This window comes from Arthrobacter sp. Bi83 (assembly GCF_918698095.1).
Classification (GTDB): Bacteria; Actinomycetota; Actinomycetes; order Actinomycetales; family Micrococcaceae; genus Arthrobacter.
Window position 1 is genome coordinate 1 of record NZ_CAKKLY010000037.1, and the last position, 46176, is coordinate 46176.

41 protein-coding genes, 1 tRNA gene, 1 rRNA gene and 1 riboswitch are annotated in these 46176 nt (G+C 64.9%); of the genes, 28 read left to right on the plus strand and 15 right to left on the minus strand.

All coding sequences use genetic code 11. The annotated features are described in order from the left end of the window. Nucleotides 1-9: 9 nt before the first annotated feature. Both rrf and LQ144_RS16275 read left to right on the plus strand, forming a co-directional pair. Nucleotides 10-126 (plus strand): 5S ribosomal RNA (gene rrf / locus LQ144_RS16270). A 193-nt stretch (nt 127-319) separates the two neighbouring features. Then, nucleotides 320-814 (plus strand): SRPBCC domain-containing protein, encoded by a 495-nt coding sequence (locus LQ144_RS16275; protein ID WP_230119742.1) that lies wholly within the window; start codon nt 320-322, stop codon nt 812-814. Here LQ144_RS16275 and LQ144_RS16280 read toward each other — a convergent pair. Together LQ144_RS16280 and LQ144_RS16285 are read right to left on the minus strand one after the other, a co-directional pair. Then, nucleotides 807-1826: a LacI family DNA-binding transcriptional regulator gene (locus LQ144_RS16280; RefSeq protein ID WP_230119743.1), complete on the minus strand. Its 1020-nt coding sequence runs from the start codon at nt 1824-1826 to the stop codon at nt 807-809. The genes LQ144_RS16275 and LQ144_RS16280 overlap by 8 nt on opposite strands. A 4-nt stretch (nt 1827-1830) precedes the next feature. Then, nucleotides 1831-3576 carry a glycoside hydrolase family 13 protein gene (locus LQ144_RS16285; protein WP_230119744.1) on the minus strand — a complete coding sequence of 582 codons (1746 nt, stop codon included), beginning with the start codon at nt 3574-3576 and terminating at the stop codon, nt 1831-1833. Between the two features lie 203 nt (nt 3577-3779). Between LQ144_RS16285 and LQ144_RS16290 the strand changes: the two genes are divergently transcribed. After that, nucleotides 3780-5150, plus strand: coding sequence for an FAD-linked oxidase C-terminal domain-containing protein (locus LQ144_RS16290; protein ID WP_230119745.1), 1371 nt, complete (start codon nt 3780-3782; stop codon nt 5148-5150). A 105-nt stretch (nt 5151-5255) separates the two neighbouring features. On the opposite strand, the gene LQ144_RS16295 is transcribed toward LQ144_RS16290, so the two are convergent. The 4 genes from LQ144_RS16295 to LQ144_RS16310 form a co-directional block, all read right to left on the minus strand. Then, nucleotides 5256-6674, minus strand: coding sequence for a DUF4032 domain-containing protein (locus tag LQ144_RS16295; protein WP_230119746.1), 1419 nt, complete (start codon nt 6672-6674; stop codon nt 5256-5258). 158 nt (nt 6675-6832) lie between these two features. Continuing rightward, nucleotides 6833-7915: a sn-glycerol-3-phosphate ABC transporter ATP-binding protein UgpC gene (gene ugpC, locus LQ144_RS16300; RefSeq protein ID WP_230119747.1), complete on the minus strand. Its 1083-nt coding sequence runs from the start codon at nt 7913-7915 to the stop codon at nt 6833-6835. A gap of 226 nt (nt 7916-8141) precedes the next feature. Next, nucleotides 8142-8972: a trehalose-phosphatase gene (gene otsB / locus LQ144_RS16305; RefSeq protein WP_230119748.1), complete on the minus strand. Its 831-nt coding sequence runs from the start codon at nt 8970-8972 to the stop codon at nt 8142-8144. Next, nucleotides 8962-10464: a trehalose-6-phosphate synthase gene (locus LQ144_RS16310; RefSeq protein WP_290369781.1), complete on the minus strand. Its 1503-nt coding sequence runs from the start codon at nt 10462-10464 to the stop codon at nt 8962-8964. The genes otsB and LQ144_RS16310 overlap by 11 nt, the downstream gene beginning before the upstream one ends. A 179-nt stretch (nt 10465-10643) precedes the next feature. On the opposite strand from LQ144_RS16310, the gene LQ144_RS16315 reads away from it, so the two are divergent. Together LQ144_RS16315 and LQ144_RS16320 are read left to right on the plus strand one after the other, a co-directional pair. After that, nucleotides 10644-11534: a DsbA family protein gene (locus tag LQ144_RS16315; RefSeq protein WP_230119749.1), complete on the plus strand. Its 891-nt coding sequence runs from the start codon at nt 10644-10646 to the stop codon at nt 11532-11534. A 136-nt stretch (nt 11535-11670) separates the two neighbouring features. Beyond that, nucleotides 11671-11744: transfer RNA gene (locus tag LQ144_RS16320), tRNA-Thr, on the plus strand. A 197-nt stretch (nt 11745-11941) separates the two neighbouring features. On the opposite strand, the gene LQ144_RS16325 is transcribed toward LQ144_RS16320, so the two are convergent. From LQ144_RS16325 to LQ144_RS16340, 4 genes are all read right to left on the minus strand, one after another. Beyond that, entirely contained in the window at nt 11942-13579 is a 1638-nt protein-coding gene (locus LQ144_RS16325) for an FAD-dependent oxidoreductase (protein WP_230119750.1), read from the minus strand. Further along, the gene (locus tag LQ144_RS16330; protein ID WP_230119751.1) at nt 13576-14709 is read right to left on the minus strand and encodes an alcohol dehydrogenase catalytic domain-containing protein; all 1134 of its coding nucleotides are present in this window, start codon (nt 14707-14709) and stop codon (nt 13576-13578) included. The genes LQ144_RS16325 and LQ144_RS16330 overlap by 4 nt, the downstream gene beginning before the upstream one ends. Continuing rightward, a complete protein-coding gene (locus LQ144_RS16335; RefSeq protein WP_230119752.1) occupies nt 14649-14966 on the minus strand; it encodes a YciI family protein in 318 nt (105 codons plus the stop codon). Before LQ144_RS16335 ends, LQ144_RS16330 begins: the two co-directional genes overlap by 61 nt. Before the next feature lie 116 nt (nt 14967-15082). After that, nucleotides 15083-15979, minus strand: coding sequence for a LysR family transcriptional regulator (locus LQ144_RS16340; RefSeq protein ID WP_230119753.1), 897 nt, complete (start codon nt 15977-15979; stop codon nt 15083-15085). A 125-nt stretch (nt 15980-16104) separates the two neighbouring features. On the opposite strand from LQ144_RS16340, the gene LQ144_RS16345 reads away from it, so the two are divergent. The 6 genes from LQ144_RS16345 (at nt 16105) to LQ144_RS16370 (ending at nt 24369) form a co-directional block, all read left to right on the plus strand. Continuing rightward, entirely contained in the window at nt 16105-16911 is an 807-nt protein-coding gene (locus tag LQ144_RS16345) for an IclR family transcriptional regulator (protein WP_230119754.1), read from the plus strand. Nucleotides 16912-17128: 217 nt separating this feature from the next. Continuing rightward, the gene (locus LQ144_RS16350; RefSeq protein WP_230119755.1) at nt 17129-18478 is read left to right on the plus strand and encodes an MFS transporter; all 1350 of its coding nucleotides are present in this window, start codon (nt 17129-17131) and stop codon (nt 18476-18478) included. A gap of 85 nt (nt 18479-18563) precedes the next feature. Beyond that, nucleotides 18564-19703 (plus strand): Gfo/Idh/MocA family oxidoreductase, encoded by a 1140-nt coding sequence (locus LQ144_RS16355; RefSeq protein ID WP_230119756.1) that lies wholly within the window; start codon nt 18564-18566, stop codon nt 19701-19703. 3 nt (nt 19704-19706) lie between these two features. Then, a complete protein-coding gene (locus tag LQ144_RS16360; protein WP_230119757.1) occupies nt 19707-21779 on the plus strand; it encodes an FAD-dependent oxidoreductase in 2073 nt (690 codons plus the stop codon). Then, entirely contained in the window at nt 21776-22636 is an 861-nt protein-coding gene (locus tag LQ144_RS16365) for a TIM barrel protein (protein WP_230119758.1), read from the plus strand. Before LQ144_RS16360 ends, LQ144_RS16365 begins: the two co-directional genes overlap by 4 nt. After that, a complete protein-coding gene (locus LQ144_RS16370; RefSeq protein WP_230119759.1) occupies nt 22633-24369 on the plus strand; it encodes an FAD-dependent oxidoreductase in 1737 nt (578 codons plus the stop codon). The genes LQ144_RS16365 and LQ144_RS16370 overlap by 4 nt, the downstream gene beginning before the upstream one ends. 194 nt (nt 24370-24563) lie before the next feature. Here the strand turns inward: LQ144_RS16370 and LQ144_RS16375 are convergent, their stop codons facing one another. Beyond that, entirely contained in the window at nt 24564-24911 is a 348-nt protein-coding gene (locus LQ144_RS16375; RefSeq protein ID WP_230119760.1) for a hypothetical protein, read from the minus strand. Between the two features lie 203 nt (nt 24912-25114). Between LQ144_RS16375 and LQ144_RS16380 the strand changes: the two genes are divergently transcribed. From LQ144_RS16380 to tcuA, 9 genes are all read left to right on the plus strand, one after another. Continuing rightward, on the plus strand, nt 25115-25318 hold the full coding sequence (locus LQ144_RS16380; protein WP_230119761.1) for a hypothetical protein: 204 nt from the start codon (nt 25115-25117) through the stop codon (nt 25316-25318). A gap of 122 nt (nt 25319-25440) precedes the next feature. After that, the gene (locus tag LQ144_RS16385; protein WP_056627517.1) at nt 25441-25743 is read left to right on the plus strand and encodes a DUF4193 domain-containing protein; all 303 of its coding nucleotides are present in this window, start codon (nt 25441-25443) and stop codon (nt 25741-25743) included. Between the two features lie 365 nt (nt 25744-26108). Continuing rightward, a complete protein-coding gene (locus tag LQ144_RS16390) occupies nt 26109-26657 on the plus strand; it encodes a hypothetical protein (protein ID WP_230119762.1) in 549 nt (182 codons plus the stop codon). Nucleotides 26658-27038: 381 nt separating this feature from the next. After that, nucleotides 27039-27701, plus strand: a complete 663-nt coding sequence (locus LQ144_RS16395) for a GntR family transcriptional regulator (RefSeq protein ID WP_230119763.1) — start codon at nt 27039-27041, stop codon at nt 27699-27701. Between the two features lie 228 nt (nt 27702-27929). Continuing rightward, nucleotides 27930-28679, plus strand: coding sequence for an amino acid ABC transporter ATP-binding protein (locus tag LQ144_RS16400; RefSeq protein WP_230119764.1), 750 nt, complete (start codon nt 27930-27932; stop codon nt 28677-28679). Nucleotides 28680-28719: 40 nt separating this feature from the next. Next, on the plus strand, nt 28720-29589 hold the full coding sequence (locus tag LQ144_RS16405) for a glutamate ABC transporter substrate-binding protein (RefSeq protein WP_230119765.1): 870 nt from the start codon (nt 28720-28722) through the stop codon (nt 29587-29589). Between the two features lie 10 nt (nt 29590-29599). Beyond that, a complete protein-coding gene (locus LQ144_RS16410; protein WP_230119766.1) occupies nt 29600-30244 on the plus strand; it encodes an amino acid ABC transporter permease in 645 nt (214 codons plus the stop codon). Next, the gene (locus tag LQ144_RS16415) at nt 30241-31104 is read left to right on the plus strand and encodes an amino acid ABC transporter permease (protein ID WP_230119767.1); all 864 of its coding nucleotides are present in this window, start codon (nt 30241-30243) and stop codon (nt 31102-31104) included. The genes LQ144_RS16410 and LQ144_RS16415 overlap by 4 nt, the downstream gene beginning before the upstream one ends. Nucleotides 31105-31199: 95 nt before the next feature. Then, nucleotides 31200-32693, plus strand: a complete 1494-nt coding sequence (gene tcuA / locus LQ144_RS16420; protein ID WP_230119768.1) for an FAD-dependent tricarballylate dehydrogenase TcuA — start codon at nt 31200-31202, stop codon at nt 32691-32693. Nucleotides 32694-33005: 312 nt separating this feature from the next. On the opposite strand, the gene LQ144_RS16425 is transcribed toward tcuA, so the two are convergent. The 3 genes from LQ144_RS16425 to LQ144_RS16435 are packed head-to-tail and all read right to left on the minus strand — an operon-like array spanning nt 33006 to nt 36678. Further along, nucleotides 33006-34577 carry an APC family permease gene (locus LQ144_RS16425; protein WP_230119769.1) on the minus strand — a complete coding sequence of 524 codons (1572 nt, stop codon included), beginning with the start codon at nt 34575-34577 and terminating at the stop codon, nt 33006-33008. Beyond that, entirely contained in the window at nt 34574-35614 is a 1041-nt protein-coding gene (locus LQ144_RS16430) for an agmatine deiminase family protein (RefSeq protein WP_230119770.1), read from the minus strand. Before LQ144_RS16430 ends, LQ144_RS16425 begins: the two co-directional genes overlap by 4 nt. Continuing rightward, the gene (locus LQ144_RS16435) at nt 35611-36678 is read right to left on the minus strand and encodes a nitrilase-related carbon-nitrogen hydrolase (protein WP_230119771.1); all 1068 of its coding nucleotides are present in this window, start codon (nt 36676-36678) and stop codon (nt 35611-35613) included. The genes LQ144_RS16430 and LQ144_RS16435 overlap by 4 nt, the downstream gene beginning before the upstream one ends. A 211-nt stretch (nt 36679-36889) precedes the next feature. Here LQ144_RS16435 and LQ144_RS16440 point away from each other — a divergent pair, with 211 nt between their 5' ends. The 3 genes from LQ144_RS16440 (at nt 36890) to LQ144_RS16450 (ending at nt 38326) form a co-directional block, all read left to right on the plus strand. Continuing rightward, nucleotides 36890-37369, plus strand: coding sequence for a DNA starvation/stationary phase protection protein (locus LQ144_RS16440; RefSeq protein ID WP_230119772.1), 480 nt, complete (start codon nt 36890-36892; stop codon nt 37367-37369). Between the two features lie 133 nt (nt 37370-37502). Continuing rightward, nucleotides 37503-37871, plus strand: a complete 369-nt coding sequence (locus LQ144_RS16445) for a metalloregulator ArsR/SmtB family transcription factor (RefSeq protein ID WP_230119773.1) — start codon at nt 37503-37505, stop codon at nt 37869-37871. Next, a complete protein-coding gene (locus tag LQ144_RS16450) occupies nt 37868-38326 on the plus strand; it encodes an SRPBCC family protein (protein ID WP_230119774.1) in 459 nt (152 codons plus the stop codon). Before LQ144_RS16445 ends, LQ144_RS16450 begins: the two co-directional genes overlap by 4 nt. Before the next feature lie 100 nt (nt 38327-38426). Here LQ144_RS16450 and LQ144_RS16455 read toward each other — a convergent pair whose 3' ends face one another. Next, on the minus strand, nt 38427-40001 hold the full coding sequence (locus tag LQ144_RS16455; protein WP_230119775.1) for an MFS transporter: 1575 nt from the start codon (nt 39999-40001) through the stop codon (nt 38427-38429). Between the two features lie 67 nt (nt 40002-40068). Between LQ144_RS16455 and LQ144_RS16460 the strand changes: the two genes are divergently transcribed. From LQ144_RS16460 to LQ144_RS16480, 5 genes are all read left to right on the plus strand, one after another. Next, the gene (locus LQ144_RS16460; RefSeq protein WP_230119780.1) at nt 40069-40608 is read left to right on the plus strand and encodes a TetR/AcrR family transcriptional regulator; all 540 of its coding nucleotides are present in this window, start codon (nt 40069-40071) and stop codon (nt 40606-40608) included. 123 nt (nt 40609-40731) lie between these two features. After that, nucleotides 40732-40830, plus strand: a riboswitch (glycine riboswitch). 198 nt (nt 40831-41028) lie between these two features. Continuing rightward, complete coding sequence (gcvP, locus tag LQ144_RS16465) at nt 41029-43875, plus strand: aminomethyl-transferring glycine dehydrogenase (protein WP_230119776.1); 2847 nt, start codon at nt 41029-41031, stop codon at nt 43873-43875. A 10-nt stretch (nt 43876-43885) separates the two neighbouring features. After that, the gene (gene gcvT, locus LQ144_RS16470) at nt 43886-45046 is read left to right on the plus strand and encodes a glycine cleavage system aminomethyltransferase GcvT (protein ID WP_230119777.1); all 1161 of its coding nucleotides are present in this window, start codon (nt 43886-43888) and stop codon (nt 45044-45046) included. 456 nt (nt 45047-45502) lie between these two features. Then, entirely contained in the window at nt 45503-45886 is a 384-nt protein-coding gene (gene gcvH, locus LQ144_RS16475) for a glycine cleavage system protein GcvH (RefSeq protein WP_230119778.1), read from the plus strand. 182 nt (nt 45887-46068) lie between these two features. Then, on the plus strand, nt 46069-46176 hold a 108-nt coding region (locus tag LQ144_RS16480; protein WP_230119781.1), incomplete at its 3' end, for a serine dehydratase beta chain.

Consider the following 46176-nt stretch of genomic DNA (forward strand, 5'->3'; position numbering starts at 1 on the left):
TACAAGGGTTACGGCGGTCATAGCGTGGGGGAAACGCCCGGTCCCATTCCGAACCCGGAAGCTAAGACCCACAGCGCCGATGGTACTGCACCCGGGAGGGTGTGGGAGAGTAGGTCACCGCCGGACACTATTTACGGCCAAGGCCCCGACAGCAAATGTCGGGGCCTTCGCTCTTTAACCCGAAAACCAACCACACCACCGCATGCACCGGCCCCTATTTTCGGCGAGCACAACCAGAGCCCGGCTCGGGCTTCGACGGGCTCAACCACCAGCCCGCACCAGCGATCCTGTCGGTCTCGAGGTTGTAGAGTTGGTGCCCATGGAAAACCTCTTCAGCCACGCTGCCGGCCCCGGCGCCAATCAGCCTGATCCCTCCATCGAATTGGATCCGGTGATCTGCACCGTGGTTGTGCCTGGACCTGTATCCCGGGCCTTCATGGGGTTTACGGACCATACGCATTTGTGGTGGCCCATGGAGGAGCACAGTGTCTTCGGTACGGGGTCGCACGTTGAGTTTGAGGAAAACCTCGTCCTTGAGACGGCGGACGATGGCAAGACCACTTCGTGGGGAACCATCGATGATTGGCAGCCGCCGTTGTCGTTCCACGCGTCCTGGTATCCGGGAACCACAGCGTTGTGGTCTACGGAGCTGAGGGTCGCGTTCAGAGCCGTGGATGGGGGCACCGAGGTGCGCCTGGTCCATGACGGCTGGGAGGGCGCGGAGGACCCGTCCGCGACCCGCGCCAGCTACGACAAGGGTTGGCCGGATGTCCTCGCAAGGTTTGCCCGCTTCATGGGCGTGCCAGCTAGCTGATCGATGGCGGTACGGCGGTACTCGACCGGATAACGAACTTCGTGGGGTACTCGGTATCGACTGCCGGCCGGCCGGCGCCGCCGTCGAGCCCCTCCAGCAAGAGGCGCACCGCCAGCGCCCCCTGGCCGCGGGGATCCTGGTCAATGGTGGTGAGACCGAAGAGTTCACCGAGCTCGTGCCCGTCCAAACCGATGACGGACAGATCTTCCGGGACCCTGAGGCCGAAGTCGCGGGCAGCGAGGATGGCGCCGATGGCCATTTCATCGGAAGCGGCGAAGACCGCGGTGGGACGCTCAGACGGGCTGCCGAGGAGCTGACGAGCCGTGGCGTAGCCGCCCTGGATGGTGAAATCAGCGGTGGCAATCCACTCCGGCCGGACGTCGTGCCCTGCATCCCGCATGGCCATTTCAAAACCTGCGAGCCGCGTGCGCGGGATCTTGAAGTCCTGTTCATAGACTGAATCTCCGGTCAGATGCGCGATCCTGGAGTGGCCCAGCCGGATGAGGTGGTTCACCGCCGCTTCGGACAGGCCGTGGTCGTCGATCCGGATGGTGGAGGCGCCCTGGAGCGGGCCGCCAATGCCCACGATGGGCCGGTGCACAGCCAGCATCTGCCCGATCTCCGACTCCGTCAGGGCCAGCGAAACGGCTATCACGGCGTCTACGCGCTGGCGGAGCAGGAAGTCCTTGAGGACGCTCTGCCGGCGCGCTGAGCCCTCACTGACGTTGTACAGCGTCAGGTCATAGCCGGCGTCCAGCAGCGCCGCAGAAACGCCCTCCACCACCGACGAGAAGTACCAGCGGTGGACGGAGGGGACCACGAGCCCGATGTTGTAATTGCGGCCGGAGGCCAGGCTCGAAGCCTGGTAAGACGGCACGAAACCGAGATCGGAAGCCGCCGCCTGGGCACGTTCGCGGCTCTTCGGCGACACGTTGCCCTTGCCGCTCAAGGCCCGCGAAACGGTGGCTATGGAGAGCCCGGCACGTTCCGCGACGTCCTTGATGCCGGCCATGTTGTTAGCTCTCCGTATCCTCTGCTGAAATCCTCAACCAAACGGTCTCTCCAGAGCCTAATCCATGCCAGCCCTCGGTTCCGTAGTCCCTGGCGGAGCTGCGCAGCAGCACTTCACCCGCAGGCAGTTCGAGGGCGTCTTGGCCGACATTCATGACCACCAGGATGTTGCCGTTGAGGAAACCCAACGAGGCGCCGGTGCACCACTCTTCGGCCCACGACAGTGAACCGCGGCCGAGGCCGAGTTCGCGGCGGACCGCCAGCATGCGCCGGTACAGGTTCAAGTGCGACGACGGGTCCCCGGCCTGGGCGTCCCGGGCCAGTTCGGCGAAGCTCGCCGGCTGCGGCAGCCAGGGGTCCTGGCCGGAACCAAAGCCGTGGTGCGGCTCGGAGGCACGCCACGGCAGCGGGACGCGGCAACCGTCGCGGCCCAGCCGGGCGCCTCCGGTCCGCGCGAACGTAGGATCCTGCCGCTGGTGGTCGGGGATGTCGATGCCGTCGGGAAGGCCAAGCTCCTCGCCCTGGTAGATGTAGGCACCGCCAGGCAGGCCCAGCATGAACAGGGTGGCAGCTGCGGCCCGGGTTCTGCCCAGGTCGTGATCCGGCTGGGGGTCCTGGGGCCCGATTCCGTCGCCTTCGCGCGGTGACGACCAGTAGTAGCCGAAGCGGGTGGCGTGCCGCACGACGTCGTGGTTGGACAGTACCCAGGTGCTGGGCGCGCCCACGGCGTCCAGCGACGTCAGAGACTCGGTGATGACGTGCCGCAGCCGGTGGATGTCCAAGCCGGCATGCAGGTAGGGGAAGTTGAACGCCTGATGCATCTCGTCCGGCCGGACCCACTCGGCCAGGCGGGACAACGGCTCTACATTGGCCTCGGCGCACAGGATGCGGTCGGGGCCGTACTCTTCAAGGATGCGGCGCCAGTTCCGGAAGATGTCGTGCAGGGCCGGCTGGCCGAACATGGGGGCTGCATGCCCCGGGAAGCCATCGATGCTGGTGCCGTCGGCGCGTCCGCCCCAAGCAGGAAGCCCGGGCGCCTTGACCAAGGCGTGGGCCACGTCCACGCGGAAGCCGGAGACGCCGCGGTCCAGCCAGAAGCGCAGCACGCGCTCAAACTCGTCGTGGACGGCCTGGTTGTCCCAGTTGAAATCAGGCTGGGAAGAGTCGAAGAGGTGCAGGTACCACTGCCCCGGTGTTCCGTCCGGCTCGGTGATCCGTGTCCAGGCCGGACCTCCAAAGTGCGACTCCCAGTTGTTGGGCGGCTCCTCGCCCGCGGGGCCTGTGCCGTCCCGGAAGATGAACATGTCCCTCTGCGGGGTGCCCGGCCCTGCGGCCAGCGCAGCCTGGAAATCGCGGTGCTGGTCAGAGCAGTGGTTGGGGACCAGGTCCACGATCACCCTGATGCCGAGCCGGTTGGCCTCGGACACCATTCCGTCGAAGTCGCCGAGCGAGCCGAACAGCGGGTCCACATCGCAGTAGTCACTGACGTCATAGCCTGCGTCGCGCTGGGGGGAGCGGTAAAAGGGTGAGAGCCACACCGCGTCGATGTCCAGTTCGGCCAGCTGCGGCAGTTCCGCCGTGATGCCGGCGAGGTCGCCGATCCCGTCGCCGTTCATGTCCCGGAAGGACCGCGGGTACACCTGGTAGATGACGGCCGATCGCCACCAGCCGTGGGCATTGTCAGCGGCGTGGACGGGTGTCAGGGAGCCGGCCAGCGGCGAAGGGGAATGCAGTAATGAGTCAACAGACATTGGGCAAGTTTAGAGGCAGCGCAGGTCGGAATGAAAGCGCTTCCAGTGCGTAGTAGGTTGACAGTTTCGGTAATACTCCCGTGTAGAAGCGTCAGGACCTTCACTGGATTGGAAGCGCTTGCATTCCGATAGGTGAGACGTAACTCACGGGACTGGGCGGACATCTAGACTGGGAGGCACGTGTGACGGAAACGGGAGACCCAATGAGCAGCATTGCTGACGAACTCACGTCAAACCTGGGGCCAGGAAAAGTAGTCCAGGACCCGGCCGTCCTGGCCGCCTACGCGGTGGACCAGGCGCCGGTGCTGGACTATCAGCAGCCGCTCGCTGTGGTCTTTGCGGAGTCGGTGGCGGACGTACAGGCAACCGTGAAGAGCTGCGCCGCGCACCTGGTTCCACTTGTGGCGCGGGGTGCCGGAACGGGGGTCTCCGGAGGAGCCCACGCCACCGAGGGGTCGGTCGTTCTGAGCCTCGAGCGGATGAACCGGATACTGGACCTGAACCCGGACGACGAGACCGCCGTCGTGGAACCGGGAGTGGTCAACGCAGACCTGAACGATGCTGCCGCCAGACACGGCCTGATGTTCGCGCCGGACCCGGCGAGTTTCAGGATGTCCACGATCGGCGGGAATGTAGCCACGAACGCCGGCGGGCTGCGTTGCGCCAAGTACGGAGTGACACGCGACTCTGTGCTGGCGCTGGATGTGGTGCTCGCCGACGGTTCGCTCATCCGCACCGGCCACCAGACCTTCAAGGGCGTGGCAGGCTACGACCTCACCGGGTTGTTCGTCGGATCGGAGGGGACGCTCGGGATCGTGGTGGGCGCAACAGTGCGGCTCAAGTACCTGCCGCGGGAGGTGCACACTATCGCAGCCTTCTACCCTGACTTTCGGCAGGCAGCCGCCGGCGTGCTAGCCGTGGGCAGGGCCCGCGTACAGCCGGCCATCATGGAACTGCTCGACGGCGGGTCGCTCACGCAGCTGGATGAGATCCACGGCTCGGACCTGGCGTCGAGGGGGGCCTCCCTCCTGCTGATCCAGACCGACGGCTTCGGGGCAGCGGCGGAGGCCGCCGTCGTGCGGGATGTGCTTGCCGCGGGCGGCGCGGTGGTGACCACCGAAGCCAGCGAGGAAGCCGAGCAGCTGGTGGAACTGCGGCGCAACAGCCGCGGCGTCGAAGTGGACGACCAGTACCGGGTGGGCGAGGACGTGGCAGTGCCCCGTTCGCGGCTGGTGGACTACGTGGCAGCTCTCGAATCGCTGGCTGAGGTCCACGAAGTGAAACTCAAGGTGGTGGCCCACGCCGGCGACGGGAACCTGCATCCCACGTTCTGGGTGGACCGCGTGAATGACCTTGTGGACGCTGATGCGATGCAACGCCTGAACAAGGCACTGGATGCGTCAATCGCGGTTGCACTGGACATGGGCGGCACCATCACGGGGGAGCATGGCATCGGGCAGTACAAGCTGCGCTGGCTGAGCCTGGAGCAGCCGGAACCCATCCGTGAACTGCAGCGACGGGTCAAAGAGCTCTTCGACCCCGCAGGCATACTGAACCCGGGCAAAGCGATTTAACGCAGCTGTGCCATAACAAGCAGTGGCACAACAAGCAGTGCCTCAATAAGCAGCGCCACAACCGGCCGTGCCACTGGCAGCGGCGCGTTGGCCGTGCGCTCAGGATCAGTCGTCTGAGTCCGGGTACTCGTCAACGGATTCTTCGTCGCCGTACCGGGACTCTTCAGTTTCCACTTCCAGGATCTTCAGGAGCCCGGTGTCGGGGTTGAGCATGATGGCTGCCTCATCCCGGCGGTGGCGCAGGATGGAATCGATGTAGGACTGCACCGCTTCGGCCAGCGGAATGTGGCGTTCCTGTTTTTCGGACATGTACCAGCGGTGCTCGAGCACTTCGTGCACGGCTTCGGCGGGTTCCAGTTTTCTTGAGAGGTCGCGGGGGATCGAGCGCACGATGGGTTCGAAGATCTGGCTCACCCAGAGGTGCGCGCTGTATTCCTCGTCCATCTCCGGATTGTTGTCCGCGCGGAACGAGTCCATGTCGTTCAGCAGGCGGCGGGCCTGGTTCTCCTGGGCATCCAGCCCGGTGAGGCGCAACAGGCGCCGCATATGGTGGCCGGCGTCCACGACCTTCGGCTGCAGCTGGATGGTGGAGCCGTTCTGGGTGGTCTTGATCGCGTATTCCTCGACGTCGAAGCCCAGCTCGTTGAGGCGCCGGATGCGGGCGCCCACCCGCCAGCGTTCGCCAAGTTCGAACGATTCCTTTTCGGTCAGCTCCATCCAGAGGCGGCGGTAGCTTTCCATGATGAGCTCGCTCGTGGCCACCGGGTCCACCTTCTCCTCGATCAGGCCGCCGTCGAGGAGGTCCATGAGCTCGCCGGCGATGTTCACGCGGGCAATCTCCAGGTCATACTCCCGTTGGCCGGTGGAGAGGTCCGGATAGAGTTCGCCGGTTTCCGCGTCCACGAGGTACGCGGCAAAGGCGCCGGCATCCCGGCGGAACAGGGTGTTGGAAAGCGAGACGTCGCCCCAGTAGAAGCCGATGAGGTGCAGCCGAACCATCAGCAGGGCCTGCGCGTCGATGAGCCGGGTCAGGGTGTCCTTGCGCAGCATCTGGGAGAAGAGAGCGCGGTACGGCATGGAGAACTTGAGGTGGCGTGTGACGAGTACAGGGTTAAGGGGCCTGCCGTCCGGGGTGGTGCGGCCGGTGATGACGGCGACGGGTTCCACACAAGGGACATCCAGCCGGGCCAGCTTCCGGAGCATGTGGTACTCGTGGCGGGCAACGTGTTCGGAGGTTTCCTTGATGGCGATGACGGACCCGCCCAGGTGTGCGAAGCGCACGATGTGCCGCGAGATGCCGCGGGGGAGGGCGGCCAGGTTCTCGGTCGGCCAGTCTTCGAGCGCAATGTGCCACGGCAGGTCCAGCAGTTCCGGATCCGCGGCGGCCGCAGTGATATTCAGGGAACTGGAGACCAAGGACGCTTTTTCATCGTTCGCACTGGCGGCTTCGAACCGCGGCAGCTTGCCGATCTGCCCGTAGTCGGTGGGTTCGTCATGCCACTGGGCGCTGTATTCCTCGGTCATGGCTCAATTCTTCCGTACGTAGGGTCGGCGTGCCTAAACAGAGTCAGGGTGCCGGTGCTTAACGCCCGACGGCGGCCCTTCCGGTTGGGAGGGCCGCCGTCGGTTGCTTATTCCGGAGATGCTCTGGCGGTTTCGACAGGCTCAACCGCCGGTGGGGACTAGTCGCCCAGGCGCAGGCCGGTCTTGGTGTCGAACAGGTGTACGTGTCCGGACTGCGGGCGAACGTAGATGGACTCACCCTTCATCGGGGGCCGGCGGCCGTCGACACGGGCCACGATGTCGTGGCTCTTGCCGTCCAGCGTGGTGTGACCGTAGACGTAGGCATCGGCGCCGAGTTCTTCGACGACGTCAACCTCAACCTGAAGACCTTCACCTGCAGCGACCTGCTCGAGGTCCTCGGGGCGTGAACCCAGGGTGACAGTGGCGCCGTGTGCCTCTTCGAGGACATCGCGGGGAACCGGGTAGACGGTTCCGCCGAACTGGACGCCGCCGTCGACGACGGGGAGTTCCAGCAGGTTCATGGCGGGGGAGCCGATGAAGCCGGCAACGAAGACGTTCTTGGGCTTGTCGTAGAGGTTGCGCGGGGTGTCCACCTGCATCAGCAGGCCGTCTTTGAGCACGGCGACGCGGTCGCCCATGGTCATAGCTTCCACCTGGTCGTGGGTCACGTACACGGTGGTGACGCCCAGTCGGCGCGTCAGGGACGCAATCTGGGTGCGGGTCTGGACACGGAGCTTGGCGTCCAGGTTGGACAGCGGCTCATCCATGAGGAAGACCTGCGGGTTACGGACGATAGCACGGCCCATGGCAACACGCTGGCGCTGACCGCCGGAAAGGGCCTTCGGCTTGCGGTCCAGGTACGGCTCGAGGTCCAGGAGCTTGGCAGCTTCGCGGACGCGCTCGGCGCGCTCTTCCTTGCTGACGCCTGCGATCTTCAGAGCGAAGCCCATGTTGTCCGCCACGGTCATGTGGGGGTACAGGGCGTAGTTCTGGAAAACCATCGCGATGTCGCGGTCCTTCGGCGGAACGTCGGTGACATCGCGGTCGCCAATGAGGATACGGCCGGCGTTCACATCTTCGAGGCCTGCGAGCATTCGCAGGGAAGTGGACTTGCCGCAGCCGGAGGGTCCTACGAGGACCAGAAATTCGCCATCAGCGATTTCGATGTTGAGCTTGTCAACAGCGGGCTTCTCTGTGCCCGGGTACAGACGCGTAGCGTTATCAAAAGTAACTGTAGCCACAGTTATCAATCCCTTCACCGGCAGGTACGTGCCGGACGATCCGTAGTGAATGGTTCATGTAATTCAGTTATGTACTGCTTTATGTACTCCCCGGCCTAAGCCGAGGAGTATAGCGTGACGCCGCACGGTTCCTGTGCGCCACATCACATAGAGAGTATGTCAGATTTATCCCGAATGGTTGCAAATGTTACGGAGCTCACACGTGAGATGCCACACGCGGGCCGGATCAGGATGGCACTTCCACGGTCTTGCGCCGCTCCCGCAGCAGGGCTTCCAGCAGTTCGGCGACGTGCACGGGCGCCTCGACGCGGAACTGGGCCTGTGTGAAATCGAGGCCCACTTTGACACCCACGTCACCCGGCGTGAGGCGTCCGAAGGCGTCTTCGTCAGTGGTGTCGTCGCCGGCGAATATCACGGCCGTGGCGCCTGAGGCCTGCCTGAGGAAGTCGACGCCCTCGCCCTTCGAGGCGTGGACCACTGACGTTTCAAGAACCCTCTTTCCGTTCTTGAGATAAAGTCCCTTGCGCTCCTTTAGTGCCGCGCGGGCGGCGGAAACCGCGTCTTCGGCCACGTCATCCGCGGCCAGTCTCGTGTGGAGGACGACGCCCGCGGGCTTGTCCTCCAGGAGTGTGCCGGGGGCGAGCTCCACGATGCCTTCCAGAATGCTGCGGACCTCAGCCAGGAGTTCCCGCTGTTCGGGCTCCAGGGTGAGGGGCGCCGAACCCGGGCCGAGCCAGGCCTCGGCTCCGTGGCTGCCGATCAGCAGAGTCTCTTCGGGGGGTGAGGCGACCGCCCGCAGGCTGTCGAGGGCCCTCCCCGAGATGAGTGCCGTCGTCGTGCGCGGAAGGACAGCGAGCTCCGCGAAGGCGGCCGCGGAACGGGGCAGCGGGCGCGCGTCGCCCGCGTGGTCCACGAGCGGCGAGATGGTGCCGTCGAAGTCCATGGCGACCAGCAGGTGTTCAGTGCCGGCGATGCGCCGGACGGCCTCCAGCAGCTCCGGCGGGAGCGTCAGCGGGGTGCTTTCACGGGCGCGGGCGGGGTCTGCCTCAGGAGTCATCGCGGACCACCTTTTCGTTAAGGGCGTGCAGGAACTCGGCGGACCAATGGTCGACGTCGTGGTCGAGGATCTGTTTGCGCATGGAACGCATGCGGCGGGCCGATTCTTTGGGAGACATCCCTACGGCCCGCATGACAGTGTCCTTGAGCCCGTCGATGTCGTGCGGGTTCATAAGCAGCGCCTGCTTGAGCTGGTCTGCTGCGCCCGCGAATTCGCTGAGGACCAGCGCGCCGTCGTTGTTGGTCCGCGCAGTGACATATTCCTTGGCCACGAGATTCATGCCGTCGCGCAAGGCCGTGACCAGCATGACGTCCGCTGCCAGATAGAGCGCCACCATCTCTTCAATGGGGTAGCTGTGGTGCAGGTAGCGCACGGCCGTGTTCTCGATGGTGTCGTAGGTTCCGTTGATGTGGCCCACGGTGCCCTCCACCTCTTCGCGCAGCAGGCGGTACTGCTCCACGCGCTCGCGGCTCGGGCTGGCCACCTGGATCAGCGTTGCATCGCCAACGTTGAGCTTTCCCTCCTTGAGTAGCTCTTCGTAGGCTTTGAGCCGGTGCCGGATGCCCTTGGTGTAGTCGAGGCGGTCGACCCCCAGCAGGATGGTCTTGGGATTGCCGAGGTCCTGGCGGATCTGGCGCGACCGTTCAATGATTTCCGGTTTTCTTGCCAGTTCCGTGATCTGCCGGACGTCGATCGAGATGGGGAAGGCCTGGGCGCGGGCGATATGGGTGATGCCGCCGTCGGCGCCCTTGACGTGGACCTGCTGCTGCTTGACGCTGGCGCCGAGGAACCGGCGGGCCGAGCGCATGAAGTTGCCGGCGTCGCTGCTGCGCTGGAAGCCCACGAGGTCGGCGCCCAGCAGCCCATCGATGATGGCGTGGCGCCAGGGGAGCTGGGCGAAGATCTCGGGCGGGGGGAAGGGGATGTGGTTGAAGAATCCGATCCGCAGGTCGGGCCGGGCCTCGCGCAGCATCCGCGGCACGAGCTGGAGCTGGTAATCCTGGACCCACACTGTTGCGCCGTGGTCGGCATGGCGCACGACGGCGTCGGCGAACCTTCTGTTGACCTTCCGGTAAGACTCCCACCAGGTTCTGTGAAACTCCGGCGGGGCGATGACATCGTGGTAAAGCGGCCAGAGGGTGGCGTTGGAGAAGCCCTCGTAATACAGCTCAACGTCATCGTTGCTCAGCTGGACCGGGACCAGGTCCATGCCGCCGTGGCTGAACGGCTTGACCGTTTCGTCGGGGGCGCCGTGCCAGCCGACCCACGCGCCGTCGGTCTTGGTCATCATCGGAGCGAGCGCGGTCACCAGGCCGCCGGGCGAACGGCGCCAGCCGGAGCCGTCGTCTCCGTGCTCTCCCGGGGCGCAGCGGTCCACTGGCAGGCGGTTGGACACCACCATGAAGTCGTACGTTGTGGCGTGGGAGCTGTCTGCAGACGTAGCCCCGCCGTCCGTTCCCGTATTCGGTTTGTCGCTGTCAGGTCCTTGCATTGCGCCCCCTGGGGTTGCTTGTGGCTCTAAGCCAACCCTAACGGGCCGGAATCTTCCGGGCTATTCGTCCGTTGGGCAGGCTGAAGGAATACTTGAAAGCGCAAGCTCCGGGGTTTCCCCCTAAAATGGGAGAGTTGCCCCTGGGTGGTCCGCACCTGTCCGATCGACACGAGGAACTAATGAGCCCCGCAAACGAACCCCGCATGTCCAAAGCAGAACGCACGGCAGAGGCCCGCGAGAAAGCCCGCCAGATCCGTGAAGAGCAGCTGAAGAAGGACAAGCGGAACAAGTTGCTCATCGGATGGGGCATCGTTGTTGTGGTGGTCGCCATCCTTGCAGTCGTGGCGATCATCGTCAGCTCAAGCCTCCGGAGTAATGCGCCCGTAGCGGACCAGGGCCCTACGCCGGCCAACGGAAACGCCCATGGCGGCATCACCCTGCTCAAGGGCTCCGAGGTCGCCAAGTCCGATCCCGCGACCGTGAACATCACGGACCTTCCGGAAGCCCCCGCATCGGCTCCCGCCACGGTCAAGGCCCCCGGAGCCGAGGCTGAGGCCGGCAAGCCGGTGAAGGTGGTGCTCTACATCGACTTCATCTGCCCCGTCTGCAAGAACTTCGAAGCAACGTACAACGAGACCCTCACGAAGCTTCGCGACGAAGGCAAGATCACCGTGGAATACCGCGCCATGGGGTTCCTGGACAGCCGGTCCACCACCAACTACTCCTCCCGTGCAGCGAACGCCGCGGCCTGTGTTGTCAACGAGTCCCCGGAGAAGTACTCGGACTACGTCAACGCCCTGTTCGACAAGCAGCCTGCCGAGGGCAGCGCGGGGCTGTCCGACGATGAGCTGAAGAAGATGGCCACCGAAGTGGGCGCGAAGAGCATCGACAAGTGCGTCGAAGAGAAGACCTACCGCCCCTGGGTGAAGTACACCACCCAGGAAGCCGCGGTCCTGGGCGTCACCGGCACCCCCACCGTCCTGGTGGACGGCAAGCAGTGGGGCAAGGGAGACAGCGCCCAGACAGAATTCCCGGCCTTCGTCGACGCAGCCATCAAGGCCAAGGCCTAGCCCGCGCCAGCCAGGCTTTACGGCGGTGGCCCGTTCCCGGATTCTTCCGGGAAGCGGGCCACCGCCGTTTTTACCTGCGGGCAGTCCGTGGGCTAACCTTGTCTAGCGCCGTTGTGGCGCACGCCCTGACGGGCGCGCCTCCTTAGCTCAGTTGGCCAGAGCACCGCTCTTGTAAAGCGGGGGTCGTCGGTTCGAATCCGACAGGAGGCTCTCATTGTGGCTTTGCGGCTTTCGTTCCGTAGGCGGCCCGGCGCGGGAGGATTACAGCCTTCACTCGGAGGGATCCCCGGTTCGAATCCTTCGGGGGATTGAACGTGGCGCTTACCTTCGCTTTTAGTCCGGAGCGTGTCGTTTAGTGATCTAAGCGCCCCATGGGGGCAGTTACCGTCGGGCGTTTCGTCACCTTTTCAGCTTGTCGGCGACAGCCGGGCCGCCAGATCCTCGCCAACCGCGAAGGCCCGAGTGATCGCCGAGCCGAGGGTGGCGCCGCCGCCCGGGTAGTTGTTGCGGAAGACGCCGGCCGAGACGTTGCCGGCGGCGTAGAGTCCCGGGATGGGTTGCTGGCGGCGATCCAGCACGCGGCCGTTGAAGTCCGTGGCCAGCCCGCCCGAGGTCCCCAGTACGCCGGCGTGGATGGGAACGGCGTAGAACGGTCCTGCAGCCAGCGGTGCCAGGCAGGGGTTTGGCGTGTTTCCGGCGTCACCGAGGAACCGGTCCTGCGGTGTTGCGCCCCGCCCGAACTCCGTGTCCATGCCAAGGGCCGCATCCGCGTTGAACTTTGTGACGGTCGAAACCAGCCCGGCCGGGTTGATGCCCGCCTCCGAAGCCAAGAGCTCGACACTAGGAGCGGACGCCATCCACTCAGCGGGCTTACCCGGCGTCGACCCCGCCACCGGGTACTTGGCCAGGTAATGGGAGTCGAAAACCAGCCACGCGGGACTGTTCTGTTGCCTGCCGGTGTGCGGGTTGATGGAGGCGAAGACCCTGCTGGCATCGTGATAGTTAAGGGCCTCGTTCACGAAGCGCTTCCCGTCGCTGTTCACCGTGATCGAGCCGGGCAGCGTCATTTCGACGTTGCCCATCCGGCCGGACCGCTGCCCGTCGTACTGATGGGCCGCCGTCGAAATCACCGGAACGCCCCACACGGCTGACATGTCCTCCACAGCCGCGCCGGCCTTCAGCCCGAGCTCCAAACCGTCGCCCTCGTTCGACGGCGCACTGATCGGCGTCACCGGGAAAGGCAGGAAAGCGTTGCGGAGCCTCGAATTCCATTCGAACCCGCCGGAGGCCAGTACGACGGCGGTCGCGGCCACGTGCGCGCCGGCCGCGGCACCGCCAAGGCTCACCTTCCATCCGGCATCGGCGGGCTGCAGCTCCTGCACGGGAGTAGATACCGCGATCTGCACATCGCGGTCCAGGGTGCTCGCAAGCAGGCTCCCGACCAGCGCTCCTCCCATGGTCCGTATCCCGGTGGAAGCCCGATGCTCCAGGAGCGACGGGTCTGCGGCGCGGCCGTTGAGTTCGTCCCGCTCGGTCATGGTGAGCAGCGGGAAGTAGGAGGACTGCCGGATCAGTTCCGACAACCCCGGGTAGTCCTGGGGATCGAAAGCGTTGTTGTCCAAGCCCCGGCCGCCGTTCGCGGAACCTTTCCACTCCATGTGATAGTCCGGGCGGGCGATCGGAGTCATGGACACTTTGGTGTTGCGGTTGAGGTAGTCCACGGCCCGGGGCGCAATGCCCACGTACCAGTCGATTTCCTCAGCCGCCATCACGTGGCCGGCCGCCTCTGAAAGGTAGGCAACGCCGTCGGCATGGCTGTCCTGGTACCCCGCGGCTTTGGCGAGGTGGTTGTTCGGCGCCCACATCACGCCGCCACCGGCGGCTGTCGTCCCGCCCAGAAGGGCGGCCTTTTCGACGACAAGGACGCTCAGGCCGGCATCGGCGGCGCGGACCGCAGCAACCAGACCTGCGGCCCCGCTGCCGATAACCACGACGTCGTACTCGCTGGCGAGCTTTTCGGGTCGAGTGAGGATTGAGGTACTCATGTGACGCTTCCTGCGGGCATCTGGATGAGGATCTTGCCGATCTTCTCCGTGCGCCCCTGCATCAGTCGGAACGCCTGTTGAAGGTCTGCGAACGCGAAGCGGTGGGTCATGAGAGCCCGGGCCTGTTCCGGGTGGCGTGCCAGCAATGCCAGTCCGTCCGGGATGAGGTTCAGGCTCATGCGGCTTCCCATCAAGTCCAGTTCCTTATAGGGGATGTCTTTCATGGAGACGGAGGCTTGGCGCGGGGAGATGCCGACTTGGACGATCCTCCCGGCGCTGGCAACAAGCCTGATGGCGTTCTCAAGGGAGGACGGCACGCCCGTGGCTTCGATGACCAGCTGCGGACCGTAGCCGCCAGTCAGCGCGTCCAGCCGAGGCACCTGTTCGGCGTCAGGGAAATCGCCGCCTGGCGTCACCAGCAAGGTGTCGGCAGCTCCGAATTGGACGGCGAGATCCAAGCGGTGCTGCTCCCTATCGGCGCATACCACGTGGACGCCCAACTCCGTCAGGTAAAGCGTGGCGAGCAGTCCGATGGGTCCACTTCCCAGCACCAGCGCAACTTCACCGGCAACGGGCCGGCCGCGGTTGACTGCCTGGATGGCGATGGATGTGGGCTCTCCCATGGCGGCGATGTCCAGGGGCAGTTCGTCGGGCACGGGACACAGTTTGTCCAGCGGAACTGTTATCAGCTCCACGAGTGCTCCGTCCGAGTAGCAACCGAGGCAGCCGACGTTTTGGCAGACGTTGTACCTGCCCGTGAGGCAGGGTTGGCATGCACCGCAGTAGATCATGGGGTTGACGGCAACCCTGTCGCCTATATTGATGCGGGCTTCGCCGGGGGCTACGGCTTGGTTTGGGCCTATGGCCTCGACGATGCCGGAGAACTCGTGGCCTTGGATGATGGGCAGCTCTGTGGGGTAGTCGTCCTCCCAAATGTGGAGGTCGGTGCCGCAAAGCGTGACGTTGTGGATCCGGACCAGGGCGTGCCCTGATTCGAGGGCGGGTTCAGCTGATTCCTGGAAGTCGATGATCTCTTTCGAAGCCGTGAGCGCGGACAGCATCCCGGGCCTCAGTTCTGCACTGTGTTCAAGGCGGTCCGGCCAGCGTCGACGCCAAAGAAGATGTTCCACTGGCGCACTGTGCGTTCCTCGATGAGGCCTGCCTGCTGGAACGGGTCCTGGTCCATGAGCGACTCGACATCCGCCTTGGAATCCCCGGCGATGATCAGCAGGGCGCCGGGAGCTTCCTCGGAGCCGAAGGGGCCGCTCTTGAGGAGCCGGCCGGTCTCGAATTGGGCCTTAAGAAATTCGACGTGCCCGGGCCGGGCCACGTCCCGCTCGGCGGAACTGGAGTAGGAGTACGCGTAGGTGACGGCGAAAGTGGGCATGGAGTTGTCCTCTTCATTGAGTGGGTGGTTGGGCTTTCCTCAATGCTGGGCAACGAATTAGGACTTGTCCAATACTTAATACGTCATTGACTATGTGAAAATTGCACATAGTCGGATCACTCCGCGGGCGTGGGCAGCACCTCTTCGGCCAGGTTAAGGGCCGCCAGCAGGGCCGGGGACATTGCGCCGGGGTTCCAGGCGAGCCCCGAAAAGAGCAGGACTTCATCCCCGGACAGTGGCAGAAAGACCGTGCCTGCGGGCATGATTCCTTCGATGGATTCCGGCATGAGGCTGATGCCGATCCCGCCGGCAACCAGTGAAAGCGCGGTGTAGGGATCTGCGACTTCCTGGCTGATCCTTGGTCGGAATCCGGCGGCAGCACAGGCGGCGAACGTGACCTCCCGGAGGGTGGAACCCTGAGCCGCGGGCATGGTGACGAATGGATCCCCGGCTAACTCCGCTACCTCCACCGATTCCCTCCCGGCAAGCCGGTGGTCTGCCGGCACGGTAGCTCCAAGGCGCTCAGTGGCGATTCTGCGGGTGGCCAGCGTGGGTGCGTCGATGGGCAGGCCGATGAAGGCAAGGTCCAATGCGCCGTGGATCAGTTGTTGCAGGGCTTCCTGGGTGAGCAAACCGCCATGCAGGGACACGTCGAGCTGGGGGTAGTGCTGGCGCAGTGCCCGCGTCAGGGCTGGAAGAGTGGTGTGGTTCAGAGCGCCGGAAAAGCCGATGGCGAGCTTCCCGTAGACCGTTCCGCTTTCCGCCTGGATCGATCTGCGCGCCAGGTCGACTTCTTCGAGGATCTTTCGGGCGTGCGGCAGCAATGAGTGCCCCGCCGTGGTCAGGGTGACGGACCGGGTGTTGCGTTCAAACAGCGGCGCGCCCAGGTCCCTTTCGAGCTTCCGGATGGTCTGGCTCAGGGGTGACTGCGCTATCCTGAGCCGCTCTGCCGCCCGCCCGAAGTGCAACTCTTCGGCCACGGCCAGGAAGGCCTCAATCTGCCGCAGTTCCACTTTCGCTCCTAGGTTCTCGGGGTCCGGCCTGCATGTCCCAGCTGCACGGTCCTGGTGTTCAGTGCAAGGCTATATTGGGTTTTGGGGCCGGGAAGGCCGGGCTCCGGAAGTTCGATGGAGGCATCATGGCAAACTCGGCGTCGGGGGAATCCGTCATCGAGCGGGTCGTGAAGATCATGGAGGCCTTTTCCAAGGGCCAACCGTGGCTTCCCTTGCGGGAGATGGTCCGGATCACCGGAATGTCCAGCAGCACAGTGCATCGTCTGGCCACGGATTTGGCCGTGAGCGGGCTACTGGAGCGCAACGAGGCCGGGGAGTTCGGCGTCGGGATGAAGATGTGGGAACTGGCGTCCCGGAGTAACCCCCTCGAAGAGTTCCGCCGCCGCGGCCTGCCGTTCCTGGAAGGCGTCCACGCCGCCGTCCGCGAGCAGGTCGCGCTTGCGATCCCCGACGTCGAATCCGGCACGGTGCTGTACCTCGAGCAGCTGGACCAGCACGGCACCGCAACCAATCTCGCCGCCGTGGCCGGCAGGCTCGGCATCCACAACACGACGCCGGGCATGGCCATGATGGCGCACATGCCCCGCGCCGTGCAGGAGCGCTTCCTCACCGGACCGCTGGAGAAAACCACGGCCGCCACGGAAACCGATCCGGTGCGGATCCGGGCGCATCTGGCCCTGATCCGCGAGCGCGGCTACGTCCGCATGGCCGGAGTGCTGGTGCCGGAGAACACCGCCTATGCAGTCCCGGTTTTCGGCGAGGGCAACACTGTGATCGGTGCGATTGCCGTCGTGCTTCCCACCCTGCACGAGGACCCCCAGGTCATCCTCCCGGTATTGGTGGCCGCGGGACGCGGCCTATCACGCACCATGGGTGCTGAGCGCCGTCCGTATGGCTCCCGCCCGTGGCTGGAAAGCACATCGTCCCGTTGAACGGGAAGTTTCCCCGCGCTGTGTGACGGCAGCCCTACAGTCGTTTTCAGAGGAAAGATCGCTTGTGATCTGGAGCACACATCCCGCAGTCGTCATCAACGACTGCCGAATGGGCTGCACAACAAAGCACTGGCTGGCGATAACAACTCACCCCAATTCTTGGCCGGGCAAGGCACCATGGCGGTGCCACCACCGGCGCACTCAATGAGGAGACAGTATGGGACCCGTGCAGCAGCACTCGCCCTCGGATGTTCACAACCCGGCAGCGCCGGGGGAACACGTCAAAATGCCCAAGAAGGCGGCGCTCGCCTCCTTCCTGGGGTCCACCCTGGAGTACTACGACTTCTTCATCTACGGCACCGCTGCCGCGCTGATCTTCCCGAAGGTCTTTTTCCCTGGCGGAGATCCCGTGGTCGCGCTCCTCGGAGCCATGGCGACGTTCGGCGTCGGCTACTTGGCCAGGCCCCTCGGTGGCGTCGTCATGAGCCACTTCGGCGACAGGATCGGCCGAAAGCAGGCACTCATGATCACGCTGGTCATCATGGGCGTCGCTTCCATCGGCATCGGTTTCCTGCCGACCTACGGGCAGATGGGCTACTGGGCGACAGCGCTTCTGCTGGTAGGCCGCCTGGCCCAGGGATTCTCCGCAGGCGCTGAGTCCGCCGGGGCATCAACCCTCACCATGGAGCACTCACCCGAGGGCCGCCGCGCCTTCTTCACGAGCTTTGTGATGACCGGGTACGCCTCCGGAATGGTGCTGTCCACCATCGTCTTCATCCCCCTCGCCGCACTTCCGGAAGATCAACTCCTCAGCTGGGGTTGGCGCGTGCCATTCTGGCTCTCCGTAGTGGTCCTCGCCGTGGCGTACTGGATCCGCACGCGGCTGGACGAGCCGCCTGTCTTCGAAGAAATCGTCGAAGACGGTAAGCCCAAGTCCGTCCCGGCGGCCGTGGTCCTCAAGACCCAGTGGCGCGACGTACTGCGGGTCGGCGTGGTCATGCTGTTCTCCGTCATGCAAACCACCTTCACGGTCTACGCACTGGCGTACGCCACCGGCCCCGCAATCGGCATTGACCGCACCCTGATGCTCACCGTCAACGCCGTGACGGTCGGCCTGTCCATGGTCACCATTCCCATGGCAGGCGTCATCTCCGACCGGATCGGCCGCAAGAAAGTCCTCCTGGTCGGAGCCGTTGGTTGCGCCGCGACCACCATCGGTTACTTCTGGGCCATCAGCGAGCACAACATCGCACTGATATTCCTCTTCGGCTTCCTGAACATGACCGTCTTCTACTCCTGCTGGAATGGCGTGTGGACGGTCTTCTTCCCCGAGATGTTCCCGGCGGCGGTCCGCTATTCCGGTATGGCGATCGGTAGCCAGATCGGTCTGATCCTGGCTGGCTTCGCACCCGCCATCGCAACGCTTCTTGCACAGCCCGGACACGACGGCTGGATGCCGGTGGCCGGCTTCACCATCCTTTGCCTGGTGGCCTCGGCTATCGCCATCATGACGGCCCGCGAGACCTACAACGTTCCCCTCGAAGAACTGGGAAAGCCGCGGCGCTAGCCACCGAAGGCTGGGCGGCACCCACCTGCCGCCCAGCCAGGACCACACGAAACAACGACCCAATGCCTCGAAAGTTGGATACCCCATGACCTCGTCAGCAGCAGCGCCCCGCACCTTCCGCGTTGGAATCGCGGGTTGCGGCGCCATTTCCCGCAACCACCTGGCGGCGTTCCGTGCTCTGGAGAACGTCCAGATCGTCGGAGTCTGCGACGTGGATCCAGACCGCGCACTGGCCGCGGCTGAAGCGTGGGCCGTGCCCAACGCAGTGACTACCGTGGATGAACTCCTAACCCTGGACCTGGACATCGTCTCCGTCTGCACGCCGCATCCGACGCACGAAGAAGTAGTCCTGAAAGCGGCAGCAGCCGGCGTCCATGCCCTCTGCGAGAAGCCCATCGCCACAAAGCTGGAATCCGCCGAACGCATGGTGGCCGCGTGCGAGGAAGCCGGAGTCCAACTCGGGGTGCTGTTCCAGCGTCGCTTCTGGCCCGCCTCGCAGAAGATCCGCGCCGCGATCGACGACGGCACGCTGGGCCGTGCCATATTGGCCCAGTGCTCGGTCATGCTGCACCGGGCACCCGAGTACTACAACCGCGACGCCTGGCGCGGGACCTGGGAGAACGACGGCGGCGGGGTCCTGATGTCCCAAGCCGTCCACCAGATCGACCTTCTGCAGTGGTACCTGGGTGACGTGGCCGAGGTCTACGGCAAGGTCAACACCTACCGCCACGGCGACTACATAGAGGTAGAGGATTCCGCGACGGCGGTGATCACTTTTACGTCCGGGGCCATGGCTACGCTTGAGGCCTCCACCGCGGTATCGCCAAACCTCGGCATCCAGCTCCGCATCACGGGGGAAACGGGAGCCTCGGCTTCCCTCACGGAATTCCCTGAAGGAAGCGATGGCCGCCTGGACCTGTGGGCGGTAGGCGAGAAGATCGTCGTCGAGCCTGTCCACCCGGAAGGGGCGGAGCCCAACGTCGATCTGTCTGCCATCAACGGCCAGCTGGTTCCATTCCACACCCTTCAGGTCAAGGACTTTGTCCGTGCCTTGGAGACCGGAACCGAACCTGCCATCACGGGCAAGGACGCACTCAAGTCCCTGCGGATCCTGCTGGCCGTCTATGAGTCCTCCCGCACCGGCGAGCCCGTTCGCTTCGCGCCGGTCCACGCCGCTCATACGAGCATCCCGGAACTGCGGGTGGGCCAGAAGGTGGAAGGTTAAGCGATGGTTGCCAACTCACGCTTCGCGGAGCGCCCCCTGACCCTTGGCCGCAACGGCCGGATCCCGAAGACGCTACGCAACCGCCTCGCCTCGGCGCCGATGGAGCGCAATTACGGCACCACGGACGGTTACATCACCGAGCAATACATCGACTACCTGGTGACCAGGGCCAAGGCCGGCCTCGGCATGGTGACCACCGAAGCCACTTATATACGGGCCGACGGCAAAGGCCGCACCCACCAACTGGGCCTGCATACGGATGACATGATTCCCGGTCTCCGCCGCCTCACCGATGCCCTGCACGCCGAAGGCGCGCTTGCCGCCGTCGAACTTAATCACGGCGGCCGCACCGCGCAGTCCTCGGTGTCCGGACTCAGGAATGTGGCGCCATCGCCGGTGTCATGCGCGACGGCGGGTGGTGAAGTTCCACAGGAACTCACCGCCGCCGAGTGCTACGAACTCGTGGAGGCTTACGCGCAGGCGGCTCGCCGCGCAGTGGCAGCCGGCTTCGACGTCATCAACCTGCACGGCGCCCACGGGTACCTGATTCACCAGTTCATGTCGCCGATTTCCAACCACCGCACGGACGAGTTCGCAGCGCCGGAGTTGTTCATGAACCTCGTGATCGACGCCGTCCGCGAGGCCGTGCCGGACACGATCCTGGGCATGCGCGTTTCCGTGGTGGAAGGCCCCGCCGATGGCATCAACGCCGAGCAGCAAGTGGCCATCGTCGCCAAGGCCGACTTGGACAAGCTCGACTTCCTGGACCTTTCCGCAGGCAGTTACGACGCCGGCGAATGGATTGTGCAGTCGGGGGAGTGGAAGCCCGGAGTCCTGTCCGACTACGCCAAGGCCTACCGCCAGTTCGGACTTCCGCTGGGCATGGCCGGGCGCCTCAACAGCCCGCAGGTCATTGAGGAAGTCCTCAGCGAAGGAACCTGCGATTTCGTCAGCCTGGCCCGCGCCATCCACGCCGATCCGGCGTTCGTGGGCGGCGTGCTGCGCGGCGAACGCTACCGTCCCTGCATCGCGTGCAATGTCTGCATCGACAACCTCGGCCTCGGCCAGGTCACCTGCACCGTCAACCCTGCCGTCGGCCGCTCCCGCGTGACCGTGCCCACGCCCACCGTCCGCTCCGACTCCAGCGTGCTGGTGGTCGGTGCCGGACCTGCGGGCCTCACCGCCGCCCGCGAACTCGCCGAGGCCGGTGCCCGCGTGACGTTGATCGACGACGGCGCGCGGCCCGGTGGGCAGTTCACCCTCGCCGAACGCATGAAGTCCACGCCGGACTTCCACCGTTTCGCCGATTGGTCGGGTTCGGAAAACGCCCGCTTGGGCGTGGAGGTCCGCGTCGGAGCGCACATTGACACGTCCGACGCCGGCAGGCTGGCCCGAGATTTCGGCGCCGACGCCGTGGTGATTGCCACCGGTGGGCGCCGGCCGGCGATGGAGTTCGACTTCCCTGATGTCGAAGGCGGTGACTCACCGAGCGTCAGCGACATTCGGGACTGGCTCGCGGCCCATCCGGAGATCCTCGACGCCGGGACGTCACCGTCCGTGCCGACCGCCGTGACGATCTGGGGCGCAGATTCGGTGGCCATGTCCGTGGCTGACACCCTCGCGGCCAAAGGCACGGCTGTCTTGATCGTCGGTCCGCAGGCAGCGTTGGCTCCGGAGTCCGGGCGCCGTGCCAAGATTCTTGCCCTGCCGCGGCTGGAGTCAAACCCGCGGGTGCGGATCTTCCTGTCCAGCACCATCGAGGAATTCGACGGCGGCCGGGTACGGGTCAGCCGGACGGGACTTGCAGACGAATGGATCGATGCGCCCGGTGATCTGTTGGTCTCGCGTTCGGTGCTGCCACTTGACGCAACGCCCACGCTCACCGAGCGCGAGGCCGAACTGGGCCGCGAAGCCGGCTTTCCCGTGGCACTTGCGGGAAGCGTCGTCGATCAGAATCCCGCCATCGTGTCCAACGCCGTTAAGAGTGGCTACGACGCAGCGCAAAGGATCGCAGCCGCATTGGCCCCCGTCACGAACGCCAGCAACAACCCCACCCCGAACGGAGCCCGCAAGTGACAGCACAAGCCCGACGCCTAGGCCTCGCACAGCTATGCCTCGTGGGCACAGCGCCGCCGGACCTGGTCACCATCGCAGCGGAGGCCCGCTTCGATTTCATCGGTGCACGGGTCAGGCCCGTCACGGCAATGGAGCGGCCCTACAACCTCCAGCCGGGGTCGCCCATGCTCCAGGAAACCTTGGTGAGAATGGAGGACACAGGAATCACGGTTGAAGACATCGAGTTCCTGCTCCTGGATGGAACGGGCCTGCAGAACGGCAAGGATCAACGCAACGCCTGGTTGCAGATGATGGAGGCCGGCCAAGCGCTGGGGGCTTCCACACTGACAGTCGCTTGCTCGGATCCGGACATGGACAGATTCGGGGACCACCTCGCGCAGATGACCCAGGACGGCAAGGCTTACGGCATCATGCCTGCGCTGGAGCCAATCGCCTACCAAGCCGTCCGCTCGATTCCCCAAGCAGCCTTGTTGGCCCGCCGAGCCGGCTGCAAGGTGGTTGTGGATGCCCTCCACTTCAACCGTTTCGGCGGCACCTTGGCGGAACTGGGAGCAGCCGCGGACGTCGTTCCATTGGTCCAACTCTGCGACGGCCCAGCGAATGCACCTGCCAACAGGGACGGACTCGTGGCCGAGTCCCGTTCAGAGCGCGGTGTTCCAGGGGAAGGCGACTTTGATCTCGCAGCCTTGATCTCGGCGTTCCCGGAGGGTACCCCCATCAGCGTCGAAACGCCCTCGGACAGCCGGGTGGCGGCCATGGGCGAACTGGCGTGGGCCAGACACCTCAAGGCAGCCGCCGATTCCACCCTGAACAGCGCCGTCCAGGACACCACAACACTTAGTTGGAGCGAGAATTGAACACCACTGCAAGCCCCCGCCGGATCCTGGACTGCGATGTCCTGGTAGTAGGCTCCGGCGCTGGCGGCCTGTCCGCAGCTGTGACCGCGGCCTATCACGGACTGAAAGTCATCGTCGTGGAGAAGGCTCCAGTCTGCGGCGGCGCAACATCGTGGTCCGGCGGTTGGGCCTGGGCGCCGGGCAACCCGTTGGCGAAGGCGGAAGGCGTCAACGAGGACAAGGAAACGTTCCGAACCTATCTCCGCGAGGTCCTTGGCGATGACTACCAAGCCGAAAAGGTGGACGCGTTTCTCGAATCCGCTCCGCACATGGTGGACTTCTTCCACAAAAAGACCTCCCTGCAGTTTGTCCCCGGCAGCCGGATCAACGACATTTACGGCAAGCTTCCCGGCGCCGGAAGAGGCAACCGCTCCGTGGGCCCGAAGCCTTTCAATGCACGCAACATCAAGCCCGGCCTGCGAGCCAAAATGCGCCACCAGCTCTACGAAACCTCCTTCCTGGGCATGGGCATCATGGCCGGACCGGACCTTTCCAAATTCCTTTCGGCGTCGCAAGGCAATCTCCACGGAATCTTCCACGCGGGCTGGCGCTTCGGCTTCCACCTGCTGGATTTGCTGATGCATCGCCGCAACATGCAGCTGGTCAACGGCACGGCCCTGACCGGCAGGCTCATGAAATCCGCGGACGATCTTGGCGTCGATCTGCGCGTCTCCACGCGTGCCACAGCGTTGCTTACCGATGAGAGGGGAAAGGTGACGGGCGCCGTCGTACATTCTTCTGAAGGTGAGCTGCAGATCAACACTGCCCGCGGCGTCGTGCTCGCCTCGGGCGGCTTCCCCAACAACGTGCAGCGGCGCAAGGAGCTGTTCCCCAAAACGCCTACCGGCCGGGAGCACTGGACCCTCGCTCCGGGGGAGACCACCGGTGATGGCATCAACCTGGCCCAGGCCGTGGGAGCCCGGTTCAAAACAGTGAAGTCGGCGGCGGCGTGGTGCCCGGTGTCGCTGGTGCCATACGGCAACGGCAGGACCGGCGTGTTCCCGCACATCATGGACCGCGCCAAGCCGGGCAGCATCGGCGTCCGCGCAGACGGGAAGCGGTTCGTGAACGAGGCCAACGGCTACCACGACTACGTCGAGGCGCTTCTGGCAGCAACGCCCGAGGGTGAAACCGTGGAGTCCTGGCAGATCGCTGACAGCCGGTTTGTTCGCAAGTTCCCGCTGGGCATGGCCAAGCCGCTGCCAGTTCCGCTCTTCCCGTACCTGCGCTCCGGATACCTGATCAAGGGGCAGACGCTGGAGGAACTGGCGAGGAAATGCGGCGTCGATCCTGCCGGGCTGCGCGAAACCGTGGCGACGTTCAACACGCACGCCCGTTCCGGCGTCGATCCTGATTTCGGCCGTGGCGAGACGGCCTTCAACCGCTACGGCGGCGACGCCGGCAACCAGCCCAACCCCACGCTGGGGCCTATCGAGAAGGGCCCGTTCTATGCGGTGCGCGTAGTGCCGGGCAGCTTCGGGACGTTCGCGGGCCTGGACACCGACGGCCTTGGCCGGGCGCTCAACAACGACGGCGAGCCCATCGACGGTCTGTACGTCGCAGGCAATGACCAAGCCAACGTCATGGGTGGCCACTACCCGGCGGGCGGCATCAACCTTGGCCCGGCGCTGACGTTCGGTTACATCGCCGGCCGCGACCTGGCGGGCGTAAATAATTATGAGGTTGCGTTGTGAGTGACGTTCTTCAACGCACGACGGCGGAACTCGCCTCGGGTGTCCAGATTCCGGTCATTGGGTAAGGGACATGGCCGTTGATGGATGAGGAGGCGAGTGGGCCGCCGCGCTGGGGGAGGGAGTGGGCTCGAACCTGTCTTTCCCCCTCCTCCTGGAGGGGGAAACGGAAGCTGGCCTGAACATGCAAGCGGAAGCTACTCCGCGTCGATTTCCTCCAGCAGATCCTTTGCCGCTTTGCGGATGTCCTCGTGATCATGCTGCGCCGCACGACTCTCGAGCGAAATGACCGCGCAGCGGTGGACCTTCTTGAAGTCGCCGAACGGAAAGCTGACGCTTCCCTTGGTCCCCTCGGATTGTTCCTTGTCAATGCCGAGGTGCCACTTCGAGAATTCAGCAAACCCGTGCTTGTCGATGAACGCGTTTTCATCATCGGTGGACGGCGCGTGTTCGCTCCAGTCATCGCGGACGTCCTGCTGCACCTTCCCCTGTTTTACGAGCTCGCGGGCGAGTTCCAATGCCTTGCGGTTCAGTTTCGTGGCCATCTGGTGCCTCCGCAGTGGGTTCCGGTGTTGGGCTGGGCGGGCAGAGCCGAGTCCATCTCTAGGCTAGAACCGTCGACGGCGGCCCGCCAGTATCGAGGCAAGCTCAGCCTGATGACTCCCGGTTTTCCATCCGGCCCCAGGGATTTACCCCGCGGAGACTCCGCCGAAACGTTTCCACAACAATGGGTGCCTAGCTTGGCAGCATGACCTTTGAAGCCATGGCCAGGATCCGCGACAGCATCGTTGACGCATTGTTCCCCGCCCAGCCCAGCACCGCGGAGCAAGCCACCGACGCCCTGCGCGAGGTGACGCGCTGGGCCTGGCTGCCTGCCCTGAGCGGCATTGCCGTGTCCGGGGACCACGCCCGCAGGGCCCATGAAACCGCCGTGCGGGCGGCCGCGGAATAGCCTCACATCGGCGATAGATGTCGCGTCGCACACACTAGTCTTCCATTTGCTGCATAATGACCTAAACTGCTTCACTGAGGTGCCTGAAATGGCGCTGCGCAGCAACGAAAGTGAACAACCACATGGCTACCGATTACGACGCCCCACGCAAGACAGAAGAAGAGTCTCCCTCCGAATCGCTGGAGGCCCTTCAGGCGTCCCGCGGCGGCGGCGCCCAGACCGCTGTTATCGACGTCGACGAGAACGACACCGCTGAAGGCATTGACCTTCCGGGCGCAGATCTCTCCGGCGAAGAACTGACGGTCATTGTTGTTCCCGAGCAGTCCGATGAATTCACGTGCTCCTCCTGCTTCCTGGTCCGTCACCGGTCCCAGGTCGCACGCGAAAAGAACGGCATGAAGTACTGCCGCGACTGCGAAGGCTAATACTGCCCTTAGGCGCGCGCTCTTCACAGCAAAGCAACGCGAGACGCCGGCAGCCCAACAGGGAAGCTGGCGCCTCGCTTTTTTGTGCCCTTTCCGCCCGCACAGCCGATCTGCCGGACGTGGCGGACCGGCCGGAAAATACTGCTTCCGCTTCCGCTGATATCGGCCGTTATCAGCGGTAACAGGAATATGGAGGTAGCGGCACGAACAGCTCTCAAACGCCCCAATTCCGAGCCTGGAATCACGTTCCCGTAATCGGTTGCCGAGGAGACTAACGGTTCCGCCCCGAACCGGATACAACCCTCGTTTTGGGGTTCCGGCACTCCTACGCTTGAGCTATCCAATCACTCGAGGGGGTGGCCAAAATGAAAAAAATCTATGCTTGGCTGACAGCTATCCTTATGGCTGTCGGACTAGGCCTTCTTGTTCCGGGGTCCGCCTCCGCGGCCTCGTATTGCGGACTCGTCTGGGGCTCGTTGGCAAAAACCAACCAGGCCATGAGCACCGCAGCAGTAACCAACGTTCGGACGGGGCAGCATTACTGCTTCGACCGGATGGTGATCGATATTAAGGGGAAAGCGGGAGGCTACAACGTCCGCTACGTCTCCAAGGTGGTCCAGGACGGCTCCGGCCTGCCCGTCAAGCTGAGGGGCGGCGCGTTCCTTCAGGTCACCGTCCATTCACCGGCCTACGACAACGTCACCGGGAAGGCCACATTCATTCCGGCCAACCGGTCAGAGGTGACTAACGTATCCGGATACCAGACCTTCAGGCAGGTGGCCTGGGCAGGCAGCTTCGAGGGCTACACCACCCTTGGACTCGGCGTCCGCGCCCGGCTGCCGTACAAGGTCTTCACCCTCGCCGGACCGGGCTCGGGCACACGGCTCGTCATCGACGTTGCCCACCACTGGTGACGAGCCGGGTTGTTCAAACCCTTGAAACCCTGAACTCGCGAATCGCCGATTAACCAAGCGACGCCCCGCCCCCGGCAACCCGGGAACGGGGCATCGCTTTGCTGTTCTAGAAGGGCTGTGCTTCGAGGGGACGGCGTTTCGGGCCGGCCGTGCCCGGGTACAACGGTGATTAGTTTCCGAAGTCCCACGCCGGACCCGGCGTGGGACCGTCGGCCTGACTAAGCACCATCCAGGATGGGGAAGGACGCCACATCTTGGACACCGCCGTGTCCGTGTGAATACAATAGGTGCCCGGGCGACGACTTCAGGTCTGTGAAACCTGGCGGGATCGAGTAGCAGGACAAGTCTCCCATCCGAAGTTGCCTCTGTGGAAGGAATGCTGTGTCAACTGGTTCTGCACCGATGCGGCACGACGGAGATTCGATCTATGCCCAGCTGCGCTCTGAAATCCTGGGCGGCGCAATTCCTCCGGCGACTCCATTACGGGAGGTTACCCTGGGGGAACGCTTCGGCGTCTCCCGCACTCCGGTACGCGAAGCTCTTCGCCGTCTTCAGCACGACCGGCTTCTGGACCGTGGCGCCCGCGGTCTGCAAGTCCATCAGGCGACCCCGCAGGAGGTCATCCAGGTATACGACGTGCGGATTCTTTTGGAACAGGAGGCGGCCGGGCAGGCAGCCCTGTCCCGCGGCATCACTGACATAATGCAGCTCGAAGGCCTGGTGGAGCGTGATCGCGCGCTTTCGGATCCGGATGACCAGACCCGGGCGTCGACGAACCTGGAGTTTCACGCCGCTGTCTGGGCGGCCGCGCATAATCCGGTCCTCCAGGATCTCCTGCAGCGGCTTTCCACCCACCTGATTCGCACCCCCCACTCGACTCTGTCGGTAGGAAAGCGTTGGGATGAGGCCCTGGCCGAGCACGCGAAGCTGGTCGCGGCCATCACCGCCGGCGACGAAACCGGTGCGCGGAACACCGCGCGCGAACACATGGAGACAGCCCGCATGATCAGGCTCGACCTGCTGCGGAAATCGGCCTCCTACTAAGATTCCCCAGCGGCTCTCCCGCTAAACCTTCTTCCGCGGAGTACCAGCCGTCCGTGTCCCCCTGGCATGCCAGTATTGCCCGCGGCGCCGCTGGCTCTCGTATCCGTTGCCGGGGCGGGTGCAGGCGTGAGCACCCACCGGAGACTCCCAAGACTTGCCGTGATTGCGGCCACTATGCAACACTGTACTTCACTGTATACAGTCGTATTCCATCAAAGGAGATAGATCATGACAGCGATCACAGAGACGGACACCGTCGTTGAGTTCCGCGGGGTCGGCAAGCGCTTCGGCAGCATGCAGGCCCTGACCGGCATTGATTTGTCGGTGCGCCGTGGCGAGGTGGTCGTCATACTGGGCCCGTCAGGGTCGGGCAAATCGACGCTGTGCCGGTGCATCAACCGGCTGGAAGCCATCGACGAGGGTCACATCCTCATCGACGGCCACGAACAGCCTGTCGAGGGCAGGGACCTGTACAAGTTCCGTACCGAGGTGGGGATGGTCTTCCAGTCCTTTAACCTCTTCTCGCACAAGACCATCCTCGAGAACATCACCCTCGCTCCACGGAAGATCCTGGGCCTGAACAAGCAGGCGGCAGAGACCCGGGCCCTCGAGCTGCTGGCCATGGTGAGCATCGCCGACAAGGCACACAGCCGGCCGTCCCAGCTTTCCGGAGGCCAGAAACAGCGCGCAGCCATCGCCCGTGCACTGGCCATGGAACCCAAGGTCCTGCTCTTTGATGAACCCACGTCCGCGCTCGACCCGGAATCCACCCGCGAGGTTCTGGCAACCATGCGGAACCTGGCGCAGAGCGGCACGACGATGATCGTCGTGACCCACGAGATGTCCTTCGCCCGTGCTTTCGCCGACCGGATCGTCTTCATGGCCGCCGGAGCCATCGTCGAAATTGCCGAGCCTGAAACATTCTTCACCTCCCCTTCCAGCGACCGGGCCAAAGCCTTCCTCTCCTCGGTCCACTAACAGCGCCTGTGCAAAGACGCACCCACCTTAAGGAGTAACCATGAAACGCCAGCACTTCCTGCCCGCACTGGCCATCGCCGGCGCCCTGATCCTGGGCACCACAGCCTGCGCCGGCACCGCCCCGGCCGCCGACAGCCAGCCCGCCCAGAACTTCCCGGCCAACAGCACGATGGACAAGATCCAGAAACGCGGCAAAGTCATCGTCGGGGTCAAATTCGACCAGCCGCTCTTTGGCGTGAAAAATCCAGTCACCGGCAAGATGGAAGGCCTGGACATTGAGATGGCCAGAATCCTGGCCAAGGACCTCACCGGCAGTGCAGACAATGTCGAGTTCGTGGAAGCGGTCACCAAAAACCGCGAAGCGTTCCTGCAGCAGAACAAGGTAGACGTCGTGATCGCCTCCTACGCCGTGACGGAAGAGCGGAAGAAAGTCGTCAGTTTCGCCGGACCTTACCTCGAGAGCAACGTGGCCTTGCTGGTCCGCAAGGACGACAGCTCAGTAAACAAACCCGAGGATCTCCAGGGCAAAACCGTGTGTTCCACCACCGGCGCCCGCGCTGCCCAGCTGATCGGTGAGGCCGTGCCCGCGGCCAACGTGGTCCTGTTCAGCACCTACAGTGAATGCGCACAGGCACTGAAGGACAAGAGGGTCGATGCGGTGACCACCACCGAGGCCATCCTGCTCGGTGTCCAGTCCCAGAATCCGGACGCCTACCGCATCGCGGACGGCCATCTGGCCGATGCCGAGGAATTTGCCATCGGTTCCGCGAAAGACGATGCAGCATTCCATGACTACCTTGATCAGCTTCTGAACAAGGCCATCGCGGACGGGGACTGGAAGAAGGCCTACGACTCCACGATCGGCAAGGTCAAGCCCGGCGACGTTACCCCGCCCAAAGTAACCCTGTAGGGATCGGCTTATGTCATTCCTTGTCAATCATCTCGTCGATTTCGGTCAGGGCGTGCTGGTGACTCTGGGACTCGTTCTCCTGGGCGCCACCGGTTCGATGATCCTGGGGACGCTGCTCGCTGCACTACGGACCAGCCCCGTCAGGACGGCCCGGGCGGTCTCCTCGGCCTACGTGCTGATCTTCCGGAACGTGCCGCTTCCCGTACAAATGGTGCTGTTTGTCTTCGGCCTCCCGGTCCTGGCCATCCAGTACTCGCTCTACGCCTCGGCCGCGATCGTCTTGGTGCTCTACACGGCGCCGTTCGTGGCCGAAACCCTGCGTTCGGGCTTGAACACCGTAGACCGCGGCGAGCTTGAAGCCGGGCGCGCCCTGGGCTTCGGGCCAATGGCGTCCCTGAAGCTCATCGTCCTCCCGCAGGCCTTCGCCACGGTCACCAGACCGCTGGGCAACGTCTTCATCACCATGGTCAAGAACACATCGGTCGCTGCCCTGGTGGGGGTATCCGAACTGACGTTCCTCTCGGACAAGATCGCGGTGGATGAGGCACAACCGTTCATTATCTTCGGCGGGGCCGCCGTCTGCTACCTCGTTATCGGGCTGGTCATCGGCCGGCTCGTATCCGCAGTCGATCAGAAGGTGGCGTTCAGCCGATGAGTACCGTATCGCTTTTTGACCCGGCCGGTCCGCGCGGCAAACGCCGCCACCTGCTACTGGAAATCTTCACCGCCGTCATCGTGACCGCCGGCGCCTATCTGGTCTTCAGGGTCCTCTACGACAAAGGCGAGCTGAGCGCTGCGGCGTGGGCTCCGTTCGCCGAGCCGGGGCTCTGGGCGCTTCTCGGCCAAGGCCTGTGGAACAACATTGCGGCCGCAGCGGTCGGCATGGTGCTGTCCATGATCACCGGGTGCCTCCTGGCGTTCGGGCTGGTCTCCACCCACACCCTGATCCGCAGGACCTGCCGGGTCTACACGGACGTCTTCAGCAGCATCCCCCTGCTCCTGCTGCTCTACTTCACGTCGCTGGTGTTGCCCAACTATGGCCTTAAACTCGGGGATTTCTGGTTCCTGGTAATCGCACTGACCCTCTACAGCGGGGCCGTCATCGGTGACCTGCTGCGATCCGGGATCCTCGCGCTGCCACCGGGACAGGCCGAGGCCTCCCTCGCGCTGGGTTTCTCCCAGGTCGGCACGCTGCGCCTGGTCCTGCTTCCGCAGGCCCTGAGGTCCATGAGTCCCGCCCTGGTGAGCCAGCTCATCATCCTCTTCAAAGGAACGGCGCTGGCCTTTGTGCTCGGCGGTTACATGGAACTGCTGAGGTCGGCCACCGTCATCGGCCAGTACTACACCCGGTCGCTGCTGCAGGCGCAGTTTGTTGCCGCCTTGGGGTTCCTGGTGGTGAACGTCACCTTGGGCGCCCTGGCCGTGGCCCTGGAGCGCCGCCAAAACCGCCTCGCCGAGCAGGAACCGCTGCCAGTAACGGCAGCAGAACCAGACCCCGTGCCGGCCCGCCGCTGACACCCCGATGTCGCCACACACGGGCCAAGTACGCTTGGCCGGCTCTGTATACAGACGAATACTTATGAATTCACAAATTAAGGAGACAAAGAACAATGGCTGATCAGAACGAATCCGCAGCTGCAAACCTCACAAAGGCCGACGTGATCGTCGTCGGTGGCGGCAACGCCGGCTTCACAGCGGCCCACGCCGCTGCCGTCCGCGGACGAAAAGTCATCCTGCTCGAAAAGGGCACCAAAGACATGGCTGGCGGCAACAGCTTCTACACCGCCGGCGCCACTCGCATCGTGCACAACGGCCTGGATGACCTCCAAGGGCTCGTGGAACCGGACGAACGGCACAGCCGGACCGTCGTTCCGCCCTACAGTGCTGAAGAATACGCATCAGACCTGGCAAAGGTCACCGAAGGCCGGAACGACCCGGCACTGACGGAAGTCCTCATTGCCGAGAGCCAGTCCACCCTTCGCTGGCTCAACGGGCTGGGCCTGAAGTACCGCCTGATGTACGAACGCCAGGCCTTCGAGCGTGCCGACGGGTCCTACCTCTTCTGGGGCGGCCTGCACGTGGGAAACGTGGGCGGCGGCGAAGGCCTGATCGAAGACCACACCCGGGTAGCTGCAGAGCTGGGCATCGAAGTCAGGTACGGCCACGCGGCCCAAAGCCTCATCGTTGAGAACGGCCGTGTAGCCGGCGTCGTCGTCAACACCTCTGAAGGGAAGCTGCGCCTGACGGCAGAATCCGTGATCCTCACCGCCGGAGGCTTCGAGGCCGACCCGAAGCGTCGGCGGGAGTACTTGGGCGAAGGCTGGGAAAACGCCAAGGTACGCGGCACGCCCTACAACACCGGCGACATGATCGCCGCAGCGTTGGAGATCGGCGCCACCAAGGGCGGAGACTGGGGCACCTGCCACAGCGTCCAGTGGGATGCCTTCACCGCCACCAACGAAAGCAACCGCGAACTCACCAACCGCCTCACCCGGCAAAGCTACCCGTTTGGAATCATCGTCAACACCGACGGCAAGCGTTTTCTGGACGAGGGCGCGGACTTCCGGAACTACACCTACGCCAAGTACGGCAAGGAAATCCTCAAGCAGCCCGGCTCGGTTGCGTACCAGATCTTCGACGCCGGCCTTCGGCCCATGCTGCGCAGCGAAGAATACGAGATGCCCGGCATCTCCGTTGAGGTCGCCGACACCCTCGAGGACCTGGCCGTCAAAATCGGCATCGACCCGGAAAGCCTGTCCAAAACCGTGACGGACTTCAACAACTCGATCGAGCGCTCCATCCCGTTCGACCCCAACATTAAGGATGGCCGGAAGGCCGCCACCGAACCGGTCAAGAGCAACTGGGCCGCCCCCATCGAAACCGGACCCTTCTACGCCTACGGCGTCACCTGCGGAATCACGTTCACCTTCGGTGGCATCAAGTCCGACACCCACGGCCGCGTCCTGGACGCAGACGGCAAGCACATCGAAGGCCTGTTCGTGGCAGGTGAAATGCTCGGCGGACTATTCAGCGTCAACTACCCCGGCGGCACCGGACTTGCTGCCGGATGTGTCTTCGGGCGGCGAGCCGGAGTCCTGGCGTAGGGCACGGTTCACTGCACTTTTTGCGATAGGCCCCGGGACTAGCGTTCCAGGGACGAACAACTGGTCCCCGATTGGACCATCATCACCGACCGCCGGCCCTATGACCGGCACAGATGGGCGCTCTTCCCGCACTCCGTCGCAACAGGCAGCCCGAAAGTCGGGCGTGGGAAGAGCGCCCATGGGGAGAGGGCAGGGTGGCTGTAACGCCGCCCTGCCTTCTCCGAAGCCCGCATTAAGCGGATTCCGTCGGTGCCCGCCAAGCCCGAACGAGGGTGGAACCCGGCCACTGGCACCACTCGGCTCCTGCCACGCCTAGTCGGGCACCACGAGTGCCGGCGTGTCCTGGCGGATGGTTTCGCCGCGGAAGAACCCCGGCCGCAGCCTGGCCATGATCAGCATGAACACCACGCCCAGGGCCAGGATGCCGATCCCGAGGACGAACACGAGCCCCACGCCGAAGACCTCGGAACCGCTGCCGAACTCCGGCGCCCAGCTGTCCGCGGCGGTCTGCAGGAAGACCACCAACAGCCCCAGGCCGCCCAGCAGCGGGCACAACAGCCGGAAGACGAAGTTGCGTGCGCTGCTGAAGACGCTGTTGCGGAAGTACCAGGCGCACGCGAACGCCGTGAGCCCGTAGTAGAAGCAGATCATCAGGCCCAGCGCCAGGATGGTGTCATTCAGGACGTTCTCGCTGATCACATGCATCACGGCGTAGAAGACCGCCGAAAAGGCGCCGGCGGCGACAGTGGCGAATCCCGGCGTCGAAAACTTCCTACTGAGGTGGCTGAACCGCTCCGGCAGCGCGCCGTAATGCGCCATGGCGAGAAGGCTCCGTGACGGCGAGGTGAACGTGGACTGCAGGGAGGCCGCCGAGCTGGAGAGCACGGCCAGCGACATCAGGATGGCGAACGGACCCATGGCGGGCGAGGCCAGGGCCGTGAAGACGTTGGCGTGGTTCTCCTCGTTGTTCAGGCCGATGCCCGTGTCCCCGACGCCGGCGAACATCATGGTTGCGATGGTCACCAGCAGGTAGATGCCCAGGACGACGACGGCGGTCAGCGTGCCTGCCAGCCCGGCCGTTTTCTTGCCGTTGGCGGTCTCCTCGTTCACCGTCAGGCACACGTCCCAGCCCCAGTAGACAAAGATGGACAGGGAAATGCCGGCGGCGATCTGGCCGAACGTCTCGATTTTGGTGACGTCGAACCACTCCCAGCTGAACGGGATGGCGGTCCCGGACGAGGACCAGTTCGCGAACGCCATGCCCACGAACAGGCCCAGCACCAGGAGCTGGAATCCGACCAGCCCGTACTGGACCACCTTGGTGGTGTGCAGGCCCCGGTAGCTGACCCACACCGCCAGCGCCACGAACACGAAGCACGTGACCACGTTCAGCGGCTTGTTCGCCGCGAGGTCCGCCAGTTCCGGCGATCCGGTCAGCTGGGCCAGGAACAGATAGAAGAAGTCCACCGCCACGCCGGCCAGGTTGGACAGCACGATGATGTTGGCGGCCAGCAGGCCCCAGCCGCCCATCCAGCCAACCCACGGGCCGAAGGCCTTGGTCACCCAGGTGAAGGTGGTGCCGCTGTCGGGGGAATCGGCGTTCAGCTCCCGGTAGGCGAGGGACACCAGGATCATGGGGATGAAGCCGATGAGGAAAATGACCGGCAGCTGAAGCCCGGCCTCGTTGACGGTGGGGCCCAGCGCGCTGGTCAGCGTGTAGGCCGGCGCGATGGTGGAAATGCCCAGAACCACGACGGCGAGGAGGCCCAGCTGCCCGCCCTTCAGTCCCTTCCCGGTAATGCCGTGCACGGTTCCCGGGGCGTCTGTGCCGGCGCCGCTGGCAGGATCGCCCGCCGGTGCGCTGGCGCGGGTGGTTTGGCTCATGACTGACCTTTCCAGGACGCAGCGGGCTGCTGCTGGGTGATGCAGTGGATGCCGCCCCCGCGGGCGAAGAGCTCGCGGGCGTCGATGCCCACCACGCGGCGCCCGGGGTAGGCGTCGGCAAGGATGCGGAGGGCCTTCTCGTCGTTGGGATCGGAGAAGGTGCAGGCGATGACTCCGCCGTTGACCACCACATGGTTGATGTAGCTGTAGTCCACGAAGCCCTCGGCGTCCGTGAGGACCGTGGGAGCCGGAACCTCGATGATGTTCCATTCACGCCCGGCCGCGTCCCGGGTGGTGGACAGGAAGCTGACGATCTCGCGGCTGACCTCGAAATCCGGGTGCGCCGGGTCCTGCTGTGAATGGACCAGCAGTGTGCCTGGCGAGGGGATGGCGGCCACGATGTCCACATGTCCGCGGGTGCCGAACCGCTCCGAATCACGGGTGAGGCCGCGCGGAACCCAGATAACGTGCCTGGCGCCGACGGTCCTGGCCAGCTCCGCTTCGATCTCCGGTTTCGTGAGCCCGGGATTGCGGCCCGGGTCCAGCTGCACGGTCTCGGTGACCAGCACGGTTCCCTCGCCGTCCACCTGGATGCCGCCGCCTTCGTTAACCAGACGGGACACGAGATGGTGGGCGCCGGACCGGCCGGCCACTTCCGCGGCGAGGAGCGAGTCCTTGTCCCACCGCGCCCAGTCCTGGGCGCCCCAGCCGTTGAAGACCCAGTCCACCGCACCAAGCCGGCCGGCGCCGTCCAGCACGAAGGTGGGGCCGATGTCCCGCATCCAGGCGTCGTTCAGTTCCGCCGTCAGTACCTCGACGGCGGGATCGAGGTAACGCGCGGCGGTATCGACGTCGTCGGGGGCCACCGCCACGGTGACCGGCTCAAACTCAACGGCGGCATTGGCGACGGCGGCCCAGACGGAACGCGCGGCGTGCGCCTCTTCGGCTGTGTCGCCCAGGGTGTAGCCGCCCGTGGGGAACGCCATCCAGAGCCGGTCCTGGCGTGCCGTTTCGGCGGGCATGCGCCACGCGCTCATGCGGTCACCTCGGCAGGCGCATAACCACTGATTGAACTGGTCGAAATCGCGGGACCCGCCTCGTCCCCGAACGGTGCATCGTGGCGGACGGGTTCGGTGAGCCGGGCATAGGTGTCCGGGCGGCGGGTGGTCAGGAACGGGAACAGCGTGAGCCAGTCCTGGCGCTGGTCCAGGTCAAGGTCCGCGACGAGAACGGCTGACTCGTTCCGCGGAGCCTGCGCCAGGATGCGGCCGTAGGGGTCGGAGATGAAGGAGGTTCCGTAGAAGTTGAGGCTGCCCTCCTGGCCCCAGCGGTTCGGGACCACCATGAACAGGCCGTTGGCGATGCCGTTGCCCACAATCACCTGCTGCCACAGGGGCTGGGTGTCGAACTCCGGGAACAGCGGTTCGGACCCGATGGCCGTGGGATAGACGAGCAGTTCCGCCCCGCCGAGCGAGTACAGCCGGGCCAGTTCGGGGAACCACTCGTCCCAGCAGGTGGGCATGCCGAGGCGTGCGCCGCCGAGTTCGGCAGGCGAGTGGACTTCGTAGGCGTCACCCGCGGGCGGGCCCTGGCGGAAGAACCGGTCCTCGTAGTAGCCGGCGGTGACGGGGATGTGCAGCTTGTGCGTGCTGGCGAGCAGTTCGCCGCCGGGGGACACGAGGATGGAAGTATTCAGTCCCAAGCCGTCGTCCGAGCCGTCGGGGTTGTCCGCCCGCTGGTAGAGCGAGGCGTGGACGCAGATGCCGTGCCTGCGGGCAGCCTCGGCGGCAAAGCGGAAGGTGGGGCCGGTGAGCAGGTCCTCGGCCGCGTCAGAGGGGCGTGGCCTGGTTTGTCCGGCGAGGGACAGATCGTTGTCCGGAATCTGGTCCGCCGGATAGCGGGACAGCGTAAGTTCCGGCAGGAAGACAACTGTGGCGCCGAGGCGGGCTGCGCGCTCGATGCCGTCGTTCAGTTCGGCGCGAAGAGCCGCGGCGTTGCTGTGCCAACGGTGCTGGACGACGCCGATCCGCAGTGCCGGACGCGCGGACGGCACTGTCCGGGCCAGGGAGGAGGGTGAATCGAGGCAGGTGATTTCAATCATGATGACTACTCCAGAGAGACGACCGTCACTAAATGAATGACGTTCATTTAGTATGCACAGCCCGGCGCCGGCTGGCAAGGGTCAATTTGAATAGCATTCATATATGACAGAAATGGCAAGTAAGCTGATCGTGAAATTTTGGGCCTGCTCCTGCCTGCCCTGACCCGGCCTGCGGTAGCGTCGGAGCTACTGGACCACTCGAGGAGGACGAATGAAAGCTTCACCGACACTGACCAACAACATGCAGGCCGTGCTTGCGGACCTGATCGAACTGCACATCCAGGGCAAGCAGGCGCACTGGAACATTGTGGGGACCAACTTTAGGGACCTTCACCTGCAGCTGGACGAGATTGTCGATGCCGCCAGGGCGTTTGCTGACGACATGGCGGAGCGGATGCGCGCCCTGCACGCGCTGCCCGATGGCCGCAGCGAGACGGTGGCCAAGTCCACCAGCCTGGCCCAGTTCCCGGAAGGCCTCATCAACACCAAGGACGCGATCGACCGGATCGTCGCCGCGCTTGAGGCCGCAGTGGGCACCATGCGCAAGGTCCATGACGAGGTGGATGAAGAGGACCCCACCACCGCAGACCTGCTGCACGCCTTCATTGAAAAGCTGGAGCAGTACGCCTGGATGGTGGGTGCCGAGAACATGAAGGCCTCGGCCAGCGTCACGCAGCCCGACAGCAAGTAACCGCAGCCTAAAAATCTGAGATCCGCAGGCGGCCGACGCCCGCGGAACCGACAGAACAGCCCCGGAGTTCCTCCGGGGCTGTTTTGTGCTTTGAACCCTTGACTTTCCGGCGCCGCGGAGAATACTTAAGCATGTGCTTAACAATCAGCTGCCGGAGGATCCGGACCTGGATTCCGTGTTCCAGGCGCTCGCCGACCCCACCCGGAGGGCGATCCTTATCCGCCTCTGCGACGGCCCGGCGTCAGTCTCGCAGCTGGCCCGACCGTTTGCCATGAGCCTGCCGGCAATCCTCCAGCACCTGCAGGTCCTGGAGGGCAGTGGCCTGGTCCGCAGCGAAAAGATCGGACGCGTGCGCAGCTGCACCATTGTCCCCGCTGCCGTCCGCCGTGCGGAGGGCTGGCTCAGCGCGCGCCGGACGGCTGAAGAACGCCGCCTCGACCGGCTCGAGTCGTTCCTTGATTCAGATGATCCACCCACAACAACAACCAGGAGTACGCCATGAGCACCCCCATCACGCATGCCAGCTTCACGTTGTCACGCACGCTCAACGCCCCGCCGTCGCGCGTTTTTGAAGCGTTCTCGGATTTCGCCAGCAAGAAGAAGTGGTTTGGCGGCCCGCCGGAGTGGAACCAGGGCGAATCAAGCCTCGAGTTCCGGGAGGGCGGCCGTGAGACGGACGTCGGAGGGCCCGAGGGCGGTTTCGTTTCGACCATGCAGGCCCTCTATTACGACATCGTGGACAACGAGCGGATCGTCTATACCTACGAGATGCTGCTGGACGGCCAGCGCACGTCCGTTTCGCTCAGCACGGTGGAGCTTCAGGCTGAGGGCGACGGTACCCTGCTGACGCTGACCGAACAGGGCGCCTACTTCACGGAGGTTGACCAGGTGGCCGGGAGGAAGGAAGGAACCGACGGCCTGCTCGATGCCTTGCAGGCCTTCGTCGAAGGCCACTGAGCAGCGGCCGCGGCAGGCCGCCATCGCTCCTCCGCCGTCGCCCTTCCGGCGGCGGGACCGGCCGGCGGCAGGCGGCCTCGGCAGCCCACCGGCCGGTCCCTTAGCGGGCCCTCGGCACCCGGCGGAGAACGACGGCGGAGAGGACTGACGCTCCCGCCATCAGTACCAGCGCGATGGCCGCCGTGATGTGGACGCCCGAGTCGAAGGCCGCCCGGGCGGCCGCGGCGAGGGCTTCGGACAGCGGCGCCGGCAACGTTCCCGCAAGCTCCATGGCCCCCGCCAGGGTTTCCCGGGCCCGGTCCGTGGAGTCCGCGGGCGCCACCTGGGTTACGGCTGCGGGCAGTGCAAGCTGCCTCTGGTAGGAGGCGGTCAGGATCGATCCCAGAACGGCCGTACCGAGCAGTGAGCCCACTTCGTAGCCCGTCTCGGAAATCGCCGCCGCGGCCCCGGATTTCGCGGGCGGCACGGCGCCTAGGATCAGGTCGTTGGAGATTGTTTCGGCGGCACCCACGCCGAGGGCAAGGAGGAGCAGTGCACCAAGCAGCAGGGCCGGTCCGGCGGAGTGGTCGCCAAAAGCCACCAGGGAGTAGCCCGACGCGCTCAGCGACAGGCCGCCGGCCACCACGAACCCGGGCCGAATCTTCCGGACCAGCGGCACCACCAGAAGCCCCGCCACCACGGTGGCCGTCAGTGCGGGCAGCATGGCGGTCCCCGACGCCGAGGGCGACATCCCTTCCAGCAGTTGCAGGTGCTGTGCCAGGAAGAGGATGAAGCCGTTGAAGGAGAACAGCGCCAGCACGTTGGCTGTGATGGCCGTGCTGAACACCCTGTTCCTGAACAGGGACAGGTCCAGCAGCGGGGACGCGAGCCGCTGCTGGCGACGAACGAAGACGAAGCCCATGGCCATGCCAAAGGCAATGATGGACAGGGCCTGTGCGCCCGGTCCTTCGGTGGCCAGTTCCTTGATTCCGTAGACCATGGGCACCATGGTCAGCATTGACAGCAGGATGCTGGGCATGTCCACCCGGCCCGGCCTGGGGTCCCTGGACTCCGGAATGAAGAACGGGCCGAAGATGAGCAGCGGCAGCATGATGGGCGCGGCCACGAGCAGGACCGCGCCCCACCAGAACTGCTCCACGAGCCAGCCGCCGAAAATCGGGCCGAGGGCTGCGCCGCCGGAGAAGCCTGCCGCCCAGATTGCGACCGCCAGCCTGCGCCTGTTGGGGTCCGGAAAAATGTTGCGGATGAGCGAGAGCGTGGACGGCATCAGCATGGCGCCAAAGAAGCCCAGTGCGGCACGGCCGGCAATTAGCCATTCGGCGCTTGGGGCGAACGCTGTGGCGGCCGAGACTCCGGCGAATCCCATGGTGCCAATCAGCAGCAGCCGGCGGCGCCCGATCCTGTCACCCAGGCTTCCCATGGCAACCAGAAGACCGGCCAGGACCAGGGCGTAGGCGTCCACGATCCACAGCAGCTGCACTCCGGACGTATCCAGGCTCCGCGCGATTGCCGGCAGGGCGAAGGTCAGTGCGGTGTTGTCCACGGCCACGAGCAGGACCGGAAACATGAGCAGACCCAGGGCAAGCCAGTCGCGGGCTCCGCCGCTGGCGGGGGAGGGCTGTGCTGCTGCTTGCGTGATGGGCTTCTGCTGCTGGAGGTCTGCGGACGCGGTCATGCCTTAACTGTACCGTCTGGACGGTATAGTTATCAAGCGAATGACCAGAACAGGCATGATGGGAGCCATGGCCAGAAAACCAGTAGCGCGCAGTGCCGTCCTCGACGCCTTTGAGTCACTCCTCATCGAAGTAGGGGAGCGAGCAGCAACCCTGGATGCCGTGGCCGGGCGCGCTGGGGTTTCCAAAGGGGGCCTGCTCTACCACTTCCCGAATAAGGAGGCCCTGATCGGGGTCCTGCTGGACCGCCTGGACGAGCATGCCGAGGCCGATGCCCGGGCCATGGCCACGGCACCCGAAGGTGCGGCCGCCTACTTCATCAAATCCTCAGTGTGGGCAGACACCCCTCTGGACCGCGTCATTGTGGCGGCAACGCGGCTCGCAGAGGTGGCCCATCAGGAGACCCGGCGGCGTTTCGCCCATATTCAGCAGCGCTGGCTCAATGAGATCGCCAAGGATGTGGGGCCCGGGCTCGCGAAGGCGGTCCTGTACATGGGGGACGGCCTGTATTTCAATGCGATGTTGTCGATCGGGCCGGCCGCGACAGCTGCCGAGACGGCCGCCGACGTCGAAAGCCTGCTTGCCGCGCTGGAGCGGCTCCGGGACTGACCGGCCGGTGCTGAAAGCGCCGGCGGCAGTACCATCCGGCCGCTACGAGACAGTTTGCGGACGCGTTCCGGACATAGGAGAATAGCCTCTGTGGCTGTTGTCACCGCAAACTGAATATGCCTTTGATCTGCGGCGGGAGAGTTCTGCAAGTAGGTACAAGCAGGCGCCGTAGGAGCAAATCCTCCCCAGGAATCTCTCAGGCCCATGTACCGCCGCGGCAAGGCAACTCTGGAAAGTAGCAGGCTGTCCGTCTGGAGTCCCGGGATCATCCCGAAACATCAGGACATGCTGTGCTCACCGACGGTGCAAGCGGGGCTGTGCGCAAACCACAGCAACGCGGAAACTCTCAGGTCCAATACAGAGCGGGGAGGAACCCGATCGATGTGGCGTACCCTGCGCCGCCTTAGTTATGGAGTTCCCTTGACTGTCAATTCAGCCTCCACGTCCTTCGTTGACCGGCATATCGGCGCCCGCCGTGAAGCCGACGTCGACGCCATGCTCAAGGCTGTCGGCTACGACACCGTTGATGCTCTGGTTGATACCGCAGTTCCCAAAGACATCCGGCAGGACTCCCCGCTGGAGCTTGCCCCGGCCCTGAGCGAAGTTGAAGCCCTCGCCGAGCTGCGCAAGCTTGCCGCGAAGAACAAGACGGCCGTGCAGATGATCGGCCAGGGCTACTACGACACCGTGACCCCGCCGGTGATCCGCCGCAACATCCTCGAAGCCCCGGCCTGGTACACGGCCTACACGCCGTACCAGCCGGAAATCTCCCAGGGCCGGCTCGAGGCGCTGCTGAACTTCCAGACCATGGTGCAGGACCTCGTGGGGCTGCCCATCGCCAACGCTTCGCTGCTGGACGAAGCAACCGCCGTGGCCGAGGCCGTGCTGATGATGCGCAGGGCCAACAAGAACAAGGCCGCCCACGACGGCAAGACGGTGCTCGACGCCGACTGCCTGCCGCAGACCATCGCCATCGTCAAGGGCCGCGCCGAGGCCCTCGGCTTTGAGGTGGAGGTCGCCGACCTTTCCAAAGGACTGCCTGACGGCGTCATTAACGGCGTTGTCCTCCAGCAGCCCGGGGTTTCCGGCCGCGTCTTCGACCACTCCGAGGTCATCGCTGCCGCCAAGGAGCGCGGTGCACTGGTGACGGTTGCCGCGGACCTCCTTTCACTGACGCTCATCACCCCTCCGGGCGAGCAGGGTGCGGACATCGCCGTCGGCTCGGCGCAGCGCCTCGGCGTGCCTCTGTTTTACGGCGGACCCCACGCCGCCTACATGGCAGTCCAGAAAGGCCTCGAGCGCTCGATGCCGGGCCGCCTCGTCGGCGTCTCCAAGGACTCTGCAGGAGTTCCGGCCTACCGTCTGGCCCTGCAGACCCGTGAGCAGCACATCCGCCGCGAAAAGGCGACGTCCAACATCTGCACCGCGCAGGCCCTGCTGGCCATCGTCGCCTCGATGTACGCCGTGTACCACGGTCCGGACGGGCTGAAAGCGATTGCCGAAACCGCTCACCGCCACGCCAGGACCCTCGCCACCTCGCTGAAGGCTGCCGGGCTGGTCGTCCTCCACACCAGCTTCTTCGACACCGTGAGCGTGTCTGTGCCGGGCAAGGCGGCGGACATCATCGCCGCGGCCGAGGCCAAGGGCATCAACCTCCGCAGCATCGACGCGGACACCGTGGGCATCTCCACCGATGAAACGACGACGGCGGCAATTGTCGAGGACGTCCTCGGCGCCTTCGGTGCCACGGCCGTTGAGGCGACGGACGCTTTTTCCCTGGACGCCGCCGTCGAACGCTCTTCCGAGTACCTGCAGCATCCGGTGTTCAACACCCACCGCTCCGAGACCCAGCTGCTGCGCTACGTGCGCCGGCTGTCCGACCGCGACCTCGCGCTGGACCGCACCATGATCCCGCTGGGTTCGTGCACCATGAAGCTGAACGCGACGGCCGAAATGGAAGCGATCTCCTGGCCGGAGTTCGCGTCCATCCATCCGTTTGCCCCGGATTCCCAGACCGAGGGCTGGCGCGAACTGATTGCAGATCTTGAAGCGCAGCTGACCGAGATCACCGGCTATGACCAGGTGTCCATCCAGCCCAACGCCGGTTCCCAGGGCGAGCTCGCGGGCCTGCTGGCCATCCGCGGCTACCACCGTTCACGCGGCGATGACCAGCGCAACATCTGCCTGATCCCGGCCTCCGCCCACGGCACGAACGCGGCCTCGGCCGTCCTGGCCGGAATGAAGGTTGTTGTTGTGGCCACGGCGGCAGATGGCACGATCGACCACGCCGACCTCAACGCCAAGATCGAGCTGCACAAGGACGCACTGTCCGCGATCATGATCACCTACCCGTCCACCCACGGCGTGTACGACGCCGATGTCCGGGAAGTCTGCGACGCCATACACGCAGCCGGCGGGCAGGTCTACATCGACGGCGCCAACCTAAACGCCCTCGTGGGGCTCGCCCAGCCGGGCAAATTCGGCGGCGACGTCTCGCACCTGAACCTGCACAAGACCTTCTGCATCCCGCACGGCGGCGGCGGCCCGGGCGTCGGTCCGGTCGCTGCCAAGGCCCACCTGGCGCCGTTCATGCCCGGCAACGCCGCGACCTGGACCGAAGGTAATGACGTGCCCATCTCCGCTTCGAACTACGGATCAGCAGGCGTCCTGCCGATCTCCTGGGCTTACGTGAAGCTCATGGGCGGCAGCGGCCTGACCGACGCCACCAAGTCCGCGCTGCTCGCCGCGAACTACATTGCGGCGCGCCTGAACGACTTCTTCCCGGTGCTGTACACGGGCGAGGGCGGGCTCGTGGCCCACGAGTGCATCCTGGACCTGCGCGAGCTCACCGCCAGGACCGGCGTCACGGCGGAGGACGTTGCCAAGCGCCTCATCGACTACGGCTTCCACGCACCTACCCTGGCGTTCCCTGTTGCCGGCACGCTGATGGTGGAGCCCACGGAGTCCGAAGACCTGGACGAAATCGACCGCTTCATCACGGCCATGATCTCCATCCGGGCTGAAATCGACCAGGTGGCCAACGGCGACTTCAGCGTGGCGGACAGCCCGCTGCGCAACTCCCCGCACACCGCCGCCGCCGTCATCAGCTCCGACTGGGCCCGCGAATACCCGCGCGAACAGGCAGTGTTCCCGGTGCACTCCCTCAAGCAGGACAAGTACTTCCCGCCCGTGGGCCGGATCGACGGCGCTCTGGGCGACCGCAACCTGATCTGCTCCTGCCCGCCGCTTTCCGAATTTGAAAACTGAGGATCCGCCGATGTCTGAGAATTACACCGCCCTTTACGAAGAGCACAAGAAGCTCGGCGCCTCCTTCACCGACTTCGGCGGGTGGCAGATGCCGCTCAAGTACAGCTCCGAGCTGGCCGAACACCGCGCCGTCCGCAGCGCGGCAGGCATCTTCGACCTGTCCCACATGGGTGAAGTCTGGGTGACCGGCCCGGACGCCGCAGCCTTCCTGGACTACGCGCTCGTCGGCAAGATTTCGGCGATGGCCGTCGGCAAGGCCAAGTACTCGCTGATCTGTAAGGAAGACGGCGGCATCATCGACGACCTCATCGTGTACCGCCGGCCCGCTACTGCGGACACCGCACAAGGCGGTACGGACAGGTTCCTTGTGGTGCCCAACGCCGGCAACGCCCAGGTGGTTGCCCAGGCCCTCGCCGAGCGTTCCGCCGGGTTCGACGCCGTGGTTGAGGACGTCTCCGCCGCCACGTCGCTGATCGCTGTCCAGGGTCCCAAGGCCGAGGAAATCCTCCTCCGCCTGGTTCCCGCCGCGCAGCACGAGCTCGTCACCGGCCTGAAGTACTACGCCGCCGTGGAAGTTCCTTTCCTGGTGGGCGGTGCGAGCCAGGAACTTCTGCTCGCCCGCACGGGCTACACCGGCGAGGACGGCTTCGAGATCTTCGTGAACAACGACGACGCCGCCGCCCTCTGGCAGGCCATCGTCGCCATTGCGGACGAAGGGGAGCTGACGCCTGCGGGACTCGCCTCCCGCGATTCGCTCCGCCTCGAAGCCGGAATGCCGCTGTACGGCAACGAGCTTTCCCTCGAAGGGGACCCCTTCGCCGCCGGCCTGGGCCCCGTCGTCGCGCTGTCCAAGGATGGCGACTTCGTGGGCAAGGCGGCGCTGAGCGCGCTCAAGGCAGCCGGCACCGGTTCCACCACTGGCCGTAAGCTGGTGGGCCTCAAGGGGCTCGGGCGCCGTGCCGGCCGCGGCCACTACCCGGTGCTCAAGGACGGCAACGTCATAGGCGAAGTCACCTCCGGCCAGCCCAGCCCCACCCTCGGCTACCCGGTCGCGATGGCCTACGTCGACGTCGAGTTCACCGAACCCGGCACGGCCCTGGACATCGACCTGCGCGGCAAAACGGAGCCGTTCGAAGTCGTCGCACTGCCTTTCTACAAGCGCTCAAAGTAGGCCCGTCTCCGCTGGTTGAGCTTGTCGAAACCCCTGGTCCCGGGGCCGTGGTTGGCTCCGTGGCCGGCTGGCCCCGGTTTTCACGCGTGCTGCTCCTTCGTCGCTTTGACGCACGCTTTCGAAAACCCCGGCCAGCCGGCCCCTCGAGGGCAAGTCACCTAGCGCTGGTTGAGCCTGTCGAAACTCTTTAGGCCCACAAGTAGCTCGGACCCGATCGATCTAGTAGAGCCACTGTTTCTTTCCGGAGAACTGTTGGCCCCCAAACTGAAGTGCTGGTCGGCGGGTGAGGGGATTCCGGAAGCGTGCGTCTAAGGGAGCGTCGCGTCCGCTCAGCGGGCGCCCTCGCGACCGAGCACGCGGAGGAATTCGCTCATCCGCCGCCCAACCCGGCCACTGTCCGCATCAGCCCAGCACAACTGATTTAGCACCAAGATTTCAAGAGTAAAGGAAAAACACATGGCAAAAGTTGCCCGTGAACTGCAGTACTCCGACGAGCACGAGTGGGTTGCGCGCGAGGCCGGGAACGTTGTGTCCATCGGCATCTCCGCCGTGGCCACGGACGCCCTCGGCGACATCGTGTACGTGGACCTGCCCGAGGTTGGTTTCCCGGTGACGGCGGGGGAAACCTGCGGCGAGGTGGAGTCCACCAAATCCGTCTCGGACCTGTACTCGCCGGTGACTGGCGAGGTCACGGAAATCAACCCCGCCGTCGTCGACGATCCGGCCCTGATCAACAGCGATCCGTACGGCGCCGGCTGGCTGTTCAAGGTCGCCGCCGAATCGGAGGGCCCGCTGCTGTCGGCCGAGGAATACGCTTCAAAGAACGGCGGCGAGCTGTAAGCGCTTCGACCTCGCCGCGGCAAAAACCGCGTAGCGTGGATTAAAACAGCACGGCGGCGGGCGGCCGCCACTAGCTGCCGCCCGCTGCCGTACTGACCGGCTGCAAGCCGCGACCCGCGGCCACTCAGTCATCCGGCAGGACCATCTGCCGGGCCACAGCAAGACCTAGTTAGGAACCGACAATGGCTGTTGGAGTCTTTGACCTCTTCTCCATCGGAATAGGCCCGTCCAGTTCACACACGGTGGGCCCCATGCGTGCTGCCGCGGTGTTTGCCGAGGAGCTTAAGGCT

Excerpts from the sequence above, each read along its gene's own strand:
- LQ144_RS16375 (WP_230119760.1), bottom strand. The coding sequence starts at position 24,911 with ATGGCCACGAAACTGAACCGCAAGGCATTGGAACTCGCCCGCGAGCTC.
- tcuA (WP_230119768.1), top strand. The coding sequence starts at position 31,200 with ATGGCTGATCAGAACGAATCCGCAGCTGCAAACCTCACAAAGGCCGAC.
- LQ144_RS16310 (WP_290369781.1), bottom strand. The coding sequence starts at position 10,464 with ATGCAAGGACCTGACAGCGACAAACCGAATACGGGAACGGACGGCGGG.
- LQ144_RS16355 (WP_230119756.1), top strand. The coding sequence starts at position 18,564 with ATGACCTCGTCAGCAGCAGCGCCCCGCACCTTCCGCGTTGGAATCGCG.
- LQ144_RS16410 (WP_230119766.1), top strand. The coding sequence starts at position 29,600 with ATGTCATTCCTTGTCAATCATCTCGTCGATTTCGGTCAGGGCGTGCTG.
- LQ144_RS16290 (WP_230119745.1), top strand. The coding sequence starts at position 3,780 with ATGAGCAGCATTGCTGACGAACTCACGTCAAACCTGGGGCCAGGAAAA.
- LQ144_RS16335 (WP_230119752.1), bottom strand. The coding sequence starts at position 14,966 with ATGCCCACTTTCGCCGTCACCTACGCGTACTCCTACTCCAGTTCCGCC.
- LQ144_RS16350 (WP_230119755.1), top strand. The coding sequence starts at position 17,129 with ATGGGACCCGTGCAGCAGCACTCGCCCTCGGATGTTCACAACCCGGCA.
- otsB (WP_230119748.1), bottom strand. The coding sequence starts at position 8,972 with ATGACTCCTGAGGCAGACCCCGCCCGCGCCCGTGAAAGCACCCCGCTG.
- LQ144_RS16435 (WP_230119771.1), bottom strand. The coding sequence starts at position 36,678 with ATGATTGAAATCACCTGCCTCGATTCACCCTCCTCCCTGGCCCGGACA.
- LQ144_RS16275 (WP_230119742.1), top strand. The coding sequence starts at position 320 with ATGGAAAACCTCTTCAGCCACGCTGCCGGCCCCGGCGCCAATCAGCCT.
- LQ144_RS16360 (WP_230119757.1), top strand. The coding sequence starts at position 19,707 with ATGGTTGCCAACTCACGCTTCGCGGAGCGCCCCCTGACCCTTGGCCGC.
- LQ144_RS16430 (WP_230119770.1), bottom strand. The coding sequence starts at position 35,614 with ATGAGCGCGTGGCGCATGCCCGCCGAAACGGCACGCCAGGACCGGCTC.
- LQ144_RS16405 (WP_230119765.1), top strand. The coding sequence starts at position 28,720 with ATGAAACGCCAGCACTTCCTGCCCGCACTGGCCATCGCCGGCGCCCTG.
- gcvT (WP_230119777.1), top strand. The coding sequence starts at position 43,886 with ATGTCTGAGAATTACACCGCCCTTTACGAAGAGCACAAGAAGCTCGGC.
- LQ144_RS16460 (WP_230119780.1), top strand. The coding sequence starts at position 40,069 with ATGGCCAGAAAACCAGTAGCGCGCAGTGCCGTCCTCGACGCCTTTGAG.
- LQ144_RS16415 (WP_230119767.1), top strand. The coding sequence starts at position 30,241 with ATGAGTACCGTATCGCTTTTTGACCCGGCCGGTCCGCGCGGCAAACGC.
- LQ144_RS16400 (WP_230119764.1), top strand. The coding sequence starts at position 27,930 with ATGACAGCGATCACAGAGACGGACACCGTCGTTGAGTTCCGCGGGGTC.
- LQ144_RS16450 (WP_230119774.1), top strand. The coding sequence starts at position 37,868 with ATGAGCACCCCCATCACGCATGCCAGCTTCACGTTGTCACGCACGCTC.
- LQ144_RS16390 (WP_230119762.1), top strand. The coding sequence starts at position 26,109 with ATGAAAAAAATCTATGCTTGGCTGACAGCTATCCTTATGGCTGTCGGA.
- gcvH (WP_230119778.1), top strand. The coding sequence starts at position 45,503 with ATGGCAAAAGTTGCCCGTGAACTGCAGTACTCCGACGAGCACGAGTGG.
- LQ144_RS16280 (WP_230119743.1), bottom strand. The coding sequence starts at position 1,826 with ATGGCCGGCATCAAGGACGTCGCGGAACGTGCCGGGCTCTCCATAGCC.
- LQ144_RS16295 (WP_230119746.1), bottom strand. The coding sequence starts at position 6,674 with ATGACCGAGGAATACAGCGCCCAGTGGCATGACGAACCCACCGACTAC.
- LQ144_RS16455 (WP_230119775.1), bottom strand. The coding sequence starts at position 40,001 with ATGACCGCGTCCGCAGACCTCCAGCAGCAGAAGCCCATCACGCAAGCA.
- LQ144_RS16425 (WP_230119769.1), bottom strand. The coding sequence starts at position 34,577 with ATGAGCCAAACCACCCGCGCCAGCGCACCGGCGGGCGATCCTGCCAGC.
- LQ144_RS16285 (WP_230119744.1), bottom strand. The coding sequence starts at position 3,576 with ATGTCTGTTGACTCATTACTGCATTCCCCTTCGCCGCTGGCCGGCTCC.
- LQ144_RS16380 (WP_230119761.1), top strand. The coding sequence starts at position 25,115 with ATGACCTTTGAAGCCATGGCCAGGATCCGCGACAGCATCGTTGACGCA.
- LQ144_RS16345 (WP_230119754.1), top strand. The coding sequence starts at position 16,105 with ATGGCAAACTCGGCGTCGGGGGAATCCGTCATCGAGCGGGTCGTGAAG.
- LQ144_RS16385 (WP_056627517.1), top strand. The coding sequence starts at position 25,441 with ATGGCTACCGATTACGACGCCCCACGCAAGACAGAAGAAGAGTCTCCC.
- LQ144_RS16315 (WP_230119749.1), top strand. The coding sequence starts at position 10,644 with ATGAGCCCCGCAAACGAACCCCGCATGTCCAAAGCAGAACGCACGGCA.
- LQ144_RS16440 (WP_230119772.1), top strand. The coding sequence starts at position 36,890 with ATGAAAGCTTCACCGACACTGACCAACAACATGCAGGCCGTGCTTGCG.
- LQ144_RS16325 (WP_230119750.1), bottom strand. The coding sequence starts at position 13,579 with ATGAGTACCTCAATCCTCACTCGACCCGAAAAGCTCGCCAGCGAGTAC.